The sequence below is a fragment of the Lactococcus sp. S-13 genome (genome assembly GCF_004210295.1).
Taxonomy (GTDB): domain Bacteria; phylum Bacillota; class Bacilli; order Lactobacillales; family Streptococcaceae; genus Lactococcus.
This window is the reverse complement of record NZ_SDAK01000001.1, coordinates 1,783,295-1,839,425: the sequence shown is the minus strand read 5'-3', so window position 1 is coordinate 1,839,425 and position 56,131 is coordinate 1,783,295. Positions and strand designations below refer to the sequence as shown.

Annotated in this window: 61 protein-coding genes and 1 tRNA gene (2 of these 62 cut by a window edge); 17 read left to right on the top strand and 45 right to left on the bottom strand. The window is 40.2% G+C overall.

Annotated elements, in window-relative coordinates; translation table 11 throughout:
• The 5 genes from EQJ87_RS09195 to EQJ87_RS09175 form a co-directional block, all read left to right on the top strand.
• Positions 1-1,514 carry the 3' portion of a DAK2 domain-containing protein gene (locus EQJ87_RS09195; RefSeq protein ID WP_130124304.1) on the top strand. The gene continues 151 nt to the left of window position 1, outside the view, so the window shows 1,514 of its 1,665 coding nt (coding positions 152-1,665); its start codon lies beyond the left edge, outside the window; it ends in the stop codon at positions 1,512-1,514.
• Positions 1,515-1,675: 161 nt separating this feature from the next.
• Positions 1,676-2,134 carry a FeoA domain-containing protein gene (locus EQJ87_RS09190; protein ID WP_130124303.1) on the top strand — a complete coding sequence of 153 codons (459 nt, stop codon included), beginning with the start codon at positions 1,676-1,678 and terminating at the stop codon, positions 2,132-2,134.
• A gap of 105 nt (positions 2,135-2,239) precedes the next feature.
• Positions 2,240-4,315, top strand: a complete 2,076-nt coding sequence (gene feoB / locus EQJ87_RS09185) for a ferrous iron transport protein B (protein WP_130124302.1) — start codon at positions 2,240-2,242, stop codon at positions 4,313-4,315.
• The gene (locus tag EQJ87_RS09180; protein WP_130124301.1) at positions 4,302-4,502 is read left to right on the top strand and encodes a hypothetical protein; all 201 of its coding nucleotides are present in this window, start codon (positions 4,302-4,304) and stop codon (positions 4,500-4,502) included. The genes feoB and EQJ87_RS09180 overlap by 14 nt, the downstream gene beginning before the upstream one ends.
• A gap of 186 nt (positions 4,503-4,688) precedes the next feature.
• Positions 4,689-5,840: a CPBP family intramembrane glutamic endopeptidase gene (locus EQJ87_RS09175; protein WP_130124300.1), complete on the top strand. Its 1,152-nt coding sequence runs from the start codon at positions 4,689-4,691 to the stop codon at positions 5,838-5,840.
• 38 nt (positions 5,841-5,878) lie between these two features.
• Here EQJ87_RS09175 and EQJ87_RS09170 read toward each other — a convergent pair whose 3' ends face one another.
• The 17 genes from EQJ87_RS09170 to EQJ87_RS09090 all read right to left on the bottom strand — a co-directional run bounded on the left by EQJ87_RS09170 (position 5,879) and on the right by EQJ87_RS09090 (position 21,363).
• The gene (locus EQJ87_RS09170; protein WP_130124299.1) at positions 5,879-6,784 is read right to left on the bottom strand and encodes a prenyltransferase; all 906 of its coding nucleotides are present in this window, start codon (positions 6,782-6,784) and stop codon (positions 5,879-5,881) included.
• 56 nt (positions 6,785-6,840) lie between these two features.
• Positions 6,841-7,821 (bottom strand): polyprenyl synthetase family protein, encoded by a 981-nt coding sequence (locus EQJ87_RS09165; protein WP_130124298.1) that lies wholly within the window; start codon positions 7,819-7,821, stop codon positions 6,841-6,843.
• A gap of 192 nt (positions 7,822-8,013) precedes the next feature.
• Positions 8,014-8,625 carry a nitroreductase family protein gene (locus EQJ87_RS09160; RefSeq protein WP_130124297.1) on the bottom strand — a complete coding sequence of 204 codons (612 nt, stop codon included), beginning with the start codon at positions 8,623-8,625 and terminating at the stop codon, positions 8,014-8,016.
• Positions 8,626-8,897: 272 nt separating this feature from the next.
• On the bottom strand, positions 8,898-9,989 hold the full coding sequence (gene rlmN, locus EQJ87_RS09155; protein WP_130124296.1) for a 23S rRNA (adenine(2503)-C(2))-methyltransferase RlmN: 1,092 nt from the start codon (positions 9,987-9,989) through the stop codon (positions 8,898-8,900).
• Between the two features lie 226 nt (positions 9,990-10,215).
• On the bottom strand, positions 10,216-10,947 hold the full coding sequence (locus EQJ87_RS09150) for a YutD family protein (RefSeq protein ID WP_130124295.1): 732 nt from the start codon (positions 10,945-10,947) through the stop codon (positions 10,216-10,218).
• An 11-nt stretch (positions 10,948-10,958) separates the two neighbouring features.
• On the bottom strand, positions 10,959-12,305 hold the full coding sequence (locus tag EQJ87_RS09145) for a bifunctional metallophosphatase/5'-nucleotidase (RefSeq protein ID WP_130124294.1): 1,347 nt from the start codon (positions 12,303-12,305) through the stop codon (positions 10,959-10,961).
• An 87-nt stretch (positions 12,306-12,392) separates the two neighbouring features.
• On the bottom strand, positions 12,393-12,845 hold the full coding sequence (locus EQJ87_RS09140; RefSeq protein WP_130124293.1) for a dUTP diphosphatase: 453 nt from the start codon (positions 12,843-12,845) through the stop codon (positions 12,393-12,395).
• 69 nt (positions 12,846-12,914) lie between these two features.
• The gene (locus tag EQJ87_RS09135; protein ID WP_130124292.1) at positions 12,915-14,354 is read right to left on the bottom strand and encodes a glycoside hydrolase family 1 protein; all 1,440 of its coding nucleotides are present in this window, start codon (positions 14,352-14,354) and stop codon (positions 12,915-12,917) included.
• Positions 14,355-14,490: 136 nt separating this feature from the next.
• Positions 14,491-14,685 (bottom strand): monovalent cation/H(+) antiporter subunit G, encoded by a 195-nt coding sequence (locus EQJ87_RS09130; protein WP_130124291.1) that lies wholly within the window; start codon positions 14,683-14,685, stop codon positions 14,491-14,493.
• On the bottom strand, positions 14,682-14,888 hold the full coding sequence (locus tag EQJ87_RS09125; RefSeq protein WP_130124290.1) for a hypothetical protein: 207 nt from the start codon (positions 14,886-14,888) through the stop codon (positions 14,682-14,684). The genes EQJ87_RS09130 and EQJ87_RS09125 overlap by 4 nt, the downstream gene beginning before the upstream one ends.
• Positions 14,889-15,011: 123 nt before the next feature.
• Positions 15,012-16,496: a PTS sugar transporter subunit IIC gene (locus EQJ87_RS09120; protein ID WP_130124289.1), complete on the bottom strand. Its 1,485-nt coding sequence runs from the start codon at positions 16,494-16,496 to the stop codon at positions 15,012-15,014.
• 153 nt (positions 16,497-16,649) lie between these two features.
• Positions 16,650-17,741 (bottom strand): DUF871 domain-containing protein, encoded by a 1,092-nt coding sequence (locus tag EQJ87_RS09115; RefSeq protein ID WP_130124288.1) that lies wholly within the window; start codon positions 17,739-17,741, stop codon positions 16,650-16,652.
• A 338-nt stretch (positions 17,742-18,079) separates the two neighbouring features.
• On the bottom strand, positions 18,080-19,102 hold the full coding sequence (locus tag EQJ87_RS09110; RefSeq protein WP_130124287.1) for a GNAT family N-acetyltransferase: 1,023 nt from the start codon (positions 19,100-19,102) through the stop codon (positions 18,080-18,082).
• Positions 19,103-19,212: 110 nt separating this feature from the next.
• Positions 19,213-19,590, bottom strand: coding sequence for a VOC family protein (locus EQJ87_RS09105; protein ID WP_130124286.1), 378 nt, complete (start codon positions 19,588-19,590; stop codon positions 19,213-19,215).
• 17 nt (positions 19,591-19,607) lie between these two features.
• On the bottom strand, positions 19,608-20,036 hold the full coding sequence (locus tag EQJ87_RS09100; RefSeq protein WP_130124285.1) for a DUF3284 domain-containing protein: 429 nt from the start codon (positions 20,034-20,036) through the stop codon (positions 19,608-19,610).
• Between the two features lie 111 nt (positions 20,037-20,147).
• Complete coding sequence (locus EQJ87_RS09095) at positions 20,148-20,840, bottom strand: rhomboid family intramembrane serine protease (protein WP_130124284.1); 693 nt, start codon at positions 20,838-20,840, stop codon at positions 20,148-20,150.
• Complete coding sequence (locus tag EQJ87_RS09090; RefSeq protein WP_130124283.1) at positions 20,830-21,363, bottom strand: 5-formyltetrahydrofolate cyclo-ligase; 534 nt, start codon at positions 21,361-21,363, stop codon at positions 20,830-20,832. Before EQJ87_RS09090 ends, EQJ87_RS09095 begins: the two co-directional genes overlap by 11 nt.
• A gap of 116 nt (positions 21,364-21,479) precedes the next feature.
• Here EQJ87_RS09090 and EQJ87_RS09085 point away from each other — a divergent pair, with 116 nt between their 5' ends.
• The 4 genes from EQJ87_RS09085 (at position 21,480) to EQJ87_RS09070 (ending at position 24,140) form a co-directional block, all read left to right on the top strand.
• Positions 21,480-21,677, top strand: coding sequence for a cold-shock protein (locus EQJ87_RS09085; protein WP_130124282.1), 198 nt, complete (start codon positions 21,480-21,482; stop codon positions 21,675-21,677).
• 148 nt (positions 21,678-21,825) lie between these two features.
• Positions 21,826-22,113 carry a hypothetical protein gene (locus EQJ87_RS09080; RefSeq protein WP_130124281.1) on the top strand — a complete coding sequence of 96 codons (288 nt, stop codon included), beginning with the start codon at positions 21,826-21,828 and terminating at the stop codon, positions 22,111-22,113.
• Positions 22,114-22,299: 186 nt separating this feature from the next.
• A complete protein-coding gene (locus tag EQJ87_RS09075; RefSeq protein WP_130124280.1) occupies positions 22,300-22,602 on the top strand; it encodes a hypothetical protein in 303 nt (100 codons plus the stop codon).
• Between the two features lie 182 nt (positions 22,603-22,784).
• Positions 22,785-24,140: an MATE family efflux transporter gene (locus tag EQJ87_RS09070; RefSeq protein WP_130124279.1), complete on the top strand. Its 1,356-nt coding sequence runs from the start codon at positions 22,785-22,787 to the stop codon at positions 24,138-24,140.
• A gap of 42 nt (positions 24,141-24,182) precedes the next feature.
• Here EQJ87_RS09070 and EQJ87_RS09065 read toward each other — a convergent pair whose 3' ends face one another.
• From EQJ87_RS09065 to EQJ87_RS09020, 10 genes are all read right to left on the bottom strand, one after another.
• Entirely contained in the window at positions 24,183-25,748 is a 1,566-nt protein-coding gene (locus EQJ87_RS09065) for an amidase family protein (protein ID WP_130124278.1), read from the bottom strand.
• 90 nt (positions 25,749-25,838) lie between these two features.
• On the bottom strand, positions 25,839-27,272 hold the full coding sequence (gene gatB / locus EQJ87_RS09060) for an Asp-tRNA(Asn)/Glu-tRNA(Gln) amidotransferase subunit GatB (RefSeq protein WP_130124277.1): 1,434 nt from the start codon (positions 27,270-27,272) through the stop codon (positions 25,839-25,841).
• Positions 27,273-28,739, bottom strand: coding sequence for an Asp-tRNA(Asn)/Glu-tRNA(Gln) amidotransferase subunit GatA (gatA, locus tag EQJ87_RS09055; protein WP_130124276.1), 1,467 nt, complete (start codon positions 28,737-28,739; stop codon positions 27,273-27,275).
• Entirely contained in the window at positions 28,739-29,044 is a 306-nt protein-coding gene (gatC, locus tag EQJ87_RS09050) for an Asp-tRNA(Asn)/Glu-tRNA(Gln) amidotransferase subunit GatC (protein ID WP_130124275.1), read from the bottom strand. Before gatC ends, gatA begins: the two co-directional genes overlap by 1 nt.
• 314 nt (positions 29,045-29,358) lie before the next feature.
• Entirely contained in the window at positions 29,359-30,147 is a 789-nt protein-coding gene (codY, locus tag EQJ87_RS09045) for a GTP-sensing pleiotropic transcriptional regulator CodY (RefSeq protein ID WP_130124274.1), read from the bottom strand.
• A gap of 155 nt (positions 30,148-30,302) precedes the next feature.
• Positions 30,303-31,517: a pyridoxal phosphate-dependent aminotransferase gene (locus EQJ87_RS09040; protein ID WP_130124273.1), complete on the bottom strand. Its 1,215-nt coding sequence runs from the start codon at positions 31,515-31,517 to the stop codon at positions 30,303-30,305.
• Positions 31,518-31,675: 158 nt separating this feature from the next.
• The gene (locus EQJ87_RS09035) at positions 31,676-33,259 is read right to left on the bottom strand and encodes a glycosyltransferase (RefSeq protein WP_130124272.1); all 1,584 of its coding nucleotides are present in this window, start codon (positions 33,257-33,259) and stop codon (positions 31,676-31,678) included.
• 180 nt (positions 33,260-33,439) lie between these two features.
• Positions 33,440-33,679 carry a hypothetical protein gene (locus tag EQJ87_RS09030; protein WP_130124271.1) on the bottom strand — a complete coding sequence of 80 codons (240 nt, stop codon included), beginning with the start codon at positions 33,677-33,679 and terminating at the stop codon, positions 33,440-33,442.
• A 12-nt stretch (positions 33,680-33,691) separates the two neighbouring features.
• Entirely contained in the window at positions 33,692-33,904 is a 213-nt protein-coding gene (locus EQJ87_RS09025) for a hypothetical protein (RefSeq protein WP_130124270.1), read from the bottom strand.
• Positions 33,905-34,101: 197 nt separating this feature from the next.
• Positions 34,102-34,536, bottom strand: a complete 435-nt coding sequence (locus EQJ87_RS09020) for a CoA-binding protein (protein ID WP_130124269.1) — start codon at positions 34,534-34,536, stop codon at positions 34,102-34,104.
• Between the two features lie 91 nt (positions 34,537-34,627).
• Between EQJ87_RS09020 and EQJ87_RS09015 the strand changes: the two genes are divergently transcribed.
• Complete coding sequence (locus EQJ87_RS09015; RefSeq protein ID WP_130124268.1) at positions 34,628-35,419, top strand: DNA/RNA non-specific endonuclease; 792 nt, start codon at positions 34,628-34,630, stop codon at positions 35,417-35,419.
• A gap of 160 nt (positions 35,420-35,579) precedes the next feature.
• Entirely contained in the window at positions 35,580-36,758 is a 1,179-nt protein-coding gene (locus EQJ87_RS09010) for an MFS transporter (RefSeq protein WP_130124267.1), read from the top strand.
• A gap of 99 nt (positions 36,759-36,857) precedes the next feature.
• On the opposite strand, the gene EQJ87_RS09005 is transcribed toward EQJ87_RS09010, so the two are convergent.
• Complete coding sequence (locus tag EQJ87_RS09005) at positions 36,858-37,571, bottom strand: DUF975 family protein (RefSeq protein WP_130124266.1); 714 nt, start codon at positions 37,569-37,571, stop codon at positions 36,858-36,860.
• Between the two features lie 251 nt (positions 37,572-37,822).
• Between EQJ87_RS09005 and tgt the strand changes: the two genes are divergently transcribed.
• Entirely contained in the window at positions 37,823-38,971 is a 1,149-nt protein-coding gene (gene tgt / locus EQJ87_RS09000; RefSeq protein WP_130124265.1) for a tRNA guanosine(34) transglycosylase Tgt, read from the top strand.
• 63 nt (positions 38,972-39,034) lie between these two features.
• Positions 39,035-39,107, top strand: a tRNA-Thr gene (locus EQJ87_RS08995).
• A 326-nt stretch (positions 39,108-39,433) separates the two neighbouring features.
• Here EQJ87_RS08995 and EQJ87_RS08990 read toward each other — a convergent pair.
• The 7 genes from EQJ87_RS08990 to EQJ87_RS08960 all read right to left on the bottom strand — a co-directional run bounded on the left by EQJ87_RS08990 (position 39,434) and on the right by EQJ87_RS08960 (position 45,651).
• The gene (locus tag EQJ87_RS08990) at positions 39,434-39,865 is read right to left on the bottom strand and encodes a MerR family transcriptional regulator (RefSeq protein WP_130124264.1); all 432 of its coding nucleotides are present in this window, start codon (positions 39,863-39,865) and stop codon (positions 39,434-39,436) included.
• Between the two features lie 136 nt (positions 39,866-40,001).
• Positions 40,002-41,339 carry an MFS transporter gene (locus tag EQJ87_RS08985; protein WP_130124263.1) on the bottom strand — a complete coding sequence of 446 codons (1,338 nt, stop codon included), beginning with the start codon at positions 41,337-41,339 and terminating at the stop codon, positions 40,002-40,004.
• Between the two features lie 24 nt (positions 41,340-41,363).
• Complete coding sequence (locus EQJ87_RS08980) at positions 41,364-41,795, bottom strand: flavodoxin family protein (protein WP_190289068.1); 432 nt, start codon at positions 41,793-41,795, stop codon at positions 41,364-41,366.
• 14 nt (positions 41,796-41,809) lie between these two features.
• Positions 41,810-42,667 (bottom strand): aldo/keto reductase, encoded by an 858-nt coding sequence (locus tag EQJ87_RS08975; protein ID WP_130124261.1) that lies wholly within the window; start codon positions 42,665-42,667, stop codon positions 41,810-41,812.
• 298 nt (positions 42,668-42,965) lie between these two features.
• The gene (locus tag EQJ87_RS08970; protein ID WP_130124260.1) at positions 42,966-43,598 is read right to left on the bottom strand and encodes a CPBP family intramembrane glutamic endopeptidase; all 633 of its coding nucleotides are present in this window, start codon (positions 43,596-43,598) and stop codon (positions 42,966-42,968) included.
• 157 nt (positions 43,599-43,755) lie between these two features.
• Positions 43,756-45,099 carry a branched-chain amino acid transport system II carrier protein gene (gene brnQ, locus EQJ87_RS08965; RefSeq protein WP_130124259.1) on the bottom strand — a complete coding sequence of 448 codons (1,344 nt, stop codon included), beginning with the start codon at positions 45,097-45,099 and terminating at the stop codon, positions 43,756-43,758.
• A gap of 96 nt (positions 45,100-45,195) precedes the next feature.
• Positions 45,196-45,651: a transporter gene (locus EQJ87_RS08960; RefSeq protein ID WP_130124258.1), complete on the bottom strand. Its 456-nt coding sequence runs from the start codon at positions 45,649-45,651 to the stop codon at positions 45,196-45,198.
• Positions 45,652-45,795: 144 nt separating this feature from the next.
• Between EQJ87_RS08960 and EQJ87_RS08955 the strand changes: the two genes are divergently transcribed.
• Both EQJ87_RS08955 and EQJ87_RS08950 read left to right on the top strand, forming a co-directional pair.
• Entirely contained in the window at positions 45,796-46,167 is a 372-nt protein-coding gene (locus tag EQJ87_RS08955; protein ID WP_130124257.1) for a hypothetical protein, read from the top strand.
• Positions 46,168-46,294: 127 nt separating this feature from the next.
• Complete coding sequence (locus EQJ87_RS08950) at positions 46,295-48,238, top strand: alpha-amylase family glycosyl hydrolase (protein ID WP_130124256.1); 1,944 nt, start codon at positions 46,295-46,297, stop codon at positions 48,236-48,238.
• A gap of 122 nt (positions 48,239-48,360) precedes the next feature.
• On the opposite strand, the gene EQJ87_RS08945 is transcribed toward EQJ87_RS08950, so the two are convergent.
• Positions 48,361-48,912 (bottom strand): TetR family transcriptional regulator, encoded by a 552-nt coding sequence (locus EQJ87_RS08945; protein WP_130124255.1) that lies wholly within the window; start codon positions 48,910-48,912, stop codon positions 48,361-48,363.
• 109 nt (positions 48,913-49,021) lie between these two features.
• Between EQJ87_RS08945 and EQJ87_RS08940 the strand changes: the two genes are divergently transcribed.
• Positions 49,022-49,798, top strand: a complete 777-nt coding sequence (locus EQJ87_RS08940; RefSeq protein ID WP_130124254.1) for an SDR family oxidoreductase — start codon at positions 49,022-49,024, stop codon at positions 49,796-49,798.
• Positions 49,799-49,816: 18 nt separating this feature from the next.
• Positions 49,817-50,605: an SDR family NAD(P)-dependent oxidoreductase gene (locus EQJ87_RS08935; RefSeq protein ID WP_130124253.1), complete on the top strand. Its 789-nt coding sequence runs from the start codon at positions 49,817-49,819 to the stop codon at positions 50,603-50,605.
• Positions 50,606-50,784: 179 nt separating this feature from the next.
• Here the strand turns inward: EQJ87_RS08935 and EQJ87_RS08930 are convergent, their stop codons facing one another.
• The 9 genes from EQJ87_RS08930 to rnpA form a co-directional block, all read right to left on the bottom strand.
• Positions 50,785-51,108, bottom strand: a complete 324-nt coding sequence (locus EQJ87_RS08930; protein ID WP_130124252.1) for a DUF1292 domain-containing protein — start codon at positions 51,106-51,108, stop codon at positions 50,785-50,787.
• Between the two features lie 137 nt (positions 51,109-51,245).
• The gene (gene ruvX, locus EQJ87_RS08925; RefSeq protein ID WP_130124251.1) at positions 51,246-51,677 is read right to left on the bottom strand and encodes a Holliday junction resolvase RuvX; all 432 of its coding nucleotides are present in this window, start codon (positions 51,675-51,677) and stop codon (positions 51,246-51,248) included.
• Positions 51,677-51,943, bottom strand: a complete 267-nt coding sequence (locus tag EQJ87_RS08920; protein WP_130124250.1) for an IreB family regulatory phosphoprotein — start codon at positions 51,941-51,943, stop codon at positions 51,677-51,679. Before EQJ87_RS08920 ends, ruvX begins: the two co-directional genes overlap by 1 nt.
• A gap of 242 nt (positions 51,944-52,185) precedes the next feature.
• Complete coding sequence (locus tag EQJ87_RS08915) at positions 52,186-53,097, bottom strand: aldo/keto reductase (protein ID WP_130124249.1); 912 nt, start codon at positions 53,095-53,097, stop codon at positions 52,186-52,188.
• Positions 53,098-53,195: 98 nt separating this feature from the next.
• Positions 53,196-53,792, bottom strand: a complete 597-nt coding sequence (locus tag EQJ87_RS08910) for a hypothetical protein (RefSeq protein WP_130124248.1) — start codon at positions 53,790-53,792, stop codon at positions 53,196-53,198.
• A 162-nt stretch (positions 53,793-53,954) separates the two neighbouring features.
• Positions 53,955-54,089, bottom strand: a complete 135-nt coding sequence (gene rpmH / locus EQJ87_RS08905; protein WP_003131818.1) for a 50S ribosomal protein L34 — start codon at positions 54,087-54,089, stop codon at positions 53,955-53,957.
• Between the two features lie 207 nt (positions 54,090-54,296).
• Positions 54,297-55,223, bottom strand: coding sequence for an RNA-binding cell elongation regulator Jag/EloR (gene jag / locus EQJ87_RS08900; RefSeq protein WP_130124247.1), 927 nt, complete (start codon positions 55,221-55,223; stop codon positions 54,297-54,299).
• Positions 55,224-55,313: 90 nt separating this feature from the next.
• Entirely contained in the window at positions 55,314-56,129 is an 816-nt protein-coding gene (locus tag EQJ87_RS08895) for a YidC/Oxa1 family membrane protein insertase (RefSeq protein ID WP_130124246.1), read from the bottom strand.
• On the bottom strand, positions 56,126-56,131 hold the end of the coding sequence (rnpA, locus tag EQJ87_RS08890; protein WP_190289087.1) for a ribonuclease P protein component. 363 nt of this gene lie beyond the right edge of the window; only the last 6 of its 369 coding nucleotides appear in the window; the start codon falls outside the window, past its right edge — the gene reads right to left on this strand; the stop codon is at positions 56,126-56,128. The genes EQJ87_RS08895 and rnpA overlap by 4 nt, the downstream gene beginning before the upstream one ends.

The following is a 56,131-nucleotide window of genomic DNA, read 5'->3' as shown; positions in this document are numbered from 1 at the left end:
GGGCTAAAGATGTCGCTTCAAAACCAGCAGCTACTGTTGGGGAAGTCGCACAAATCCTCTCAAAAGGGTTACTCATGGGTGCACGTGGAAATTCTGGTGTTATTCTCAGTCAACTTTTCCGCGGTTTTGCTCAATACGCCAAAGACTATGCTGAACTTGATGGAATTCATCTCGCTGCCGCCTTACAAAATGGTGTTGAGGTAGCTTACAAAGCTGTTATGAAACCTGTTGAAGGGACGATTTTGACTGTTTCACGTGGAGCAGCCGAGCTTGCAAAACGCAAGACAAATGAAACCGATGATGCGATTGAAGTCATGACTGCCGCTCTTGAAGGAGCCAGAAAAGCACTGGCGATGACGCCAGATATGCTTCCCGTTCTCAAAGAAGTTGGTGTTGTGGACTCGGGCGGTCAAGGTTTGGTTTATATCTACGAAGGCTTCCTGATGGCACTTAATGGTGAGTTCATTCCTGAAACGCCTGTGGCTGAGCTTGGTGCAATGGATCGCATGGTTAATGTGGAGCACGAAAGTGTAGCGAATGCATCAACTGCCGATATCAAGTACGGTTATTGTACAGAAATTATGGTCGAGCTTGGCAAAGGGCCAACAGCCCGCGAAGGCTATGATCATGATAATTTCCAAGCTTACCTTGCCGGTATCGGAAACTCTCTTTTGGTCGTTGATGATGAAGAAGTTGTCAAAGTCCATGTCCATACTGAAGATCCAGGACTTGTCATGCAAGAAGGTTTGAAGTACGGACGTCTCGTTAAAGTCAAAGTAGACAATATGCGCCTGCAAAATGAAGGAGTGGCTGAAAAAGAAGCCAAAGCCTCTAACGTCTCGACTTCTACTTCTAAGAAAGATTGGGGACTCATTGCTATCGCTGCGGGCGATGGTTTGGCTGAGATTTTCAAAGAAATGGGTGTAAATCATGTTGTTTCTGGTGGACAAACCATGAACCCTTCAACTGAAGATATTTTGAATGCAATTGATCTAGTCAATGCTGAAAAAGTTATTATTTTACCAAATAATAAAAATATTTTTATGGCGGCAAAATCAGCTGCTGAAGTCGCTGAAATTCCTGTGGAAGTCGTGGAAACATCCACCATTCCTCAAGGTTTCACAGCCCTTTTGAGTTTCGATCCAACTCGCTCAATTGAAGAAAATAAAGCGGCAATGGTCGATGCACTCGCTGATGTGCAATCTGGTTCTGTCACTACTGCTATCCGTGATACCAACGTTGATGGTATCGAAATTCACAAAAAAGACACCTTGGGAATGTTGAATAACAAAATCGTTGTTTCAACGCGCAAGATGAATGATGCAATCTTTGCTGTTTTTGAGCAAATGATTGATGAAGATAGTGAAATTGTAGCGATTTATGTCGGTGAAGAGGGTAAAAAAGCTAACGCTGAAAAAATTGCTAAAGAATTAGAGAAAAAACATCCTGATCTTGAAATTGAGATTCATGATGGAAAACAACCCGTTTATCCATATCTTTTCTCTGTGGAATAAATAAAAAGACCTGCGGGTCTTTTTTTATTTTAACTTGAACGTTATCCTCTGATATTTTCATTTTTCAGAAAATTATTGTATCGGTTTTCAAAATTTGCTATAATAATAAATGTAAAAAAAGTTTTACATTTATTGTGTTAAATCATTGTTTGGAGAAAACTATGAAAAGCCTTGATACGGCCCTTGTGGGTCAAATTTATTATATTGATAAGGTACTGGGCAAAAATCAGGCAAAATTGCGTGAATTAGGTCTTATGACGGATAAAAAAATTGTCTTATTGTCAATGGATGGCGAGAATGCCATTGTGAAGGTGGATAATTTGCGCTTGGCTTTGAGTCAGCACTTTCTGCGTCAGATTTTTATTAAAAATGAACGTTCGAGCGAAAAGATTGTCGGCTTTGCTCAACTTGAAGTCGGTCAAACAGGCGTTGTTCGCTTAATCGATGCGCCTGCTGAAATCCGGCGTCGCTTGATGGACATGGGAATTACGCGCGGAACAAGTATTCGTTTGCAAAAGCGAGCCCCTCTGGGAGATCCACTTGAATTACGCTTGCGTGGCTATGCGCTATCTTTGCGTAAAATTGATGCTGAAAAAATCAAAGTAGTCCTAGAAGCTTGACTTTTGTAAGCTTTGCCTTGATATTGAGAAGAGAATTTACTGACGAAAACTTTTAGAAGCTAAAATATTTACGTCAGCATTTTCTCTGAAAGAGATTTGAAAAATATGAAAATAATTGCTCTGCTTGGCAATCCTAACAGTGGGAAAACCAGCATTTTTAACCTTTTGACTGGTGCAAATCAGCAAGTCGGAAATTGGCCTGGAGTGACTGTTGAACGCAAGTCTGGTTTTTATAAAAAAGATAAATCAATTTGCATCCAAGATTTGCCAGGTTTGTATTCTTTATCGCCTTATTCCTTGGATGAGCGAGTGGCACGTGATTTTCTCTCAAAAACGCCACCCGATGTCCTGATCAATATTGTCGATGCCACAAATTTGGAACGTTCGCTTTATTTGACTTTACAGCTCATGGAGTTTGGGACTCCCATGGTTTTGGCGCTTAATATGAGCGATTTGCTGGAAGTTCAGGGGAAAAATATTGACTTCGAAAAATTGGCTTACAGTCTAGGAATCCCCGTGGTTCATACTTCAGCAATCAAAAATAAAGGGTTGGATGAAGTCGTTAAGAAGGCGTTGAAAGCCACTAGCGTGCAAACTTTAGATTATGATCACCGACTTGAAGGAGCTTTATCCGAAATCGCCAAAATCACTGGCTTTACAAACCGTTTTGATCAAATCAAAGCCTTTGAATCGGATGAGATTTCCCTTGCCGAATTGTCAACCCATCAAAAATCTGAAATTGAAGAAGTCGTCAGCATTACGGAAAAGATCATGGCTGATGACCGCGAAGCAATCATCGTCAATGAACGCTATGACTTGATTGGCCACATTATCCGTCTTTGCGTGACAAAAAATGATAACGGGAAAGTCAATCTGACCGACCGTATTGATCAGGTCGTCACCCACAAATGGCTGGGTCTGCCCTTTTTTGTTTTCATTATGTGGCTGGTTTATTTCATCTCCATTCAAACGGTGGGTACAGCAGCCACTGATTGGCTCAACGACGTCCTTTTCGGTCAATGGCTACCACATTGGGCAGAGCAAGGGATGCAGGCTCTGGCAGTTGTTCCTTGGTTGCAAGACTTGGTCATCAATGGCGTGCTTGCGGGGATTGGGGCAATTTTGGGATTTGTTCCTCAAATTTTTGTCCTCTTTTTACTCTTAGGAATTTTGGAAGATTCGGGTTACATGGCGCGCGTTGCTTTTGTGATGGATCGCCTTTTCCGCCGTTTTGGGCTTTCTGGAAAATCGTTTATTCCGATGTTAATCGCCTCCGGCTGTGGTGTCCCTGGAATCATGGCCACTCGAACCATTGAGCAAGAACGTGATCGTAAGATTACAATCATGGTCACCACTTTCATGCCTTGTTCGGCAAAATTGCCGATTATTGCCCTTGTTTCTGGCGCTTTTTTCCGCCATGCCAGCTGGGTTGCACCAAGCGCTTATTTTTTGGGCATGGGGATGATTATTCTCTCAGGGATTATTTTGCGAAAAACACGGCTCTTTTCTGGTGACACTTCTGCTTTCATCATGGAATTGCCCAGCTATCACTTGCCCTATGCACTCACGGTTTTCAAATATGCCTTTGAGCGTGCTTTGAGCTTTGTCAAGCGAGCTGGTACCATCATTTTCGCCATGAATGTCATTATTTGGTTCAGCTCCAACTATAATTGGACTTTTACTCATGTCGATCCTAGCCAGTCTATCTTAGCTGACGTGGGTAAAATTATTGCCATTTTCTTTGCCCCGCTTGGTTTTGGTGAATGGCGAGCAACGGTTGCGACTTTGACAGGTTTGATTGCCAAAGAGACGATTGTGGGTACGATGGGCGTGCTTTTCGCTCACGATGCTTCAGGTGGTCAGCAACTTTGGACTGCTGTGCAAGGGGCTTATACTCCTTTGGCTGCTTATTCTTTACTGGTTTTTAATCTCTTGTGTGCGCCTTGTGTTGCTGCGATTTCAACCATTTATAAAGAAATGGGCGATGTGCGTTGGACGATTCGGGCCGTTGGTTTTCAGACTCTGGTCGCTTATAGCATGAGTTTTATCATTTATCAGATTGGCAGTATTTTCCTCTTGCGGCAATTCCAAATCTTGAGTGGCCTAGCCATTTTGGTCTTATTGCTTGGTCTTTATTTCATTTTCAAAAAAGGAAAGGGTGTGTCCTATGAACTTAGCTAGTTTTATCATTTTGGCAATCATTTTGCTCCTTACGGCTTGGACAATTTTCAAAACGATTCGGAGCAAAGGGGCTTGCGATGACTGTTCTGTCAATACTTGTCCCGTCAAAAGCGCCACTCCTGTCTTGCCCACTGAAAATGCGCCAGAGCAATCACTGACGAAAACCAAAAACAACTGTTGCGACTAGAAAAAATGCTGACGTAAATAAATTCAGCAGAGAAATTACTGACGTTTATTTACGTCAGTAATTTTTTTATTATTTTTACTGCTTTTTTCAAATTATTTAATATTTTCATTTGACGAATGAAAGGAAAAAGCATATAGTTGAAATATAATTAAAATACAACTGCATTTTAATGAAAAGGAGATTACTATGAAAAAAATCATCAGTATTTTGGTCATTCTGGTTGCCTATATCGTAGGGCTTTCCTATGTCCTCAAAGCGCTTGGTGTCAATGCTTGGTTGGATAGTCTGGGAGGAAATGCAAGTATGATCTCAATTTTTATCCAAGAAATTCCGCTCATTCTTATTTTGCTCCTACTCAATCATTTCTTTTGGCATCAAAAATTATTGTTCAAGCGCTACCCCTGGAACAAATCCTTAGGGATGCTGATTTTACCCTTCTTATTCTTTCTTAGTGGTCTTGTCGTGGCCCTCAGATTTCACTTCTCTGCCTCTTATATTCTCCTTGTTTTTTTCGCAACGCTCTTGATTGGTGCTGCCGAAGAGCTCAGTTTTCGCGGACTCATTTTTGGTCTCCTTGTAAAAAGAGCGAAAAATAGAGCAGGATTCATCCTCGCGCTCTTCAGTTCAAGTATTTTATTTGGATTGATTCACTTACTAAATCTCCGGCATCAACCATTGCCTAACACAATCATTCAAGTGCTTGCGGTTATTCCTGTCGGCTTAGTTCTGGCAGCGATTTATGTCAAGACAAACAATCTCCTTTTTGCCATTTTACTCCACGCGATGAATGACTTTACAGCCATTTTAGCTTCGGGTGGCGGGATTACTTCTGAGCAAACCAATCCTTTATCCATTTTAATCGAATGGTTCTTATTTGGAACATTAGCTTTTGTTTTTCTTTACACAAGCTGGACTCAAAAAGAACGGTTCATCGCTGCGATTCAAGCACGTGCACCTCAGCTCAGCCCACGCAAACTTCCAGCACTCGCCCAAAATGTAACTTTTCGAAGAATGTTTGCTTTGATTGCCCTAGTTTACAGCCTACTCCCTCTGTTTTTAATTTTCAAGAGAGCAAACCAGATAGCAGCTACAACTCCCACTCTTTCAATTCCAAATCAAACTTTAAGTGAATCAGCGCTGATGGCGCTCGTGATAATCTCCGGACTTGCCCTCTTTACTTTTCTCATCGTTTTCTTTGATTTTCATCTGGCAAACCTTTGCTGGTTCCTGTTGCCTTATGTGGGCGGATCAATCTTTGCTTTGCTGGTCTTGCTCAAAGTCATCCAGCCTAAAAATAATCAACCAAAATCAAATATCAGCTATGCTGACAAAGCTTAAACTTAAAAACCTCCAAAATTTGGAGGTTTTTTCATGAATTAAAATTTTATCAAGCCCATGAAAAGCAAGACAACTTGGGCCAATTGAAAGACCATTAAGATTTTCACTGAACAAATAAACGTTTCTCTTTTCACTTGTTTTTTTAAGTAAGGTCGAGCAAATTTGACCATCAGAGGCACAAGCAGTACGATAGCAAGGCTAATCGGTGCAAGTAAATCCAGCAAAACACCCAAGATAACAGCGACAAAAGCCAAAATTAAAGCGATTTTCCACCAGAGCAAAGCTCCGCTTTTTCCAATATAATGAACGATTGTAAAACGTTGATTCGCTTCATCTTCTTCCAAATCACAAGTGTTATTTGCCAACATAAGATTTGCAATCAAAAGGACATTGGGCAAAGCAATCAAAAATGTTGTCCCTAAAGTCGCCCAAGACCACACAAATGTCCCAAAAGTATTGATATAAAGGCAGATGAGAAAAATCAGATAGCCCATCGTCAGCCCTGAAAGTAGCTCTCCAAGGGGTAGACTTGACAAAGGTTTTGGTCCTCCAGCATAAAAAATCCCCACCGCATAACAAATCAAACCCAACCAAAAAACGGCCCAACCTGTCCAAAAAGCAACCAATAAACCCAAGAGCAAACTACCAAAAAAGAAAAATGCCAACAAGCCTTTAATCAAGCCCAAAGAAAGTCCTTCTCGTCCAATAATATTGGTATTTTTTTGATAGTCTGCCGTATCCACAGCATTGTGATAGTCATTATAATTGTCCCAGATGTCCACAAAGCAGTTAAACATGAACATCGCAACGAAATAAACCAATAATGGCAAAAGATTCGCCTTATGATAATGATAAAGGGAGTAACCAAGCCCTAGCAAAAACGGAAAAATGGAGGCCGTTTTGGCTTTTAATTCAATCAGCTCAGCAAAGTTTTTAAAATTCATTTTTGTCCTCATGATTTCTACGATTCAATTTGAAAAAGCCTGTTCAATCAAGGCTTTTAATGTTCTCTCTTCAACAAGACTTGTGTCGCTTCTTCCAAAATCTGCCGATTGCGTGACTCAGGAAGCTTGCGAATTTCTGCCAGCGCCAAATCAGTCAATGTGCCTGCAAACATCAAGGCGCCAGCAATGCCACCTGATTCTGCGACTAAATCTGCCAATTCTACACATTCTGCTCGCGTGAGTTTTTCTGGCGCTTCTAAATAAGGCAAAATAGCTTGCTCATTGACTTCCTTGGCCAAAAGGAGCGGCAAGGTATAGATGCCTTGGCGAAAATCAGTCAAAATTGGTTTATCTGCTTCATCCAGACCAACTGTAAAATTCAAGATATCGTCATAAACTTGAAAAGCCAGACCAATTGCGCGACCAATCTTACGTGCTGAGCGTTGCATATTTTTATCGCCTCCAGCAAAATAAACCCCTTCTAAACAGCTCAAACTGAGTAGTTCTGCGGTTTTACCACTGATTGCCTTGAGATAACGGCGGGCTGTATTTTTCTGATCAAATGCTGATTGCATCTGAGTTAATTCGCCTTGAAGAATTTTTTTCATGGATTGCGCATTTTTGGCGAGAAATGGTGTGCCGTTCATCGTTTCAATCAATAATTCAAAATAAATGGTATAAACAAAATCGCCAGCATACACAGCAGTATCTTTGCCAAACTGTGCTTCGACAGAAGGAAGCCCCCGACGGACAGGCGAATCATCAATGATGTCATCATGAATCAAAGTGGCGCAATGAAGCATTTCCAAGGAAGCCGCAATTTTCAACAGCTTTTCTTCATCTTGTTTGCCATTGGGGACAAGTCCTGCAAAAAGCAAAAAAAGCGCGGGACGAACCATTTTTCCTCCACGAGCTGTGAGTTTTTGTAGGGCTTCTTGGATTTCTTGATTATTGATTTTGAGATGTGCCACCATGAGTTTCTGCACCTCTTTTAATTTTTCTTGAATTTCGGGATAATTCTGCCAAAAAGTGAGCAATGTCCTATTTCCTCTCGGTATGGTCTGATTATTTTCAAGTTTTTTTCCAGCCTTCTGAAAAAATTGTGAGTTGATGCCTAGATTATTGAAATATATCAAACGTTTTCTTCTATTTTAGCAAAAACAACAGAATGTTGCTGACTTGAGATACTTTGTAAAATATAAAAAAAGAAGTTCAATCGAACTTCTTTTTTAACGAATTTCCATGATGTGATCTTGGGGTAAACGATAGCTTGGTTGACCTTTGATTTCAGCATTTCCTAAAGGAATAATCAGCTCTGGACGGTAGCGGCGTTCAACTTCCAAGAGGTCGTTGATTTTTGATGTGCGGTTGAAGCCCAAGATGATATTGCTGTCATAACCGTAATTTTTGATGGCCAACACCAGATTCATTGTGACCAAACCGATGTTGATTGACAGATAGTTGCTTTCGTAAAGTTCTTCAAAGCCTTCAAACATTTTTGGATATTGGCTGTTGAAACGTAAAAGTTGTTCATCATCCAATTCACCTGCGCCAACACGGGCGATTTCGCGTGAACGCTCCACCAAATTGGTGTCGCTGAATAATACAATCACTGCGCCTGCTTGCTTGATTTGCTCATGGTTGCCAGGTTTTACTTCGGTAAGGAGGGCTTCTCTTTTTTCGGCTGATTCTACAATCACAAAGTGCCAGCTTTGAATATTGTGTGCAGAAGGAGCCAAGCTTGCTGCCGAGATAATCTGCTTCACATCAACTGTAGGAATTTTTTTACCGTCAAAATGTTTCACTTTATGGCGTGATTTGTTGAGTTTTACGTAGTCCATGATGCTCCTTCTTAAGGTTAGCACGGCTGAGTGACGAGCAAACCTTATCCTTTTCTTTGTTTATATTTTAGCAGATTTTCTTAAATTTTGCATGAGATATTGAATATATTTTTAATAATTATGTGCGAATGTTTGGAAAATAATTAAATTTACTGACCAAACTTGTTTCAGTGAGAGAATTTACTGACGAAAAGTCTTTTTTGACAGAGAAAATGCTGACGCAATTGTTTTTGACAAAAAAACTGCCGCTTACTGACAGTTTTTGTTTGAATTTATCTTGCTTTATTTTTTTGGATTTGTTTTGAGCGCAATTGACCACAAGCTGCGTCAATATCTGTTCCGTGTTCTTGACGAACGACACAGTTGATGCCGTTTTTCTTCAAAACATCATAGAATTTTGAAGTATTGTCTTTGGTTGAACGCTCGTATTTGATGTGTTCAGCGACTGGATTGTACGGAATGAGGTTGACATAAGCCAATTTGTTGCGGGGTTTAATCAAATCTGCCAATTGTTGCGCTACTTCTGGGCTGTCATTTTCGCCCGACAGCATGATATATTCGTAAGTCACGCGCCGATTGGTTGTTTGCGTGTAATAATCAATGGCGTCAAACAATTTTTCCAGTGGGGCATTGCGCGTAATGCGCATGAGCGAAGTCCGCAATTCATTATTTGGCGCATGAAGTGAAATCGCCAAGTTAATTTGCAAGTTTTCGTGAGCAAATTCTTTGATTTTTGCGGGCATGAAACCACAAGTAGACACCGTGATGTGTCGTGCACCAATGGCAAGTCCGTTATCATCATTGATGACGCGCAAGAAATTCATCAGATGCTCATAGTTATCAAATGGCTCACCGATTCCCATGACTACCACGTGCGACACGCGCTCATCTAAGCCACGTTCGTCAAAATATTTTTGCACGAGCATGATTTGGCTGACAATCTCGCCCGCCGTCACATCACGTTCTTTTTTCAAAATCCCAGAAGCGCAGAAGGTACAGCCCATGTTGCAACCAACTTGCGTCGTCACGCAGACTGACAAGCCGTAAGATTGGCGCATCAGTACGGTTTCAATCATCATTTTGTCCGGCAACATGAACAAATATTTCACCGTGCCATCCTCAGATTCTTGGACAACCACTTGTTGCAAAGGATTCAAGATGAAATTTGCTTCTAATTTCTCAATGAAACTGCCAGCTAAATTCGTCATTTCAGCAAAAGATTGGACGCGTTTGCGGTAAAGCCAGTCCCAAACTTGTGTCGCACGGAACTTTTTCTCGCCATTTTCAATGGCCCATTCAATCAATTGCTCCCGCGTCAAACCATAAATTGAAGGACGTGTTTCTGCTTGTGTATTCTCTATCATTTTTTTCTTTCTTTATTGCTCTTTTATATCAAATTTTTAGTTGAAGGCTTGAAAAACTTTTGCGTCAGCATTTTCTCTGCGCTTGGAACAATCCGTCAGTAATTTCTCTACTGAAAAACTCTGACGTCAGCATTTTTTCGCACACCCCGCGTCTTTTGCTCGCCAAAAAACTTACATAAGTAAGCTTCTATTTTAATCTAAAAAGTCCGATTTGACAAGCCCTTTTCTAATCTTTTCCACGTGTTCGAATCACAAAACCTACTTTCGTTTGGCCTTTGCTTTTCGTTTCTGGTGCTGTTTTGCGCACATTTCGGTCTGTAATTGTGAATTTTTGGTCACGATTTTCTGTTGAACGTAGATTTTTATTTGCTTTTTTATCTTTTGAGTAAGGTTTTTTATCCGTTGTTTTTTCCCGTGTTTGGAAATTTTTTCGTCCTGCCGTCGATTTTTCTGGCGCCACTTGCTGCGTTTGCTTTTCTTCGTCAGTGCGCACTCGTCCACGGTTACGATTTCGATTGCGCTTGCGACGTGGCTTGTCCAGATTTTGTTTCAATTCTTTTTCAGTAAAGAGTTTCTCCGAAACAAATGCTTCTTCGCTCTTAACATCGCGCGTCCTAATCCGTCGCAAAACAAAATAAGGACAACCGTAGTTACAATACTCGTTGATATAATCTTCCAGATGATCAATCTTATTATCCGCTGGCATTTTCCGCCGACTCGTCGAGAAAAATCCCTTCAAACGCAACTGTTCAAAGCCAAAATCTCCGACAATATAATCGTACTTGTCCAACACATCTGAAAAACGTTGCTCCATTTTTTCCGCATCAAAAGCTTCCCGATAATTTTGAACAATATGGAAAGTTCGTGCGCCCACCTGTACCACACCACCACTTGCAATTACGTGTTCACCAGGATACTTATTATAATTTAATTTACTTTCGTCTATTACTTTAGGCATTTAATCTTTTTCTATTTTTCTTCTAATTTTTTAAAATGTTCCGCCACAATTTCCCGCAAAAAATAAGGAAATAAAAGCTCTGATTCTCCCAATTTTTTCAACAAGGGAAAATACCAAGCAAACAAATATTGATCAGGGAAAAGAATTTCATAAATCTGGTCAGCCACCACTTTTTTCGGTTGCGCCGCTTGTCCCGTCACATAAAAATCTCCATTCATCAACTTCAAACCATGAAAAACAAGTGAACCAAAGGATTTCCCACGAAAACCCATTCCCTGAATTTGCTGCGTCTTCAGATAAGCCGAAACATCAATAATTTCCAACAAAACCCGACGCAACTCCGCTCCCGTAAAACGGAAACGAACTAGCCTAATCGAATGCGGCAAAAATTCGTGCCAATCATCTAAAGTTACAATTTTAGGCAAAGCCTCCGTAACCAGCAAACCCGAATTGATAACACAAAGTGCCGTCTGTTTCTCCTTAGCAAAAATTTCAGCCAGATAATGGCTCGCCACAAAGTCAGGCGCACGATTTGTCATGACCTCCGGAAACTCAGCCACCACAGTTCCTTGCAAAAGTTTATGACCTTGAAGCTCCCATCCATTTGTTTCAACCAAATCCGCTTTTTTTACTGGCAATACATTCGTTGCCACAGCCTCGATTTGAGCATCCACCAACTGCATCGCCTCATCAAAAACCAAATCAATTTGGCCGACGTGCTCGCCATAACGCCCCGCAGCAGCAAGCAACGTCCCGTCCAGCTGTGCGCCATGCTCAAACAAATGATGCGTGTGCGCCCCAATGATCAGATCAATCTCATACTTTTGGGCAATCTTCTCATCTACATTTTTCCCCAGATGAGAAAGTAAAATCGTAAAATCACACTCCAGCTGAGGCAAAAGCTTATCTAGCACCACAAATGGATCAAAAATCGCCCAATCCGCCTGCGGGTAAGCCTTCATATAAGGTGCTGTCAGGCCAATCAAACCCACACGCAAACCAAAAGACGTCTCGATAACCAAAGGCTCAATTCGCGCAAAGTCTGTCTGTAAATTAGACAGCAAAACAGGAAAATTCGCCTGATCATAGAGATGTTCTAACATCTCATGCGTCAAACCCAAGCCTTCATTATTGCCAATCGTTGCCGCCGTCAGATTCAGCCGATTCATCAATTCCACATTGATTTGACCTTGAGTCGCTTCCGTCAACGGATGCACACGATCCACATTATCACCCAAATCAAAACGTAAAGTTTCGATTCCCTGACTCGATTTTTCCGCAAAAAAACGCTCAATCACCGGAAAATGTTCCAAGTGAGAGTGTAAGTCATTCAAATGGAGAATACGCAGATTATTCATAGCTCCATTATATCATAAGTATCATGCTTTGAAAGCCCACACTCATCTTCAAACACAAAAAAAGCGCCCTTGCGCTTTCTTACAAAATTATTCGCCCGTTGAGCCAAAACCACCTGTGCGTTCTTTTTTCTCCTGATTCTCATCACCGTCAGCAACCAAAAAAGGCATAAAGACACCCTGAACCACACGTTCGCCTTTTTCAACAACTACTTCTTGATCCGTGATATTCCGCATTTGCATAAACATATGCCCTTCATTATCAGGATTATTGTAGTAGTCCTTATCAATCACACCCACTGAGTTAATCAAAACCAAGCCTTTTTTTCGTGGATTACTTGAACGATCATACATATAAAGCACTTCGCCAGCCTGCATATAAGCTTTCAATCCTGTTGGAATCAACTTGATTTCACCTGGTGCTAAGCTCACTGTCTCGGCAGCTTCAATATCATAACCAGCCGAATGCTCTGTTGAGCGCTTTGGCAAATTGATGCTCATCTTTGCGTATTTTTCAACCACTTCAAAACCACGAATTTTCATTTTCCACCTCAAAAGTTATTTTTTTCTATTATAACACAAATTAAAAAGTGTCCATCAGGACACTTTTTATTATTTTAACTCTTCACCATTTGTTTCGATAAGATGTTGATACCAGTAATAAGAATCCTTAGGAATCCGTTTCAACGAACCTTCCATCGTTTCATCTTGGTCCACATAGACAAAACCATAACGTTTTTGATAACCATTGAGCCAAGAGAGTAAGTCAGTATAAGACCAAGTATGGTAACCAATCACAGTAGCTCCATCGGTCATTGCTTCTTTGATTGCTTTGACATGACTTTCCAAATATTTAATCCGATAATCATCATGAACTTGACCGTCTTCTAACTTATCATACTCACCTAAGCCATTTTCGGTAATCATGACTGGAATCCGATAACGCGAAGTGATGCGGCGCAGGGCAATTCGTAAACCTTCTGGATCAATCTCCCAGTCCCAATTTGTCCGATCAATGAATGAATTCTGAACTTTTTTGTGCAAACCAGGAATTCCTGATTCCTTGGTCGTTCCTTTTTTACCCGTTGTGTTAAATGAAGTCGCACCAACACCACCATCAATTGGATTCCAAGCATTTGTCGCTGTTTGGTAATAATTGATTCCCAAAAAGTCAGGTTTTGCTGATTTTAAGAGTTCAGCATCTCCTTCTTCAAATTCTGGTGCCAAGCCATTTTCGCGAAGGTAAGCCATAGCTGCCAGCGGATATTCTCCATAAAGATAAACATCCATCCAAAAATGACTATATAATTCTTCCGCATTTTCAGCCGCCAACACATTCATTGGATCAGAATCTTTGGCATACTGTGGCGTGTAAGCAAATGATGGACCGATTTGTCCTGGCATTTTCAGCTCATGAAACTTATTGATTACCGCAGCATTGACCAAGTTGGCGATATGGTTGACCTGATAAAAAAGTTTCAAATCAACTTTTCCTGGCGGATGTGTCGCAATTGCCCAACCTTGATTGGTAAAAACATTCTGTTCATTAAGAGAGACCCAGTAGTTTACTTTCCCTTTAAACGCATTGAACAAAACTTCTGCATAATTCACAAAATCAGCGATGATTTCCCGTGACTCCCAGCCACCATACAAATCTTGCAAAGCTTGGGGCAAATCCCAATGATAAATCGTCACGATAGGCTCAATACCATTTGCAATCAGTTCATCAATCAAATCTTCGTAAAATTTCAAACCTGCTTGATTGACTTCGCCACGTCCATCAGGTAAAATCCGAGTCCAAGCCACAGAAAAACGATAAGATTTAAGACCCATTTCTTTCATCAAAGCCACATCTTCTTTATAGCGATGATAATGATCTACGGCAACATCTCCATTGGTGCCTTTAAAAGTCTTTCCCGGAATCCGAACAAAGTTATCCCAAACGCTCGCTTTTTTGCCATCTTCAAAAGGTGCTCCTTCAACTTGATAAGCAGCTGAAGCTGAACCCCAGAGAAAATCGCTTGGAAATGAGTTTAATTTTTTGTGTTCCATAGTAGTCTCCATTTTTGTTATTTATATCTTTTATTATACCATTTGTAACCGTTTTATTTTGTTTTATATAGCGGAATTTGTTCCTATTCTTTTCGGATTTTTTACTCAAAAAAAAGGCGCCAAAAACAGCGTCTTTTTATTTTCTTGATTTAATTTTTGTCTCTTGATAGGCCTGCAATTTTTCTTTTTCTAACTTATCAGCTTTCTTTTTTTGACTTCTTGCCACAAGCATCATCGCAAGTCCGATTAGAACAATCAAAAGTCCAAACCAGTTACGATAGGCAATCAGTAAAAGTCCTAAGCTAATAAGCGCAATTCCCCAAGTACTCATACGACAGCCACGTTAAAGAAGAGCGCTGCACCAAATGGGCTGCCTTTAATCAAGCTTTTAGCCGTTGCCGCATCAGTGGTTGCATCATCAGTTGGTGTTTCAAAGAATAATTTCAAGCCTTGCTTTTTAGTATGTTTGAAACCATTTTCTTCCAAAAGTTCAATGATTTCTTTTTGCATCATTGCAGAATTTACGAGTATCATAGTATATCCTCCCCTATGGTTATTTTTTATCACATTTGATAAGATTTCACCAAGTAAATCTTACCAGATTTAACAAAAAATGTGTAGAGCAAGTACTTTCTTGCTCTACCATTTATTCTAAAATTAATCGAGTTCTTCTTCTTCCAACTTGTTAGCTGCGATAACAAATGGAGTCCAAATGAGGAATGTGACACCCAAGTTGATGATTGTAAGTACAATCGCACGCCAGTCAAATCCTGTTGCCATGAAGGCATTCATGATTGGTGGTGTTACCCAAGGTACAGCATTGACAACTGGGTCAACCAAGTGAAGTGCTGTTGCTGTGTAGGCGATGATTACAGAAACCAATGGTGCTACTGCAAATGGGATAAAGAAGATAGCATTCAAGACAACTGGCAGACCAAAGAGGACTGGTTCGTTGATGTTGAAGATACCAGGAGCAAGTCCGAGACGTCCAACAATCTTGTAGTCTTTACGTTTAGAGAAGAGGATGATGGCGATAACAAGTGTAATCGTACCACCTGATCCACCAAACCATGCAAAGGCATCCCATGAACCACGTACCCAAAGGTTTACGTAGTCACCGTTAATCGCATGAGCTTTATCAATGGCACCTTTAGAAATCAAGTCGCGGATACCTTGTGAGTGAACTTGGAAGTAAAGGGCTTGGTTATTAAGGCCAAGAGGTCCCCAGATACCATCAAGTACTGGCGCCAAAACGTTTGGTCCGTGAAGTCCGAAGAACCAGAAGACTGAAACAAAGAGTGTTACAATCAACACTGAGAAGATATTTTGTGACAGAATTTGGAATGGTTCTGCGATGTATTTAGTGATTAAGTTAATGACAGAGTCGTTTGTCAATTTACCGATGATGTAGTAAATCAAACCAACAATGTAAAGAGCTGCGATAGTAGGGATGATAGCCAAGAAAGCTTTTGCTACTGCAGGTGGAACTGATTCTGGCATCTTGATTGTGATATCAGCAAGCATAAGTTTTGCATAGATGATAACGGCAAGAGCACCCATGATAATAACAGTGAAGTATGCACCAGCATCAAGGTGAGCTGCGGCAAAGAGTGGTTTCCAAGTAGCAAGTCCTTGATCACCAAGAACACCATTGATTTTGTCTGATGCGGCTACGCCAGCTTTACCTGTACCAAGTGCTGCGGTAAATTTGCCCATTTGGTTTGGCAAACCTGCGAACAATGTTGCAACAGAGACAATACCACCAGCGAGGTCATTGACACCGTAAGCACGAGCCAAGTTGTAACCCCAAGAAAAAGCAAAGATAAGACCAATAACTGTCAGCGTTCCTTGGTTGACAAGGGCTGAAATATTGTTCAAGTCACCAATGATTGGTGTGTTAGCAAGTGTCCAGACTTTCTCTGGTGCTAATTTTGAGAATGCTGTTGCTCCCAACGTCATTTGTTGGATAGCTGACGGGAATGTTGTAACAATAGCTGAAATCATGGCAGCTAAGGCACCGGCAAGTGTTGCAGGCAACATACCGATGAATGAGTCACGCAGTGCAACCAGGTGTTTTTGAGACCCGATTTTTGCTGCTACAGGGACGAGATATTTCTCCATCCACGCAGTAATTCCGTTCATGGAATTCCTCCTTAAAATTTAATAATAAATTGCTTTCAAAAACTATTTTTTGAACGTTAGTTAGGGTTCTGTCAAATTTGACAGGATGTTTTGGGCTTGTTAACTTTTCTCTTTTGCTTGGGCAAAAGAGAAAGGGTATACCCTTTCGAGCTTTTACTTACTTTCGATAAGTTTAAATGAGCTCCATGGTTTCAGGAAGTCAAGGAGGAAAAGTTCATCATCAGAGATGCGTCCTACGACATTGACCCGTCCGTCATTTTTCATTTCACGCAGTGCGATTTGTGTTTCGCCTTTGTACTGACCATAGCCTTCGTTGTCAATGATCACATCTCCACGTTGAATGGTATCTGTGTCATGAGCTGGGAAATCAAGGGCTTTGTAAGTGATACGTGTCATTGTTGAACGTAACATATAGGCTGATTTGTCTCCCCGGTAGCTATGTGTGGCTTCAAATAAGCATTTGCGCTCGTTTTCAGTGATTGTTTCACGTGGAACCACTTTAATTTCTGGCATTGGGGCGTTGAAGGCTTCGCTCATAGCTTTAAGCTCTTCTTCACTAGCGTAAGCGTTAGCTACAGTGATGTCATCAATGCCACCAAGAAGTTTATAGTGCTTAACTTGAGTAGCGATTTCAAGATCACGGTGATCTTCCAGGCTGCAAAGTCCATCTTGCGTTGGCCAAGGACCAAAGCTAGCTGCGTGTGAATTGACGAAAGCCATTGTGTTCAAGTTGTAAGCTTTAAATTTTTCGGTACATTTGAGGTAATGGTTAAACTCTAAACCAGTGTAACGATGTGGATAGAAGTTATGACTACCAAGGAGATTTTCTACATTTGGTGAATAATCCATGATGGAGTCCACATAGGTGGTTCCTTGGCTCATGTTAATCTCAATCTTGATCCCGTAAGGGTTACGTGTCATGCTGGCTTCTTCAGCACCAGTGAAGCCGATGTCAAGTCGGATTCCATCAGCCCCCATCTCGTGAAAGAAACTAAGATCGTCGTAACTGATATTAAGTTGGGTAAAGAGACCTGGATTGATATCCACCATCACTTCCATCCCTAAACTGTTGGCGTAAGTCACGACTTTCTTAAATCCTGAAAGGACGACTTCTTTATCACCGTCAATCTCGAGCAAGGAGGTGAAAACTCGCTTGAAACCATATTGATGTGCAAGATCAAGGTATGCTTTATCCTTTTCAAAGCTTGAACGCTCCGGATAAATGGAAATTCCTAATTTTCCCATTTGTTCTCCTTTTTTCTAATCTTTTTATGTTTCATTTTTAATTCTGAAACAAAGCTTAATACTATGATAAGGTTTTCAAGAGAAAATTGCAAGCGCTATCCCCTCAAAAAAAACATGTTTCTCAAATTGAAACATCCGTGAAAAATTATTGTTTTTAGATAGGTTTTACGCTTTCACAATTGGCTCGCAGTAGATAGGCTTCAAACCTCGCTATACCAATTATTTTTTGACACGGAATCGAAATAATACAAGTTAGAGGAAAATAACATTCTAATAATTTAATCATTTGTTTTTTATTTTTAGAGAAAATGCTGACGAAATTTCCGTCAGCATTTTCTCTAAAAGTATTCACGTAAGATCGCTTTGTTTTCTCGGAGGATGCGCGCCGTGAATGCGCCTATCGTCATTTTTTCGGGCTGACCCTCGCCAATCGTCATATTATTTTCCGGAATCATTTCGTCAGTAATTTCGGCAGCGAAATTTGGCTGTCCATTGATTTCCAAAAAGGCAGACAAGTTGACTATGCGCGCTTGCATATAAGGGAGGAGTTGAATATTGGCGTAAGCCGGCTCACTCATGTCCTGCTCAAGCAAGGCATCCGTCGGAGCGACCCATTGAATTTCCTCAAACTGACCCGCATGACTAGAAATAAACCGGTAAAGCGCTTCCTTAGCTGGCATTGACAGACTGATAAATTCAATAATCTGGAAGGTCTTTTCTGAAAACTCATACAATAAATAACCTAAATCTTCCCCATTTTCACGATATAAAGCAAGCTGAGGGTGAGCTTTGTGCAGGAAATAATAATCCCAATTATTTTTTGTGCGGGCTAATGATCCTTGATTATAAGCTTTTTTGTGGATAGCATTTAATTTCTCCCAAAGTTGATCAGTCGATGTTTCACTTAATGATTGCCGCACAATCTCTCCACTTGTCCTTTTCCCTTTTGGAAAATGGATGGACGGAATCGTGTAAATCTTTCGGTCAAAAGCATAATGATAACCAAATTTCTCATAAAATTCATAAGAAAATGGAGCCAAATAGGAAAATATCGTCCCTTTTTCATAGTTATCTCGCAAGATTTGCGTCATGATTTTGCGGATGGCGCCATTTCCTCGGTACTCTGGGTAGCTTGCAACATAGCCAATTCCCGCCATTTTTACTTGGGCATCATTCCAATAAACCTCAAAATGATTATCAATAACCATCGAAGTCAGTTGCTCCTGTTCCCGATGAGTGTATGCGGTCGAAAATTCTAATAACTTTGACAAAGCCGCTTCACGTTCTTTGGTTCGTGGCTTGTTAAAGGCATAAATTACTAAATCAAGGAGTTCTTTTTTTTCATATGTATTCGTATTCATGAGTTTATTTTAACACAAAGATGAGAAAATGAGAAGTTTTTTATGTTACCGCTTACCGATTAACTTACGTCAGCATTTTCTCTACAAAAAAATAGCCCGAAGGCCGTTTTTTAGATTGTGATTTCAATTTCATTGGCTTCGGGATCGAGAATTACGGATTCGTAATAGCCATCTCCTGTGGTTCTTGGGCCAGACATGACGGTGAATCCATCCGCTAAAAATTGAGCCGTTAATCGATCAACTTCTGCTTTTGATCCTACTGAAAATGCTAGGTGGGCATAGCCCGTACCCGTTTTATCCAGAGTCGCCAATCCTTCTTTCGTTCCAATTTCCAGACGCGCGCCATCAGCAAAGGTCAAAAAATAAGATTGAAAAGTCGTTTTAGGATTATGATATTTTTCGCCAGCTTGAGCCGAAAAATATCGCTCATAAAAGTCCCGCATTGCTTCTAAATCATGGACTAAAAGTCCGATGTGTTCAATTTTCATAAGCCTTCTCCTTATTATCAGCGATTTGAGCCGTTGTAAGCACGATCCATATTGTCCAAAATCGCAATCATTTGCCGTTTTTTCAGACGCCCCAAGAAGAAACCGACAGCTTTATCATTTACCATTTGGATAAATCCATTAGAAGTTTGACTTTCTTCGATGATAACGTCAGTGCTACGATCGTCAATTTTATGCAATTCCCAGCGAGTGCTAAAGGTATTCCGATTGGTTTTTGTGGTAAAAGCGTAAATATTTGGTTCGGTTAATTCATCAATTTTGACTGTGCCTCTTTGATTTTTACCAAAATCTTTGGTATATTCAAAACCTTTGAGACTTCTTACTTTAGGACGTTTTCCTGTATTCTTTTCAATGTCAAAAAGGCAAGAATCAAGGATTTTTTCAAAAATAAATTCTCGTGGTGCGTCTATTGTTTTATTAATTCTCATGATTTTTCAAATCCTCTCGAAGTTTTCTTTAAGATTATTCTAACAAGATTAGAAAATCTTTGCAAGCACTTTCACGTTTTTCGCTCTGAAACAAGTTTTTATTTTTAATTTTTATCTCACAAATGGTAAACCAACAAAGGCAACTAGTAAAACTAAGAAGGCAATTATCGTAAATAATCGGTAGGAAGCTGGAATTGAATTTTTAAAAGCTTTCGGCGGAAAAATTGCTGAGAGTAGAATACCGCCCACAGCCCCACCAATATGCCCCCAAATACTCACATTTCCCAGTGAAAAGAGATTGATGGCCAAATTTGCTACAATCAGAATTGTGAACGTTTTACCAATTTGCTGTAAAAAAGGGTGACTGGTGAAGAATGCCAAACCAACAATGGCAGCGAACAGACCAAATAATGAAGTAGACGCCCCTGCCGAGATGATGTTTGGCGTGAGTAAGAAAACCATCGCATTACCGAAAATACCTGACAAGAGGTAAATCGCCGTAAAACGCTGCCAGCCAAAAATCGTTTCAATTTGCCGACCAATGAAAAACAAAGTGGCGGTATTCATCAAGAAATGCCCCCAACCAATATGAACAAAAATCGGGGTAAATAAGCGCCACAACTGACTTGGATCCTGTAAAATCGCTGGCCCAAAAAGTGCACCAGATCTGAATAAGTTGATCCCACTTGTCGCCTGCATCCCAAAGCTTGCAAACTGCCAGAACCATACTAAAGCAGTCACAAGAGAGATAATGTAGGTTGCTTTATAGCGACTAAAATCTTTTTTTATTTCGTTAATATTCATTATTTTTTTCTCCTATAAAAAGTTGCTGAACCGGTATATCATGCGCTTCTGGTTGAAAATTGGCCTTTTGAAAATCATACAAGACGGATGCCGTCTTTCCTGTAAAATTTGATAAATAGCGGTCATAATAGCCTCCGCCAAAACCAATACGGTAGCCTTGCTCATTCCAAATCAAACCAGGAACTAAGATTAAATCTGGCTCAACGGCAAGATTTGAGGCCGGTTCAAGTAGGCCAAAATCTGAACGCACCAATTGATTAGGGTCATATTTGGCGAAAATCATTTGGCGCTGAGGGAGACATTTAGGAATCAGCAGCTCTTTTTCTTGATTTTCCGTAAAAAGTTTTGTCAAATCAAATTCGATAGCTGTGGGCATATAAAGTCCGATTTTTTGAGCAGAAACCCAGAGTGGTGAAGCTTTCAGGATGTTCAAGACCTCATCCGTTTGCCTTTCTTTTTCATCAAACGGAAATTTTTTTGATAATTCTACTATTTTTTTGCGTCTTTGTGCTTTACTTTCCATATTAACTATGATACCATGAAAGTGTAAGTTTTTGTTTTACGATTAGTTCTGTGCTTTATGGTTCATTCCTATTCAAGATTCAGATTTACAAATTTTAATAAAAGGAAGTACCAAAAATGGCACAAGGAACAGTAAAATGGTTTAACGCAACTAAAGGCTTCGGCTTTATCACAACTGAAGAAGGAAAAGATGTTTTCGCTCACTTCTCAGCTATCCAAACAGACGGTTTCAAAACTCTTGACGAAGGTCAAAAAGTAACTTTTGAAGTTGAAGATGGCCCTCGTGGACCACAAGCTGTAAATATCCAAAAATAATTATAGCTTAAAAGGAAGATCTGTCAGTCATTGACAGGTCTTTTTTTGCATTTTTTACAAGTATTTGACAGACTTTTGCTACAATAAAGTTACCAATATAACGGTTTTTTTCTACACGCCTAGATTATGGAAAGGAGGAAAACATCTGATGAAAAAATACGTCGCTTTGCCCCTTGTGATCTTGCTCGTTTTGGTGGGGAATGTCGCTTTTGCGGGCAGTTCATCATCTGTCATTCAACTTCGTGCTAACCCAAACTTGATTGACACCAAGACTGGCTATCGTTGGCATTGCGAGACTTGTGATTATTTGAGCTACTGGCATTTATTTGCTCAGACGAGCGTTCGGAGCGCTCAAGCTCATGCGGTTAAACACCCCGGGCATATTAGTTCGATTTACTCTGTCAAAAACCTTGATTTAGTAGAACATCAGGACTAATCCAGATTTTAAAGTCGGCTCAAGAGCCGATTTTTTTATATAACGTAAGAATAAACATTACACAACAAAATGAGAAAAAAATAATTTATTTCTAATATCATTTTTTCATTTATAATCTTTTTGTTATACTAAGCTTGTAACAAGGATTTTGGTTTACAAAATATACTTTAGAAGGAGAACATTAATATGTTCAAAAAGATTACCACTATTGCTATCACTGCAACATTGGCAGGTGCCGCAATTATCCCTGTGGGAAACATTGCTTTTGCAGGGGAAAAAGCGCCTGTAACTGTGGCGACACATGACCATGATCACGATGACGCAGACCACAAAGATCCTCGAGTTGGTTATCAATGGAAATGTCACACCTGTGGTTATGTTAGCGAATGGCATTTACTTGCAAGCACAGCCGTAGAACGCGCAAATGCTCACATGGTCAAATACCCTGGACACGTTACCTCAGTTTATGGCGTAAGAGAAGCCGAATAATCCCTCAGAAAGCAACTCATGCTCCAACACAAGGTGGATTTTATATCCACTTTTTCATTTTCCTAAAAAAATAGAAAATCTCATGATTTTACTGTAAACTCTGTAATAAGCATCTTGTAAAAGCCAATAAAATACGCTAAAATGAAGAGATAAATTGATAGAAGACGAGTTTTTTTAGATAAATGAAGGATTTAACAAAAGGAAATATTTTAAAGGGGCTGATTGCCTTTACACTGCCACTGCTCTTGGGGAATTTTTTCCAAGTACTTTATAATACGGCAGATACGTTGATTGTGGGACAGACTTTGGGTAAAGATGCGCTGGCTTCGGTTGGGGCGACGGGGTCTATCAACTTTTTGATTGTCGGTTTTGCTCAAGGGATGACTGCTGGCTTGACGATTTTGACGGCACAGCGGTTCGGTGCAAAAGACAAGCTGGCGATTAAGAAGTCTTATGTGACGGGGCTTTATTTTACGGTGGCGATTTCGGTGTTGCTCAGTATTTTATCGGTTCTTTTTGTCGGTGATTTGCTTCGAGTGATGCAGACGCCAACTGAGATTTTTGAGGGTGCGCGCACTTTCTTGAGTATCATGTTGGGCGGTATGATTGCGACTAACCTCTATGCTTATCTTTCCAATGCTTTGCGGGCTTTGGGGGATTCGAAAACACCACTTTATGCTTTGATTGTGGCTTCTATTTTGAACATTGGTTTTGAGTATTTTGCCATTTTGGTTTTAAAGTTTGGACTGGCTGGAGCAAGTGTTGCGACGATTTTGGCTCAAAGCATCTCGGTGCTGTATCTTTTTTGGCATATCAAGCGAAAGGTTCCGGATTTTCATCTTTCAAAAGGTTTGTGGCGACCTGATCGGCAAGAAATTGCTCATCACGCTGGACTTGCGGTGCCAATGGGCTTTCAGTCCAGTATTATCGCGATTGGTTCCATTACCTTACAAATTGCCTTGAATAAAATGGGAACTGATGCCGTGGCGACACAAGCGATTGTTTCTAAAATTGACCAGCTGGCGATGTTGCCCATGATTTCGATTGGGCTTGCTATGGCAACTTTCGGGGCGCAAAATTATGGTGCTCGTCAGTACAAGCGAATTAATCAGGGGCTGATGCGGGCTTTGGTGATTGCGGTCGGCTGGTCTGTTGGTTTCGCGCTCTTGCTCAATCTTGCTCATTTTTATTTCACGACGGCCTTTATCTCGGCGAGTCAGACGGCTGTTATCGAGATGTCGAGTCATTATTATCTGGTCAACGGCAGTTTTTACTGGCTACTAGCGATTCTATTTGTCACACGCTCAACGATTCAAGGGCTGGGAAATGCCAAAATTCCAACGATTTGCGGTTTTGCTGAGCTTTTCATGCGGGCTGGTGTGGCAATTATCGGTGTACTTTTGCTTAATTATACGGTGATTATTTCTAGCAATCCGGCAGCTTGGATTGGTTCAACTTCGATTTTGATTCCGACAACGATTCGGATGATCAAACGTTTCCGACATAATCAAGATATTTCTAATAATAAAACCGCCTAAATGGCGGTTTTTTTGTAGAGATTTTGCTGACGGAAATTTTCGTCAGTATTTTCTCTGAGAAATTTTACTGACGGAATTGTCGTCACGGTAAGCAGCCGGTAAAATGAGCTGACCTTGCTTTTCAAATTCACGCGCAAGTTGCAAAAGTTGAATTTCTGAATTTTTGGCGCCCCAAAGTTGTACACCCAAGGGCAAATTTGTCGTTTCATTGACATAAATTGGCAGGCTCAACGCCGGCTGCCCCGTCAAATTACTGATGAAATTATAAGGAGTAAACGCTAGTGAACGCTCAAATGCCGCTTCAATAATTGCAATTTGCTGTTCAAAATCTACTGTGGCAATCTCTGCCATTTGCTCCAAAATTTCAGAAGGAATCAGTTCTTCGCCAATTTTTGGCGCTGTTTTCGCTGTTGTCGGCGTCAGAAAAAGGTCGTAATCTGCAAATATTTTGTTGGCAAAAAGATCAGCCGCGGCATCCCACTCATCCAAAGCCTTGATATAACTTTCGACAGGAGCTTTCCTCCCTGCTTCCAAGAGCGCAAAGCTTAGCAGCTCAATATCATCTGTGGTCAATTTCCGACCAGCCGCACGTTCCCACGGTGCAAGCATCGCCATCGTTTCTGCCGCATTCATCCGATAGTAGGTGCGCACCAATTCCCGCGCGTCTAGCGGAAAATCAATTTCAACCAGCTCATGACCCTGTTTTCTTAGAAATTCTACCGCTTTTTTCAGAGCTTTTTTCGCATCTTCTGACAAGCTAACGCCTGAAATCGGACTTTTTTGCGAAAAGGCAATTTTTAAACGGCTTGATTTTTTCGTCAGCAAATTTTCGTCAGTATTTTCTCTGTCTACAAATGCATCAGCATTTTCGCAAAGTGCCAAAAGTTGCGCTTCATCAAGCATCCGTGCCTGATAAGGCGCGGCCTCTTGCACTGTCTGCATTTCTAGCACAAAACGTGCCGTGTCACGCACTGAAACAGTCAGCGCTCCCACGATTGCCGCTCCCTGCCAACCTCGATAAGTGTTGGGGCCTTGTGGCATCCGTCCCCGAGTCATTTTCAAGCCAATCAAACCCGAAAAAGAAGCTGGAATCCTGATTGAGCCGCCCCCATCGGAAGCTCCAGCAATGGCAAACATCCCCGAAGCCACCGCAGACGCTGCACCTCCAGACGACCCACCCGAGTAATACGCCCGATTCCAAACATTTCGCGTGTCCCCATAAAGTTTCGAATCCGAAATATTTTTAAAACCAAACTCCGGAGAATTTGTCTGTCCAAACGGTGTAAAACCAGCTGCCAGCAGAGCCTTCACATAATTATCATCCGCCTCAGCCATTCCTTTGGCAAACAAACACGAACTTGCCGTATCTGGCAAACCACGATGAGTCTGCCCCAGCATTTTTAAAGCAAAAGGGAGCCCCGCAAAAAAGCCCTGTTTTGTGAGCGGTAAGTCAGCCTGAGCCACCGCCAAATCTTTGGCAACAACTGCATTGTATAAGGGATTAAGCAAATCGATTTTTTCATTCGTCATTGCAAGCAGATCTTCCGCCAAAACTGCGCCCGAACGCAGTTGTTCTGCCCAATAAGTCGCATCTTTGATTTCTGTCATCATTTTCTCCTTTTGCTCATATTTTATCACATTTATAAAAGACAACAAAAAACATTCACCTCCTAAAAAGTAAGTGAATGCATGATTTGATTAAAAATTATCCAATTCTTGATACAAAAGTTTTTGCGCAACCGTTGGGTTAGCTTGTCCTTTAGTTGCTTTCATCAATTGACCAACCAAAGCTTTCGCCGCATTTTGCTTCCCACCACGATAATCGGCTACAGATTGTTCATTCTTAGCAAAGACCTCATGAATGATTGGCAAAAGCACAGCAGGGTCAGAAATTTGAACCAAACCAGCTTTCTTGACAAATTCTTCGGCAGAACCACCATTTTTTGCTAATTCAATAAAGACTTTTTTAGCAATTTTTGAAGAAATAGTGCCATCTGAAATCAAACGAATCATTTCTGTCAGATTTTCTGGAGTTAAGCCAATCTCATGAAGTTCTTTTTTCTCGCTGTTTAGGTATTGCGCTACTTCACCTTGCAACCAATTTGAAACCAATTTAGGATCAGTATCAAATTTGACCGCTTCATCAAAGAAATCAGACACTTCTTTCGTTGCGGTCAATTGACGCGCATCGTAGTCTGACAAGCCCAAATCATTGATATAATGCACCCGTCTGCTGCTAGCCGTCATTGGCAAACTTTGACGCATTTCTTCGATCCATTCGTCAGAAATCTCAAAACGAGGCACATCAGGCTCTGGGAAGTAACGGTAATCAGAAGCGCCTTCTTTAACACGCATCAAGATTGTTTCACCCGTTTTGTCATTAAAACGACGTGTCTCTTGACGAATTTCGCCACCGGCGCGCAAAATCTTAGCTTGACGGGCAACTTCAAAGTCCAACGCTTTTTTGACATTGCTAAAAGAGTTCATGTTTTTAACTTCTGTCTTCACCCCAAAAGCTTCTTGACCATAAGGACGGAGCGAAACATTGGCGTCACAACGCATTGAACCTTCTTCCATCTTCACATCGGAAATTCCTGTGTAAAGAATGGCTTCTTTGAGCGCCGTCAAATAAGCATAAGCTTCCTCAGGAGTACGCATATCCGCTTCTGAAACAATCTCAATCAATGGCACCCCTTGACGATTCAAGTCAACATAAGAATAACCATCCGTTCCGTGCGTATTTTTCCCAGCATCTTCTTCTAAATGAGCCCGCTCAATGCGAATCGTCGCTTTATGACCATCTTCAAGTTCAATTTCAATAGAACCATTGTAACCAATTGGCTCATCAAATTGTGAAATTTGGTAAGCTTTGGGATTATCAGGATAGAAATAATTTTTGCGGTCAAAGTGCATGGATTTGTGAATATCCATATTCAAAGCAAGCGCCGCTTTAATCCCACTGTCGATGACACCCTTGTTCATGACGGGCAAAACACCAGGCAGTGACCAGTCAATCACATTTGTATTTGTATTAGGGTCTCCACCAAATTTTGTAGAGGCGGGACTGAAAATTTTTGAGTTTGTACTTAACTCAACGTGGACTTCAAGCCCAATTACTGTTTCAAAGTTCATTTATTTCACCTCTCCAAAAATAATCGGTTGTTTTTTGTGGAAATCTGTTGTTGCTTCAAAAGCAGCTGCTACTTGATAAATCGTTTCTTCATCGTAACGTTTACCAATCAATTGCATTCCCACAGGTAGTCCATCGGCAAAGCCAGCAGGAATCGAAATTCCTGGAAGACCAGCTAAGTTAACTGGAATCGTCAACAAGTCAGCCAAGTACATTGCGATTGGATCATCAACCCGTGCACCCAAGTCCCAAGCTGGTGTTGGTGCTGTTGGCCCTAAAATCAAATCATATTTTTCAAAAACTTTCGCAAAATCATTGATGATTAAAGTACGAACTTGACCTGCTTTTTTGAAATGTTTATCATAAGAACCTGCTGAAAGACTAAAAGTTCCCAACATGATTCGACGTTGAACCTCTGGGCCAAAGCCTTCAGAACGTGATTTCACATACAAATCTTCAAGATTTTTGATGTCATTAGCACGATAACCGTAACGAATACCATCAAAACGTTGAAGATTTGAGCTGGCTTCAGAAGAGGCAATAATATAATAAACGGCAACACCATATTTACTGTGAGGAAGACTCACTTCTTCAACGATGGCACCCAATTTTTCCAAATGTTTAGCTGCTGCCAAAATTTGTTCTTTTACTTTTTCATCAATTCCTTCACCAAAATATTCTTTAGGTAAAGCAATTTTCATGCCTTTAATATCTTGACCAATTTTACTTGTAAAGTCAGGAACTGCAACATTTGATGATGTGCCATCATTTTTATCAAAGCCAGAAATAACATTCAAAAGTTGAGCATTTTCTTCAACTGTTGGCGCCAATGGGCCGATTTGGTCTAATGATGAAGCAAAAGCAATCAAACCAAAACGACTCACACGACCATAAGTTGGTTTCAAACCAACAATTCCGTTGAATGCGGCAGGTTGGCGAATTGATCCACCCGTATCTGAACCGAGCGACAAACGAATTTCGCCCGCAGCGACTGATGCCGCTGAACCAGATGAAGAACCACCAGGTACTTTTGTTTGATCCCAAGCGTTTTTGGCTGGTTTAACGGATGAATTTTCACCAGAACCACCCATGGCAAATTCGTCCATGTTCAGTTTACCAACGGTAATCAAACCGGCTTGGTTCAATTTGTCCGCTACTGTGGCATTGTAAGGTGGAATCCAGCCACCCAAAATTTTAGAAGCAGCTGTTGTTTCGATACCTTCTGTGACGATATTATCCTTAACACCGATAGCAATCCCATCTGTCAAAATTTCAGGATTGATGCCGCGTGCATCAATAGCCGCAGCTTGTTCCAAAGCTTTTTCTTCGGTAATGCTCAAAAAAGCATCAATCTGAGGTTCACGCGCTTTGATGTCAGACAGGGTTGATTTAGTCAACTCCACTGCTGAAATTTCTTTATTAACAAGCAACTCATGAAGTTCTTTGATTGTTTTGTTATTGTATGACATTAAGCATCTCCTCCATCCGAAAGCATGGCTGGCACTTTAATAAAGCCATCTTGTTTTTCAGGCACAGCTGCCATGAGTTTTTCACGGTCAACTCCCGCTTCCGCCACATCTGCACGCATAAAGTTGAGGTTGTCTGCCACATTCATGGTGAAAGCCACACCTTCAGTGTCAACTTCATCCAACATTTCAACCATATCAATGATTTTTCCGAAAGTATCGGTGAATGATTCTACTTCATTTTCCGAGAACTCAAGCTTGGACAAAAGTGCCACGTGCTTGACTTGCTCCTCTGTAATTTGACTCATATTTTTAATCTCCATTTTTTTAGAGTGTATTCTTGTTAATTATACCAAAAATTCAAGATTTTGGCAGTCTACCAGTCATTTTAACCCATTTGCCAGTCATTTTAACCCATTTGCCAGTCATTTTTTTACTGACAGAACTTTTGTCAGTAAAAATAGAAAGCAAAATTACTGACAAATAATTTCGTCAGTAACTTTTAAATCTATAGTCAATAGTATTTGTTTAAAATATTCATCGGACGTGAAAAACTCCCATCTGCGATAGGAGCTTTTCGTGAAGCCGAAGTCTAAGCGCTGAAGCGCTAAGCCCCTGGCTTTTAGAAATTACGTCCTGCGAGTTTGTCAAACAAACCTGTATTGAGAACTTTGAGGTAAGTTCCTTTCATCCCGAGTGAGCGTGATTCAATAACACCTGCCGATTCGAGTTTGCGCAAGGCGTTGACGATTACTGAGCGAGTGATTCCGATCTTATCTGCGATAACTGAGGCAATGACATGACCTTCTTCACCATCAAGTTCTTCAATGATTGCTTTAACAGCTTTCATTTCTGAGTAAGAAAGGGTGTTAACAGCCATTGTTGCCATTGTGTCTTTGCGGATATTTTGTTCCATTTGCTCAAGTTTGAGGTTTGAAAGTTGCACACCGATAACAGTCGTTGCAAGCTCAACCAAGACAAGATCATCGTCTGTAAATTCGCCGTCTTCACGCCACATGATAAATGTTCCAAGACGCATTCCTGAGCCATAAATTGGAGCTAAAGTAGTAACGCCATTTGGGAAGTTTCCAAGCACTTCTTCAGGGAAGATTGCAAGTGGTTTGTCCACAGGAACGTTCGCCATTGTATCATAAATGCGTACTGCTGCACGAACATACTCATCTGGCAATTTGCGATCGTAGAAGAATTGGTCAACACGATCATTATTTGTGTTGTAGGGAAGTGAATAACCGAGCAATTCTCCTTTTGTATTAATGACGCAGGCGTTACAATCAATAACATTTGCTAAACGTTCAGTCATACTATTATATGGAAGCTCTTGCTGTAAATCGGTTACTCCGTCCTGCAAAATCGCTGTGATTTTACGTGTTTTTTCAAGTAATGTAGCCAATATATTCTCCTATTTTTTTCTTATTCGGGTCTTTGCACAAAATTTTTCATAATAAGTATAACATAAAAAAAAAGGAAAGACAATAATAATTGTCAGAAAATTATTCTCAACAAAATAAGAGATGTGAATTATTCATACATCTCTCATTTTTCATTTTACCGGCGATATTGGTGTAAAAATCGCTCCATTTTTTCTTGAATTTCGGCTAATTCGTCAACACGTGGAAGATAAACAATCCGGAAATGATCAGGGTCTTTCCAGTTGAAGCCACGACCATGCACAAGAAGAATCTTTTCTTGTTTCAAAAAGTCTAAAACGAATTGCTCATCATTATCAATGCGGTACATCTCCCGATCAATTTTAGGGAAGATGTAAAAAGCTGCTTGAGGTTTTACGGCGCTCAGGCCGGGAATGTCGTTGATTGCTTTGTAGATGAACTCTCTTTGCTCATAAATCCGACCTCCTGGAAGGAGCAATTTGTCAACAGACTGGATGCCACCTAGCGAGGTTTGAACGACAGATTGCGCCAGCACATTGGAACAAAGGCGCATGGAAGCGAGCATATTAAGCCCTTCGATGTAACCTTTGACGTGTGATTTCTCACCGGAAAGTACCATCCAACCTACACGAAAACCTGCAATGCGATGTGATTTTGACAAGCCATTCATCGTCACCACAAAAAGGTCTGGTGCCAGACTGGCAATTGGCACATGAACTGCTCCGTCCATAACCAATCGATCATAAATTTCATCAGAAAAGATGATTAAATTGTGCTCGCGCGCTACTTGAACGATTTCCAAAAGTAATTCTTTAGAATACAACGCTCCTGTCGGATTGTTGGGATTGATCAAAACAATCGCTTTGGTATTGCTCGTGATTTTTGCGCGAATATCCGCAATATCAGGGAACCAACCAGCTTGTTCGTCACAAATGTAGTGAACAGCATTTCCGCCAGCAAGGCTGACTGCCGCTGTCCAGAGCGGATAATCAGGCATAGGAATCAATACTTCATCGCCCGTGTCAAGCAGCCCTTGCATTGACATCACAATAAGTTCAGAAACACCGTTTCCGGTGAAAATATCGTTGATGTCAACGTTAGGAAAACCTTTGAGCTGACAATATTGCATGATAGCCTTACGGGCTGGAAATATCCCTTTGGAGTCAGAATAGCCTTCACTTTCCACGGCATTTTCAATCAAATCTCTGATGACTTCATCAGGTGCTAAAAAGCCAAATTCTGCGGGATTTCCTGTGTTTAGACGTAGAATTTTTTCGCCATTAGCGCGCATTTTTTGCGCCTCATCCAGCACTGGGCCACGAATATCATAGCTGACATTATCAAGTTTGTGTGATTTTTCAAATTCTCTCATGATTTCCTCCTGAGCGCTGTTTTTTATTTTTCGTCAGTATTTTTTCTCTGACGGAGTATCCGTCAGTAAATTCTCCGGCTTTTGCTCTTGATTTTTTCAGAGAATTTACTGACGAAAACTTTTGGTCAGACTTTTTTGCTGACGAATTGGGCTGAGGCTTATTTTTTCTCGTAAATGCGGAAATATTGGCCTGAATAAGTGGTTACTTTGTATTCTTTAGAAAGCACAGTAGACAGACTTTTGGGAAGTTTTTGCCCTGCTTCTAAGACGACATATTTGTCGGTCAATTGGCCAACTTTCAAATCAAAGGCTTGACTGAATTTAATCGGGAAGTGAGCTGGAACGTTATCTATCGTTGCTACTTTGCGACTGAGGTTGTTGATATTTTTAGTTTCGGCTACTGCATAAACACGATCAGATGATGTCGCATGGTTTGTCAGATAGCGCACAACGGCTTTTTCTTCGGCAAAAATCGTCCGATTTTGAAAACTATAAACGATTGGAGTCAAAAGGACAAAGAGAATCGCCAAAATAGGAGCAAACAAGCGATTTTGCAAGTATTTCAACAAGATTTTATCGTTGTCCTTGATTGACAAACCAGTAAAAACAAGCATAAAGGGCAGTGCGGCTAATAAATTAGAACTATCAAAATTTTTGTTGAACACGACCAATATGGTCACGACTACCGTGCCTAAAAGGAGCAGGGTGTGCCAAATCAAAGCACTACCGCTGTTTTTGAGTTGTAAAATTCCTTGAATAAATCCTGTAACTCCTCCAAAGATTAAAATCATCACAAGGGACTTGGCTAAGACAATCGGTAAATCGCTGGCCGTGCCAAATTGACTCAATGGAATCAAAATAGATTGCTCAATTGAAGTGTAAAGTGTTTGTTCTTGTAGCGCATAATAGGCCACCGAATAACCCACCAATAAAACGCCTAAGAGGGCTGACAACAATTGGTAAAAACCACGCCAGAAGCGGCGGTTAAGTGGATTATAGATCAAAAGGGCAAGCATTGACATTAAGAAAAATACACTCATGATTGGCGAGATAACAAGCGTCATCGCCCCTGCCATTCCAAAACGAATGAAGCCTCGATCAGTCGATGCTTCGCGGAAATATTGGTTTAAAAAGAGGGCGCCCCAGAGTGCAAAAGGGAGTGCAAACAAGGTCGGCGCATCTCCCCCACGAGCCATTCCAGCAATGACAACTAAGGTAAAGGCCGAAACAATGGTCGCTGCTGTTTGGTTTTGCGTTTGTTGATTGGCGAGTTTGTAAGTAAGTAAACCACTGATGAGCAAGGCAATAATACCAAAAATCCAAAGGAGCCAAGTGCTGCCGCCCAGATTTCCCAGCCAGTTAATCAGGTAAAATATAGAACCTCCTGTGCCGAAAAAATCATTATAAGGAACCAAACCATGCTGCATGGCAAGGCCTGAGTAAAGATTTTGCGATTGAATGGCTGTGGCTTGCATTCTCCACAAGGGAAAAGTGTAAAAAGTCAGGCTCAAAAGCACCGACAAACTGCCTAACAAGCCATAAAGCCATAAAGGAAGGCTACTTCTTTGAGCAATTCGATTTTCATGAGGTGAAACTTGTTTATTTGACCGACTTTTTCTAAGGGGGGCTCTTTGTTGGTCTTGGATTTCAGCGGTAGCTGAATCGGCTTCGATAGGTGCGACTTTCTGGGGTGAAACGTTACGCTTGAGTCTTGCCGAGCGCGTCTGATATTCATTTGACATGATTTCCTCCAATGTTTTCGCAAGCGAGAACACTTTCCTTATGGTGAAAAAACTGCTTTCGACCATAGTATTAAAGAAATTATACTAAATTTTCGGTCAACATTCAATAAAGCAAATAATTTTGCCTCAGATAGCAGCAAAAAAACGGCCTCATTTTTGAAAAAGACCGTCCGTTTGTTTTTAAGCTCTAAATTTTCCAAGAAGCCAAATGACAAGTGCCACTCCGCCGACAAAAAGCCAAAAATGAGGGTTAAAAAGTAGCATAAGTCCCGCAAAAATTACCCGAATTGCCAGCAAAATGAGCAAGATTGGCAAAATATAACGGAAAAATACGCGTGCTGCAAGCAAACCAAACATCACCAGCAAAATAGAAGCAAGCGTACCAATCACCAATAAAGCTGATAAAAATCCTAAGAACATTCTTTTTCCCTCCTAATCATATCGATTGCCACGGCTGGCTTTGAATAGCCAAAAGATAAAGCCGACAACCAGTAGTAAGCCCCAGAAATGTGGGCTAAACAGTAACAATAATCCTCCCCAGAGTAGGCGTAAAACGACTAAAATTACGAGCGCTGGCAAGACAAATTTGACCAAACCCTTCACAAAAAGTAAGAGTGCCAACACGATAACTATTCCTAAAAACATCATTTCTCCTTTAAACACGAGCTGATTTCGACCGTTTTTTGGGGAAATCAGACACTAGTATTTTCTATAAACTTATTATAGCAAGAAAAAAGACCGCACTTATCGGTCTTTTGGCTGATTTTTTTAGAATATTTGCTGACGGAATTGACTTTTTTACTGACGAAAAGTATTTTGCCAGAGAATTTGCTGACGAAAACTTATTTTCCTAAACCAGAGTAGGCGTATTCGATTTTAATGCAACGGTTCATGACAATATCATTTTTACCGGCTGCACGCAAAATTTGCTCCGCTTCTTCGGACTGCAAACCTTGTTGAGCCCAGAAAACATCTGCGTCTGTTTGGATAAAATCTTGAGCAACTTCAGGCAAAAATTTGCTCTGACGGAAAATATCAACAATATCTAAATGAAAGGGAACATCTTTGATATTGGCATAGACCTGCTCACCCAAGAGCTGTGTCCCTACCAACTTTGGGTTAACCGGAACAATCTGGTAACCGTTTTGTTGCAAAGCTTGCCCAATCAAAAATGACGTGCGATCTGGACGATCACTCATGCCAACCACAGCAATTGTTTTCGCTTTTTTGAGATAACCAAAAATCGTTTCTTGGCTTGGATTTTCAAATTCGTACATTTTTTTCTCCTTTGTGCTTTTCCTTTATTATACACCATTTCGTGACGGCGTTATTTAGCAAAGGCTTACGGTTTTTTGTTATAATTAAGTCATGAATAAGAAACAAAAAAAATCACTCACTAGTCTGTTAATCCTCCTTGTGGCTTTGGCTGTGGGTTATTTTGGTTCTGACAAGCTTCATCTCGGGTCAAAACCAGACACAACGCCCTCCACCACGCTCAATCAAACAAGCAAAATGCTGCCCTCTACAATCAAGCAGCAACCTTTACCTTTCAAAAATCAAAAACAAATGGTCATGGCGGACACTGATGCGCTTGGTCGTGCCGTAGATTCACACATTCAGCTCAAAAATTCCCAAGAACCTCGGGCCAAACGTGAACCCTTGACTTACAATCCCGTCGGCTGGCACAATTATAATTTCTACTATAAAAAAGACAACGGCTCTATCGGTAAAATGTGGCTCATGGCACGTGGTCATTTGGTTGGTTATCAATTTTGCGGTCTAAATAACGAAGCACGCAACTTGGTTCCAGAAACTGCTTGGTTCAATGGGGGCAGCTTTGTGGGCATGGACGATGGTAATACTGCAAGTATGCTTTATTATGAAAATCGTCTAGACAGCTGGCTTGCCAATCACCCTAACTATTATCTAGATTACCAAGTCACCCCAATCTACAAAGGCAATGAACTTCTGCCCCGCCAAATTCGCTTGGCCTACGTTGGTATTGACCAAAACGGTGAAAAATTGACGATCAAACTTGGTGGTGGCCGTGAAAAAACAGGACTTGCTGGGGCAACCGTCGTGGTTTTAGACAACGTGGCGCCAAATGCCAAAATTAACTACGCGGACGGTACAGCTGTCAACACCGTCAACCCTAATTAAGCTAATTTGAACATAAAATGTCAATCTGCAACATTATATTTCATTTTTTTGATACAATGATAAAGTTAATTCAACGAAGAAACACAAACTCTCGCTTAATCCCGAGAGTTTGTCTTTTTTATTAAATTCATTATCTCTAAAAACACTTGAAAGGTTTCATATGAAAGAAAAACTATGGACAAGAACTTTTGTCATCAATATGCTCATTAATTTTATTCTCTATCTCGTCTTCTATTTACCGACTGTCGTTATTGGAACGATGGCTATGGAGCGCTATCAAGCCTCAGCCAGCATCGCTGGGATTTTATCTGGAATTTTTATTGTCGGTGCCTTTTTTGCACGACTCTGGGCAGGTAATAACATGAAGCGTTTTGGCGCAAAAAAATTACTTTATCTTGGGATTGGGATTTATTTTATCCTGACTTTTGCTTATTTTGCAGTCCACTCTGTCGGACTTTTACTCTTGCTTCGGCTCTTTCACGGAGTTGGCTTTGGGATTGCTGGGACAGCTTCTGGGACGCTAGCTGGGGCAATCGTGCCTGCTTCACGTCGAGGTGAAGGGATTGGCTATTATGCCCTCTCAGTCACTTTATCATCAGCTTTTGGCCCTTTTTTATCCATGTTCCTCTATCGCGTTTCTGGATTTTCTGCTCTAATCTGGTTGTCTGCTTTACTGCTGTTTGTCGCTTTGATTGGGCTCTTCTTTTTAAAAGTGCAACGCAGCCAAACAAACTCCGAAATTCCCGAAACAAGCAAACGAAAATTTGCTTGGTCAAATTATTTTGAGAAAGCTGCACTTCCCATTTCTTTAATTGCCTTTCTGATTGGGATTTCTTACTCTAGCATTCTTTCTTTCATGGATGCTTATTCCCTCTCTATCAACCTTTCGGAGACTGCTTCATTTTTCTTCATCGTTTATGCTTTAACTGTCCTGATTTCACGACCAATCACGGGGCGAATTTTTGATAGTCTCGGGGACAATTTTGTCATGTATCCAACTTACTTATTCTTTGCCTTAGGACTTTTGCTCATTGGTCTAGCACATTCTGGTGGTATGCTTTTACTTGCGGCTGTCTTTATTGGCTTGGGCTATGGTTCGTTTTCACCCTTTGGTCAAGCTATTGCTATCCGTAACTCAAACGTCCATCGCTTGGGCGTTGTGACCTCAACTTTCTTTGGTTTCATGGATATGGGCGTTGGTTTTGGGCCTTTCATCTTGGGAATGCTCATGCCACTCTTAGGCTATCGTAATCTTTACTTTGCCTCTGCGATTTTGGCCCTTTTGATTGCTGTCATTTATTATTTCGTTCATGGGCGTCACACTAAGCGCATCAAATAAATTCCGTCAGTAAATTCTCTAGAATTTTTCCAGAGAAAATGCTGACGAAAAGACCGAAAGCACTAAAAAAGCCGTCAGTAAATCTGACGACTTTTTTTCTTATAGATTTTCGATATTTTCGTAGTAAGCAATATCAGCCATATTGAAATAAGGCATTGTCCAAAAACCAGCCAGTCCACCAGAGATACCATTTAAAATATACCACCAGAAGAAGCTCAATTTGTAGATAAAGTAGTTTCCACGCAAGCCCTTCATCTTCGCTGACGATTCGCGTAAGACCTGTTTCACGCCTGCATAACGGCCTTCTTCCAACTGATCAAACAACACATAAGTACTTTGTGACCACCCTAGTCCCAAATAAACCGCAAAAGCCCAGCCAATAATTGGGATAAGAATCAAGACAATCATCACAAGTCCAATCACCACATTCAGCAAAACAATTTTCCAAAGTGAACCGTCAGAAAATGGAGCAAAGATATTTTTAAATTGCGGATTGCTACGTTCCCCGCGGAAAATCTTGATATAGTTGAAGATTGCCCCCGTTGTGATGACGATGATAAACAAACTAATCGCAATAGTAATCAAAACAGTAACAGCAATAATCGGCCCCGCAATTAAGAGTGCCAAATGAGACACACTAGCCCCACCAGCATCCGCACTAAAATTGATATTATTATCTGTCAAAACGGTATGTACTTGATTACCCCTACTAAAAATTCCTAAAATAATTGGAATGATAAAGAGCAACATTTTTGAACCAAAGTTGTCTTTCAGTGCTGCTTTCGCCTGATTTTTTAAATCTCGTCTCTTCATGAAAGTACCTCCTACGTACTAAAAAATAAATTTTCTAAAAACTTTAAATTCTATTACCATTATAACACTAAAATTTCAAAAAATCATCTTTCTTTAGTAGAATATCCAAACAAAACCTATAAAAAGCACATATTTTTTGTTATACTTATAAGTGCTTAATTTTTTAAGAAAATAATCGAGTCAGGAGTTCCAAAAGGCGCACAAAGGAAGATGCTATTTTTGCCAAGCTCCTGACATCTTAAAGGAAAAACATGACTGAACACGCAATAAAATACAGACTCATCAAAAAAGAGAAACACACCGGCGCACGACTCGGTGAAATTATCACACCACACGGTACCTTCCCAACACCAATGTTCATGCCTGTCGGCACCCAAGCCACAGTAAAAACTATGAGTCCAGAAGAACTCAAAGACCTTGGTTCTGGAATTATCCTCTCTAATACTTACCACCTCTGGCTTCGTCCCGGAGATGAGTTAGTTGCCGAAGCTGGCGGACTCCATAAATTCATGAACTGGGATCAACCCATCCTTACAGATAGTGGTGGTTTTCAAGTATACAGCTTGGTACAAAACAAGAAAAACATCACCGAAGAAGGTGTTAAGTTCAAGAGCCATCTGGACGGTCGTGAACTCTTCCTCAATCCAGAAAAAGCCATCGGTATCCAAAATAATCTCGGCTCTGACATCATGATGTCCTTTGACGAATGTCCACCTTTTTATCAACCTTATGATTACGTTAAAGCCTCAGTTGAGCGGACTTCACGTTGGGCTGAACGCGGACTTAATGCTCATCGTCGTCCAAATGACCAAGGCCTTTTTGGGATCGTTCAAGGTGCTGGCTTTGAAGACTTACGCCGCCAATCAGCTGCTGATTTGACTTCTATGGATTTCGCAGGCTATTCTATCGGCGGACTTGCCGTCGGCGAATCACATAAAGAAATGAATGCAGTGCTTGACTTCACTACGCCTCTTCTTCCTGAAGACAAACCCCGTTATCTTATGGGCGTTGGTGCGCCAGATAGCTTAATTGATGGTGTCATTCGTGGGGTTGATATGTTTGACTGCGTTCTCCCTACACGTATCGCCCGAAACGGTACCTTAATGACTCACTTTGGCCGAGTAAATATTCGCAATGCCAAGTATGAGCATGATTTCACCCCACTTGATCCAATGTGTGATTGCTACACTTGTACCAACTACACGCGCGCTTACTTACGTCATTTGATCAAAGCCGATGAAACCTTTGGCTTACGCCTTTGTTCTTATCATAATCTTCATTTCCTTGTCAATCTCATGAAAGACGTCCGTCAAGCTATCATGGACGACAATCTCCTTGAATTCCGTGAAGATTTCTGTGAGCGTTACGGTTATAACTTACCAAATGCCAAAGATTTTTAAGTCTTGAAAAATTTTTTGAAAAGTTGTATGATTATGGAAGTGGAAATTCCACTTTCATAAGTTGCCGAGTTAGCTCAGTCGGTAGAGCACTTCACTCGTAACGAAGGGGTCACAGGTTCGATTCCTGCACTCGGCACTAAATTAAAAGCCTTGTATAGTTGATGTATAAGGCTTTTTCTTTATTATTTTTCCTATTTTTATCACATTTTTATAACATTATTTTTCACACTACCTTGGTTATCTGCTTATGTTTTCAGAGTGTAGCAGAAGATTAACCATTGAGCAAGTTGACTTAAAGCTTAATGACTATATTTGAGATATGCTTGTAGTTCTTCACCTTTTATGTTACACACATCTTATTACTTGATTAGTTCTTATTTCTCAAATCTTTAATAATCCTTATAGTAAGACTTTTTATCCCTTTTGTCAGTTTTTTTAAAGATTATTCATATTTCTTTAGGTTTATCGTTCCCATAGTCTTTCTTGGTTTTCTGCATCCCACTCACCTGTTTTAAACTTAGCAATATGGTCTTCGTAAGTGGAAATCTTATAAGCTAGTATCTCACGTGTTTGCTGGAGTTCAGAAATTTTTTCATCTATCTCAATAAGTTGTTTCTGTAAAATACCTTTTTGAGCTGTATCTACCGCCTTAAGGGTATCGATATCGTTTGTTTCCCGGCCTTTGGCAAGTTCTGCAAAGTGCTTGAGTGCATCAATATCCATTCCTGCACGCCGTAGACTTCTAACAAGATAAATCCAATTTAAATCCCGTGTCTGATAATCGCGAAAACCAGATTGTGCTCGATGAACAGGTGGAACAATTCCTGCTTTTTCATAATAGCGTAGTGTATCTGGCGTTAAGCCAAATAGATCTGCAGCCTCTTTAATATTCATTGCTTTATTCACTTTCTATTTTTATATTTTGAAACAGAAGAAAGTAACTCTATAATAAATTCTGAGTTACCCTACCATATAAGTAAATCTTTTATCCCATCAATAAGTTTATTATATCATCTTCTATAAAATTCGATTATCCCTCAGCAACTTGCTTATGTGGTTGAGTGATTAATAGCACAACAAAACCTAAAACGATAAACGCAGTGACTAGACCCATAACCCAATGATAATAAACTAAACTTTGGTTTTGAAAAGGGCTAGTAATGAACACAACAAGTGATAAGCCCACAGGACCACCAATTTGGTGCATTGTATTTGTCATCCCACTAGCTGCGCCAGATAGCTCGTTAGGTATCTCTTGAACGCCCGCCGATGTTAGGGGAGCCAATAACCAACCTTGCCCTAAACCAACCAAAACCATTGGTAACCCAATTGCTAAGAAATATCCAAGCTTTGGACTTAGCACTGTTGATAGTATCAAGCCAAGCAATAGAATCCCTTGCCCAACTAACATCACTTTTGAATTACCAATTCTTGCTGTTAGTTTTGGAAGATATAAGGCAGCTATAAAATTAACAATTGTCAGAGGTAAAAATCCCATACCAGATTGCAATGGTGTGAAATGATAAATCTCTTGCATAATTTGGGGTAGAATAAACCAGTAAGGGAGCATTGCCATCATAAATATAAATCGAGCTAAATAAGAACCCGAACGGACGCGATTGCTGAAGAGTTCAAGTGGCATTAACGGATTTTTCTGAGTTTTCTCCCAGAAAATAAAGCCAAGCAATAAAATAATTGAAAATGCAATAAGCCAGAGATTAGTAACTGTAATCCCATAAACAAAACTAGTAGCAATTAATACTGAAAGAATTGCGCCAAGATAGTCAATTTTAATCCTTTGCGCTTTCCCATTTTTTATCTTTATAAACGTTAAAATGATTAAGAAAAGAGCAAAAGGAACATTAAGTAGGAAACCAGCTCTCCAAGAAATTGCACTAGTTAACCATCCACCAATTAAAAGACCTGCAGATGAACCAATACCTGCTGTTGCCCCATAATAGGAAATCGCACGCATTCTCATACTACCCTCATAATTATCCATTAAAATAGCAAGTGAAGTAGGAGCAATTATTGCAGAACCAATTCCTTGAATAGCACGCCAAGAAATAATTTCAACCATAGAGTAAGATAGACCAATAAAAAGAGAACTTAATCCAAAAAGTAAGAGCCCTGTCAAAAATATCCTTTTACGTCCAAGTAAGTCTCCAAGTCTACCTGCTAAGAGTAAGAAACCACCAAATGTTATAGTGTAAGCATTAGAAACCCAAGATAATGCCGCTTCATTAAGGTGCAAATCATTTGCAATTTTCACTGTACTTGTGAAGATAATTGAGTTATCCATCAATATCAAAAAGTAACTAAATAAAATAATAAATAAAATTGTTCCAAATTTTTGTTTTTGTTGCATAAGAATCTTTCTAAAAAGCATCTGTCATAAATTAACAGATGCAGCTTCTTGTAAGTTTGTGACAATAGCAAGTAAGTGAAAATTATAGTTCTCTGCAAAGTGTTCAAAATAAACCTTGGCATGCGGTAACACTTCTTGAGGCCATGCTCCTTGAACAATAATAACCACTTCTTTGTCCCGGAATGGATTTTTCGGCGTATGATAAACCTCACCTAATCGGTCAATGAAAGTGTAAAGTAAGCTTGTCAATCCTCCCCAATAGACGGGACTACCAATAATTTTATCGGCAGTATTAATTTTAGCAATAACTTTGTCAAAATCATCCTTCTCAATTTCACTTACTTGTCCGAATTGAGCAATATTTTGATCTACTAACCGTATTTCATCAAATTCAGTACTGATTGCTCGGGCAATACTCCGAGTTGTATCTCCTTTTTCAGCACTTGCATTAATCAAAAGAGTATTCAAGCTTACACATCTCTTTCTTTTAGAAAATTAACAAACATGTCAACTGACTCAGGAGTGTTGTGGTCGAAGAATTGACTATCATTAGTTTCGAGTGTAGCAATTTGAGCTTTATCTTCGTCAGTTAAAGCAAAATCAAAAATATCAATATTTTGCGCCATACGTTCTGGTTTAACAGACTTAGCTAGGCTTACAATTCCTCGCTCAAAGTTCCAGCGTAGGATAACTTGTGCTGCTGACTTACCATATTTATCTCCAATTTTAGTTAAAACTTCATTTGTGAAAATTCCATTTTTCCCTTCCGCAAATGGAGCCCATGCTTCGAGCAAAACATTTCCACGTGATTTAGCATTCGCTAAATCCTCTTCACGTTGGTGGAAAGGATTGATTTCAATTTGATTGACTTGTACTTTAGCTTCTTGAAAAGCTACTACGTCTGCCAAACGTTCACTGTTAAAATTTGATACACCAATTGCACGAATTTTACCTGATTTTTGTAAGTCCGCAAGAGCTTTGAAAGAACCAAAGACATCACTATATGGTTGGTGGAGCAACACCAAATCTAAATATTCAGTTTGAAGTTTAGCAAGTGAAGCTTCTACTGATTTCGTTGTAGCTTTATAGCCATAATTACTCAACCAAATTTTAGTCGTCAAGAAGATGTCTTCACGAGGTACCTCAGTTGCAGATAAAGCTTCTCCTACTTCCGCTTCATTCATATAAGATTGTGCCGTGTCGATATGTCGATAACCAGCAGTTAAGGCATCAAGTACAGCTTTCTTAGTTTGATTTTGAGGAATTTGGAAAACACCAAAACCCAGAACAGGAATCTCAACACCATTATTTAATTTGAAAGTTTGCATTTTTTTCTCTCCATTTCTTATGATAAACTCATTATAAACCTTGGTGTGCGCTCCAAGTCAAGAAAAAAGATTTTATTATTTTAATGATTAGATAAATATCAACAAAAATAATTCAAAACTTACTATAACTTCCTCCAATTGCCCCAAATTTGCCCCATTTTATTTTTCAATTTCAGAGTTTTTTCTTGGATTTTTAGAGTAGCTAAAATGATGACGAGCTTTTACAATAAAAATACTACTAGAAATTCCTAGCAGTATTTTTTTACTGTAATTCCACAATTTGACAAAAATGAAATGATTATTTTGTGAAAAATTGGATGAAACCAAGACAGTCATAGAGGTAGTGACAAAGCCAACTTATCCAAACACTGTTAGATTTTTTCCACACGTAGTTCAGCGCAAGTCTCGTTGGAAGTAGAGTGATGAGCAATTGAGCAGGGTGGAAACCGTATGCTGGAATGTGCCACAAAGCAAACAAGACACCACAAATCAAAGAGGCCCATTTGAAATCTAATCCTTTTTCTTCTAAAGCAAGAATAATATTGGTGCTTAATAATTCTTCCCCCATCAACATAAAGGGAACCTGCAAAAAGACCATTTGCAGAGTTATAATTCCAGCTACAGAGTTTTCTGTGGGTTTACCAAACAAAAGACTATAAACCAATCCAAATAAAGCCCCTGTTACAATGGTTAGTGGAATTCCCCATGCAAGTGTTTTAAAACTAAAATGTTTAAACTGATTAACAAATCGATTTTTTAGAAAAATATAGCCTACTACTGCAGCTAAAATAGCATTCCATATCGTTCCAATGAACTGTGCAACTGTCGAATCAAGCGGCAACTTCCCTATTACTTGATAGCCTATCCCAATCAACAAGGTTGCAACAAAGGCAATCCAAGCATCTTTTGTACTTATTCTTTTTCTTTCCATAGTACTTCCTTTTCCTTATAAACTCATGTTAAGTTATATCATATCATTTTTGTTAGGTAAATAAAAGTTTTTTAGATTACATAGCTTTTTTTAAAACATTAAAGTTATTTAAAAACCTTATATCTCTGAGATATAAGGTTTTCTTTTATTTTTTAATTCAAGCGGTCTTTTTGGATAAAGTTTTCCAGATGAGTCCTACGATAAAACCGACAAGCGCTGGAAGAATCCAACCCATTCCCAATGGAAAGAAAGGAAGATAATGTTTTGCAAAATTAATAAGATCTGCAATACCCGTGATGGATTGGGCATTAGGGAGGGCATTCAGACCGTCAATGATGGCTGCCAAGAGTGTAAATGCCGTCGTCGTTTGATAAACGATTTTAGCATGGTTAAAGAGAGGGCTTAAGAGAGCAAGGAGAATCAATGTAATCGCTAGTGGATATAAAAACATCAAGACTGGCACAGAAAGTTGGATGATTTTGGTCAAGCCAACATTTGCAAAAATACAAGGCAGGATACTCACAATTACTAAGTAAAAACTGTAGTTTTTCTGCGGGAAGAGTTCAACAAAGGCTTCTGAAAAGGCCGAAATCAAACCAACTGTTGTTTTTAAGCAGGCGATGATAACAATCAAGGCCAATATAATCATCCCAAACGTCCCTAAGTAGTGTTGAGAGATTTGAGCGAGGGCAATTCCTCCATTTTCACTCATCGCAAAGCGGCCGACGCTCATTGCACCGAGGTAGGAGAGGCAAGTGTAAATCACAGCCATTAAAATCACACTAATCAGGCCTGCTTTGACTGTTTCTTTAGCAATGACTTTCGGATTTTTTACACCGCGTTCGCGAATGGTTGTGACGATGATAATTCCAAATGCTAAAGCGGCTAAGGCATCAAGCGTATTATAGCCTTGGGTGAAACCTGTCATGAAAGCAGCATTTTGGTAACTTTTCCCGATGGCTGCTTCACTGACTTTTCCAAGTGGATGAGTAAAAGCGATGACTAAAATAGAACCCAAAAGGATTAAAAAGAGGGGATTGAGGAATTTTCCGATATAATTTAAGAGTTTTGTCGGTTTTCTGGCTAAAAACCAGGCTGTTCCAAAAAATAAAATGCTAAAAAGAGCAAGCAAAGGCGCTTGGAGTTGAGCGGATAAAAAGGGAGATATGCCGATTTCAAAAGAAGTCGTTGCCAGACGTGGGAGGGCAAAAAAAGGGCCAATCACGAGATAGAGTAAAATCGTAAAAACATAGCCATAAGAACGTCCCACGCGCGAAGAGAGTTCAAAAACACCTGAACTTTGCGACATTCCTAGCGCAATGATTCCCAAAAAAGGGAAACCTACACCCGTGACTAAAAATCCTAAATTTGCCAAGGAAATCGCGGCACCAGCGTCTTGCCCCATGTGAATAGGAAAAATCAAGTTTCCTGCGCCAAAAAACAACCCAAACAGCATCGAGCCAATAAATAGATAGTCTTTTCTCCCTAGTTTTTCTTTCATGTTGCTCTCCTTTATGTTAAGTATGATATGTATTCAGTTTTATGTATAAAACAACATATTATTATAGCAAAACTATTGAGAATTTACAACACAATTTTAAATTGACTTGAGAGCTAGTGCCGAAAAAGCAGCTCCAAAAAGCACAATGAGAAAACCATACAAGAGCGGCCAAAGTATATTTGCCCTTCCTGAAAAAATAAAAGGAAAAAGATAGCCAATGAGCGTAATGAGGGGCGTGTAAGTTCTTGACACATAGCTACGCCAAGCCATCACAAAGATAAACAAACTGACAAGGATGCCAATGACTAGTAGAGCAATCAAAAAACTTGAATGAAGTTGGCGTGGATTACCAGAGAGGCGCAAAATCCCTAAATCACGCATTTTGTTTACTTTGAGATAGTAGTCCCCACTGCTGTTATATTTTTTCCAGTTGATTTTGAAAAGTTTGCCGTTTAAAATGATGTAAATCACACTACCAGTTAATGCAAAGAGTGAATAGGTGAGTAAGCTCCACCGGAGGAGCAAGTGAGTGCTTCTTGGGGTTGAGGTCATTTTTTCTCCTTTATTAAGTTTGGTTTATGATTGATATTATATCTTTTATTTTCTGAAAATTCCACTTTTTCACACGAAAGTGAATTTTTTGAAAAAGAAGAATGAAATAAGTTATAATGAGAGCAGAAACAAGTGAGGTTTGACATGAATTATGATGAGTTTTTAAGGAGTAAACAGATTGCGGAACGTTGGGGTGAGGCACAGGCGACTTTTAAGGCTGAGGCCTCTTCTGCAGAGGGCGCTTATTATCAGGGGCTTTTAACGGAATTTTATGACTATATCAAGCTGCTAGAAAGCCACTTTTTTGTGTCTCCAGCTTCTCCAAGTCAATCTGGGACACCAACTTTGGCACCAACAGTGACAAATGAGAAAAATCAGCCAGAGCATTTACTGACGCAAATTCCGTCAGCATTTTCTCTAGAAAATCAACCTGCTTTTGCTGACCCACAAGTCACTTCTTTCGTTCCTGAATCCCTTACGGATGAGGAAGATCCTTGGTTTGGCTTTCCCGAGTGAGCGAAATTACTGACGGAATGTGAGTAGTGAGTTTTTTACTTATCTGTGAAGTTATATTATGAAAACCTTTCCAAAAGTGTTAAAATAGACTGAGAAATGTTTTTCAGTAAAAAAAGGAGAATCGTTTATGCCTCTCAATATTTTGGATTATGACCCTTATCTAGAAGCTTTCAAAGATGACTTGTCTGCTCGGCTCTTTGATTTTGCTCGAACGAAGAAACGACTTTTAGGTGTGGACGGCTCGCTTTGCGACTTTGCCAATGGCTACAAGTATTTTGGTTTTCAACAAGAAATGAAACATTGGACTTTCCGAGAATGGGCGCCAAATGCGCAAAAAGCTTGGTTGGTCGGTGATTTCAACAATTGGGAAAATAATTTTGAACTCAAAGAAGCTTACGGTGGGGTCTGGGAAATTAGCGTGCCCGGAATGCTGCCTGTCGGCTCCAAAGTCAAGGTCAAATTGACTTTGACCAATGGCGAAACAGTTTATCGGGTACCGAGTTACATCCTTTACACTCTGCCTAATGAGCGCCATGAATTGGATGGTGTGATTGTTAATCCTCAGCATGAATGGAAACATCAAGCACCAAAATTAGCTGAAGCACCGCTGATTTACGAGGCGCACATCGGTATTTCTACTGAAGAATACAAGATTAACACTTATAAAGAATTTACGCGCGATGTCCTGCCACGTATCAAAAAAGATGGCTACAACACCATCCAGCTCATGGCCATTATGGAACACCCGCTATATGCTAGCTTTGGCTATCAGGTGTCTAATTTCTTTGCCGTTTCTAGTCGTTTTGGTCAACCTGAGGATTTAATGGATCTGATTGATAAGGCGCACGGCATGGGGCTTCGTGTGCTGTTGGACGTGGTGCATTCGCACGCAGTCAAAAATGTGGGTGACGGGCTTAATCTTTTTGACGGGACAACCAGCCAGTACTTCCACGAGGGAGCGCGTGGCGAACATTCTGCTTGGAACACTAAGCTCTTCAATTATGGTAAGGACGAAGTGATTCATTTCCTGTTGTCTAATCTGAAATTTTGGTTGGACGTTTATCGTTTTGACGGTTTTCGTTTTGACGGTGTGACCTCCATGCTCTATCATGATCATGGTCTAGGGACGGCTTTTACGGATTACAGCAAGTATTTTTCACTGAATACTGATGTGGAAGCTGTGACTTATCTGATGTTGGCCAATGAGTTGATTCACCAAATCAATCCAGATGCGACGACGATTGCCGAGGATATGTCAGCCATGCCGGGTATGGCGCTACCGATTTCTGCGGGCGGGATTGGTTTTGATTACCGACTTTCAATGGGAATTCCTGACTTTTGGATTAAGCAATTGAAGGAAAAATCTGATGATACACTGGATTTGATGAGTTTGTGGTGGGAGTTGACGACCAGACGGCCCGGCGAAAAAAATATCGGCTACGCCGAAAGTCATGATCAGGCTTTAGTTGGCGATAAGACGCTCATGATGTGGCTGGCCAACGAAGAAATTTACTGGAAAATGGACGTCAATAGTCAGTCACTCAAGATTGATCGCGCGATTGCGCTTCACAAGCTCATCCGCTTGGTGACTTTTAGTTTGGCTGGCGAAGGCTATCTCAACTTTATGGGCAATGAATTTGGGCATCCTGAATGGCTCGATTTCCCCCGCGAGGGCAACAATGATAATTTCCAACACGCGAGACGTCAGTGGTCTTTGGCAGAAGATGAAAATTTGCGTTTCAAATACTTGGCCGCTTTTGACAAGGACATGGTGCGCTTAGAAAAAGACTTTAAATTTCTGGCAAAAACAGATCAACTGCAGCAAGTTTGGGTGAAAAATTCAGACAAACTGTTGGCCTATCGAAAAGGAAATTTGCTTTTTGTCTTTAATTTTCATCCGAGTTATCAAGAAAAACTTCAGCTCGATTGGGCTGAAAAACCAGAATTAGTCTTTGATACCGATGATCGTAAATTTGGTGGTTTTGGGCCACGTAGCTCCTTTGGCTGGTCAAAAGGTCAACTTGATTTGATTTTGGAACCGCGGACAGCGATGGTCTTTAAAATTCACTGATGCAAATGAAAAACTCTGATTTTCGTCAGAGTTTTTTTGTTTTCGTCAGCATTTTCTCTGGCTGATTTTGAACAATTCAAGTTGCGTCAGCAAATTCTCTAGAAGAGTTCGAGAAATTTCAATTACGTCAGTAAATTCTCTGGCTGATTTGCAATGATTTTCCAGACATTTTCAAATTGAGCTTGAAAGGCTTCATCCCATTGTGGAGCAATTTTGGGATGATGAAAATAGGCAAATGCTTGAATATAGGCCGCTGCCTGCTCAGCTGTTTCAAGCTTGGCAGCAGTTTTCAAACTCTCAATCATTTCCATAATGTGATTCCGGCTTAATTCCAAATTTTCTCCGATATAGGTCGTATAAAGAGCAAACATTTCGGGCGTTTTTAGGTGAGCTTGATATTTGGCATTGGCCACCGCCCACAGCCAATCGTGAATAATTTCTTTTTGTTCTTGATTATTTTTTGTATCAAATGGAAAAATCTGCACCAAAATACGCCCATTGAGCCAACGCAAAGCCAACAGTGTCAAGAGTTCTTCTTTATTTTTAAAATGCTTGTAAATCGCAGGTTGACTGAGTTTCAGGCGCTTTGCAATCTTTGAAAGTGTTAATTTCTCAATCCCACTGGCCAAAATAAATTGTTCGGTTTCTTGGAGGATTTTTTCTCGTGTATTCATAACTTTATTGTAGCATAAGTTATATTTCTTGACAAATATAACTTATCAGGATATAATCTTTTTGTCGGTTATAAAAAATAAAAAAAATAACCTTTTAAAAAGGAGAATCATGACATTTACACAACATACGATTTTGATTACAGGGGGAACCAGCGGAATTGGTCTGGGTTTTGCCCAAAAATTTGCCGCCCTTGGTAATAAAGTAATCATCAGCGCCCGAAACGAAGCTCGGCTCAAGCAAATTTTGGCTGAAAATCCCGACTTTTCAGGTTTTGTCAGCGATGTTAGCGATACTGACAGTCTCTTCCAGCTGCTTCAAAGCATTCAAAACGAATTTCCCAAACTTGATGTGCTTTTTAATTCTGCGGGAATCATGCGTGCCTACAATCTTTTTGAAAATCCTGATTTTTCAGCATTGACGAGCGAAATTCAGACCAATCTTATGGGGACAATCGCTGTGACTCAAGCTTTCTTAGCCCTACTGACCGCCAACCAAGGAACAATCATCAATGTTTCATCAGGTTTATCAAATCTGGCAGATGGTGCGCATCCGATTTACAATTTGACAAAGGCTGGTGTGCATTTTTATAGTGATGCCCTACGTGAGCAAGCGCGCTATTTTGACCAAAATTTACGAGTGGTCGAACTCGTTCCGCCGCTCGTTGCCGAAACTAATCTCGAAAGTCATACGACGACCGCTGCCCCAAACAATATGGCCCTTTCTGATTTGATTGACGAAACTTTAGCTGCTTTAGAAAATGGTGCCGACCGCATCGATGCTGGTTTTTCAAAAACTTTGCATCAGATGGGAAAAGTCGACAGCGAGGAAAACACCCGCAAACTTTCTGCCCAAATGCTCAGCAATTATTTCCCAAAAAACAAATAGAAAATAGAGGAAAATCACATGAAAACTCTCATTACTGGTGCGAATAAAGGCATTGGCTTTGCCTTAGCACAAACCCTTGGACGCCGTGGCTACGATATTTTACTCGGTGCACGCAGCGAAACACGTGGACAAGCTGCCGTCGAAAAACTTCAAGCCGAAGGCATCAACGCCCAATTTGTCAAAGTTGACTTGAATGATTTGGCGCAATTATCCAGTCTTGCGCAGTTGCGCGATATTGATTTACTCATCAATAATGCTGGAATCGCTGGAAACATTAAGTCCGACGCGGGCGATTTTGATATGGAAAAGTCCCCATTCGCTTACACAACTGCTGATTTACAAGAAACAATGAACACAAATTTCCTAGGAACGCACGCTGTGATTTCACAGCTTTTGCCGCATTCATTGACCGAAAATGCCGTCATTGTCAACATCACCGTCCCTGTTTCTCAAGAATATTGGGCGCCCTTGGCCTATGTGACCAGCAAAGCCGCGCAAAATGCCATGATGTTTGCTTTTGGTCATCAATTTAGCAAAGAAAAATCAGCAAAACAAATCTTTGGTGTCATGCCAGGTGCTGTTGCAACTGATCTCAACGGTGCCAAAGTTGGCGATAATCCAGTTATCAAATCCCCTGAAGAAACCGCCGAATTGATTAGTCATTTCATTTTTGATAATAAAAATCACAACGCTGAAATCATCAATTTTGACGGGACAATTTATAAGAGCTATGAACCCGGTCTTCGCAGCAAAATCATCAAAGATGTTGCCAAAAATGGTCTAAAACGCAAACTTGGCCGCAAATAAAGCAGAAAAAATGCTGACGAAATCTTTTTTGAAATCCGTCAGCATTTTCTCTGGCTGATTTTGAACAATTCAAGTTGCGTCAGCAAATTCTCTAGAAGAGTTTGGGAAATTTCAATTACGTCAGCAAATTCTCCACAAAAAAACCGCCAGAAAAACTGACGGATTTTTTATTTTCAAAATTAACCTTCTTGCTCATCCATGAAATTGTTGAAAACTTCTTCAATCATATCCCATTCGTCCTCAGCGTCCTCAGGGATTGGTTGCAAATCGCCCTCAGTCCCATCAGCATTTTCAGTGAAAGAATAAGCCAAAACGTCGATAAGACCTTGCTCATCTTCTTCAAATTCAGTCGGTTGCAAAATCACATAGTTTTTGCCAAATTCTTCTTGACCATCAATCGTAATCAAAATTTGGAATAAGCTTTCGTTGCCATTTTCATCAACTAATGTAATGTAGTCAGGTTCATGATTGTGGTCATGTTCGTGATCGTGTGTATGAGTCATTTTGTTTCCTTTTCTGTGAACTTCACTTACGAAGTTTCAGTTTTTTTCAACGAATTTATCAAAAAATTGAACTGACAAACTTACGTCAGCAATTTCTCTCTACTGACCAATTTTCGTCAGTAAATTCTCTGTCAAAATTATAATTTCAGTGCATTTGCATCAAGATAATTTTGCAAAATCAGAACCGCAGCCAATTTATCAATTGACTTTTTGCGATCTTTACGGCGCACCCCACCGTCAATCAGTACTTTTTCAGCCTGTGCCGTTGTCAAGCGCTCATCTTGATAAGCCACTTCCAAACCAAACTCATTGGAGAGTTTCGTTCCATAATTCCGTGAAGCCTCAGCACGAATGCCCTCGTCCCCATTCATATGTTTTGGCAAACCAAGCACCACTTTGGTCGGTTTGTACTCCTTGATTAACTCGCCCAAACGAGCAAATCCGAGCTCTCCCGCTTCACTATCAATCTTGATTGTTTCCACCGGCTGAGCAGTCATGCCAAGCAAATCGCTGACCGCAACACCCACTGTTTTTGTACCAACATCAAGTCCTAAAATCCGTGCAAACATTATAAATTCACACCATTAGCCTTCAGATAATTTTTGATTAATTCTTCAACAATATCATCGCGGTCAAAACGGCGAATTTTATTACGTGCATCATCGTGACGAGGAATGTAAGCAGGGTCTCCCGACAAAACATAACCCACGATTTGATTGATAGGATTATAACCCTTCGCCTCAAGCACATTGTAAACATCAACAAGCGTCTCGCTTATCTCTCTCTTGTCCGAATCACCAAATTCAAAGCGGACCGTTTCATCTGTAAAACTCATAAGACACCTCCTTTTAAAATCATCTAGCAAGCCAGATTGAACTAAAAATCAACGAGTTTTCTCCGCCAACACGGCAGAAATACATCATTAAAAACTCCTTAGATACCCTTAATTATACGTTATTTTTCAACCAAATTCAACCGTTTCCTCTACCAAAGCATGATTTATTCCAAAACAAGACCTTTCATTCTGCCCCTAAAAAACAGACCAGAATACATTAAAAGCTGCTTTCCCAGATTTCATTAAGGTAAGATATTTCCAGCCGCCATATACAAATCATACCACTCTTCGCGTGTCAACACCACATCGCTCGCGTCACAAACCTCCGTGATACGACTTGGTGTGATTGTACCAATAACTGTTTGCATCTTAGCAGGGTGACGACTAATCCAAGCAATCGCAATCCCCGTTGCCGTCACGCCATATTTCTCAGCCAATTCATCCAACTTAACATTCAATTTAGGGAATTTTTCATTACCAACAAAAGCGCCATCAAAGAAGCCATATTGGAAAGGAGACCACGCTTGAATCGTCATTTTGTGGATTCGTGAATATTCCAAAAGACCATTGTCATGCACAAGAGAACCTTCATCCGTCATATTGACATGGATCCCTTCATCAATCATTCCCGTATGCATCACACCAAACTGCAGTTGGTTCATGAGTAAAGGCTGTTTCACAGCAGTTTTCAGCAACTCGATTTGACCCGGATTTTGATTAGAAACACCGAAATAACGTACTTTACCCGCTTTTTCCAACTCATCAAAAGCCTCCGCCACTTCTTCAGGTTCCACCAAAGTATCTGGCCGGTGCAAGAGCAATGAATCCAAATAATCCACATTCAAACGTTTCATCGAGCCTTCAACAGCATCCAAGATATGTTTTTTACTAAAATCAAAAGCAATTCCCGGACGAATCCCGACCTTGCTTTGAATATAAATATCATCTCGCTTAAGCGAACTCTTCACCAGCGCATCTGCAAAAATACTTTCACACTCACCAGCACCATAAATGTCAGCATTATCAAAGAAATTGATCCCACCAGCATAAGCCGCTTCTAAAGCCGCCACAGGATCTTTTCCCTTTTCATTGATTCGCATCACACCCAACACGATTTGTGAAGCATTCATATCGCCGATTTGAATAGTTTTCATGGTTAAAAATCTCCTTAATTTTTTCTTTTATTATAACACAAAAATAGAAAACGCTTCAAAAACTTTAACAATTTTCTTAAAAATACAAAACTGATACTTTATTTTTTCCCAGCCAACACACTAAACACTACTGCTCCTAACACCAAAAGCAACAAAAGTCCACTAAGCCCTAGAATAGCAGGCGCAAACTGAGCCGACTGACGAACCAAGTCCCAAAGCGCAAGAAAAACCAGAACAATCGCAACGGCAATAATCATCCAGAACAACCACCGATAATGATTAGATTTTTTCTTTGTCGCTTTCGTTTCCACCGCTTGATTATCTAAACCACCACTTCCTTGGAGTTCCACAAGCTTCCCTCTGATTCGCTCAACCCACAGTTGCGCATCGTCCACACCCAGCACTAACTGATCCTTCCACTCATTAGAAAGCTCAACCAAAATCCCCTCTTCATTGCCTGATATATTGACATAAGCCTTCAGATGGTTGCCTCGATATGACCCGACCTGCTTGCCAGGAATACTAGTCCCACCAACTCGCCAAGCCCCTTGACTCAAAATCCCCATACCTTGAGATATCGCCTTGATATGCCCATAAGGAATTTCCATCTTTCCCTGAAAACCCAGCACCTTATTAGCCCCAACAGGCCCAACCACCAAACTTTTTTCACCTAATGTAATAAGATTACTAACCATTTTCTTGCTCCTTTCAACTAAAATAGTCGCTTATTAGCAAAACCCACATTTCAATTCTATTATAATCCTTTTAGTTGCTGCTGCAAGTTTTTTCGCTAATTATTTAAGCAAAGTAAACACAAAAAAACCAGCCAAAGCTGGTTTTCTTTATTCATTTACAAATTAAACTGTAAGTGAAGCGCGTCCTTTACGACGACGAGCTGCAAGGACACGACGTCCGTTTTTAGTTGCCATACGGCTACGGAATCCGTGAGTAGTCTTACGAGATTTTTTGTGTGGTTGGTAAGTACGTTTCATTATATAAGTCCCTGGGCTACTTCACTTTTTCGGGCATAGCTCACTGAAAATTCAAAACGACAAAGTTGTCTTTCCTTTTCAAAATGTTCACTTTTGCTCCATTATGCTTGAAAGTAGCTCCACCTTTTCGGTGTTCCTTTCATCTTAGTTTATCGCTTTTAAAAGCATACTATACAATTTTACACTAAGATAAGCTATTTGTCAAGACTAAATCTCTTTAGACACCACAATATAGCGATTGTATTCTTGCCCCTCAGAATGACTCGCCACACCATTTTCTTGAGCGATAATGGTATGAACAATCTTGCGTTCATTTGATTGCAGATCGTTGATATAGACCGTTTCGCCACCACGCGCACGCTCAGCCGCACGATGAGCCAAACTCACAATATAAGCTTTACGCTTTTCGTGATAATCCCCAACATTTACCGCAATATTCATGCGAGTATTCAAAATACTATTGGCATAAGCCTTAGCCAAAATCTGCAAACTTTGCAAAATCTTGCCATGCTTACCAATCAAAAGCGCATCATGGTTTGAAGTCAAATTAAAGACTGTCAAGTTCCCATCACGAGAAACAGCAACCCTTGTTGCAATTCCCATTTCTTGGGTAATGGTTGTCAAGTAACTTGAAATTTTTGAAGCAACTTTTTCTTCTTCATTAGAAACTTCATTTGAAGCAGCCTCTTTTTTCACTGCAATTTCTTCTTTTACAGCTTGAACAACTTCCGAAAGATTGGCCGTTTGTCGATTTTGAACGACTGTCTTTTTAGCCACTTCAATAATCTCATTACGTTCTTCTTCCGTAATTTCGCCTTTTTGCTCTTTTTCTGCCGCACGAACTGCTTTCACGACCTGACTCAATTCAAGCGTTGCTTCCATAGCAGACTGTGCCTTAGGCACACCAAGATTGATATTTTCATCAACACCGCGTGCAGCCAAATGATCCGCTTTACGCACCGTTTCCTCTTGAATCGGCTCAATGTTAACCCTAGCGCGTTTCTTACCAAAGCCTAAGAAACCCTTTTTTTCTTTCTGTTCAATTTGAATATGAACATTCTCACGCTTAACACCTAATCGATTTAAACCACGATCGATTGCATCCTCGACCGTTTCACCAGTAAAAATAGCCATAATAAAACTACTCCTGTAATATGATAAACCTTATTGACAATTCTTAGCACAACTTCAAATAAAATAAAAACTGTCAAAGGTCTTTTTATTTTATTTTTTTCTTGATTTTGCTTTTTTCATTGCTTTCTCACGCGCTTTAATTTTATCTTTTTCAACCTGAAGCTTCGCTTCACGCGCTGCAATGATTTTATATGGATTAGCCAACAACATTGTTTGGAAGACTTGGAACGCATTTGAAATTACCCAGTAAAGCGCAATCCCAGCTGCAAAATTTAAGCCCATCACCAAGATAAACACTGGCATGATGTAAGTCATTGACGTTGTCATTGCATTCTTTTCAGGCGCTGATTTCATCATCAAGTATGAACTTAGGAAAGTAAATACCGCTGCCAAAATAGGTAAGATAAAAGTAGGATCCTTTGTTCCGATATCAAACCAAAGAAAAGTACCGTGTTTCAAGAAGTCTACACGAGATAGGGCTTGATAAAGTGCAAACAGCACTGGCATTTGAACCACAAGTGGTAAACAGCCCAAGTAAGGATTAACTTTATTATCCGCATAAAGTTTCTGTGTTTCTTCGCTCAATAAACGACGAGACTCCATATCTTTACCTGGATATTTAGCTTGAATTTTTTTAATTTCAGGCTGAATTTCTTGCATTCGTTGACTAGACTTGATTTGGATATTCATCAAAGGAAGCAAAACCGCTCGAATGATAATTGTGAATAAAATAATACCAACACCAGTCAATCCACCAAATGACAAGAAACGAATGACCTGCGCAAAACCATATACAATTTGATCCCAGATGCCATTTGAACTACTTGTTACCTCTTGAGTTCCACAAGCTGTAAGTAACAAAAGCGCAGCTCCTGCCATTGCGATCAAAGTAAATTTCTTTTTCAATC

What these genes read in the sequence shown, in the direction of transcription:
- EQJ87_RS09190 (WP_130124303.1), top strand. Translation starts at nt 1,676, where the DNA reads ATGAAAAGCCTTGATACGGCCCTTGTGGGTCAAATTTATTATATTGAT.
- feoB (WP_130124302.1), top strand. Translation starts at nt 2,240, where the DNA reads ATGAAAATAATTGCTCTGCTTGGCAATCCTAACAGTGGGAAAACCAGC.
- EQJ87_RS09180 (WP_130124301.1), top strand. Translation starts at nt 4,302, where the DNA reads ATGAACTTAGCTAGTTTTATCATTTTGGCAATCATTTTGCTCCTTACG.
- EQJ87_RS09175 (WP_130124300.1), top strand. Translation starts at nt 4,689, where the DNA reads ATGAAAAAAATCATCAGTATTTTGGTCATTCTGGTTGCCTATATCGTA.
- EQJ87_RS09170 (WP_130124299.1), bottom strand. Translation starts at nt 6,784, where the DNA reads ATGAATTTTAAAAACTTTGCTGAGCTGATTGAATTAAAAGCCAAAACG.
- EQJ87_RS09160 (WP_130124297.1), bottom strand. Translation starts at nt 8,625, where the DNA reads ATGGACTACGTAAAACTCAACAAATCACGCCATAAAGTGAAACATTTT.
- rlmN (WP_130124296.1), bottom strand. Translation starts at nt 9,989, where the DNA reads ATGATAGAGAATACACAAGCAGAAACACGTCCTTCAATTTATGGTTTG.
- EQJ87_RS09150 (WP_130124295.1), bottom strand. Translation starts at nt 10,947, where the DNA reads ATGCCTAAAGTAATAGACGAAAGTAAATTAAATTATAATAAGTATCCT.
- EQJ87_RS09145 (WP_130124294.1), bottom strand. Translation starts at nt 12,305, where the DNA reads ATGAATAATCTGCGTATTCTCCATTTGAATGACTTACACTCTCACTTG.
- EQJ87_RS09140 (WP_130124293.1), bottom strand. Translation starts at nt 12,845, where the DNA reads ATGAAAATTCGTGGTTTTGAAGTGGTTGAAAAATACGCAAAGATGAGC.
- EQJ87_RS09135 (WP_130124292.1), bottom strand. Translation starts at nt 14,354, where the DNA reads ATGGAACACAAAAAATTAAACTCATTTCCAAGCGATTTTCTCTGGGGT.
- EQJ87_RS09130 (WP_130124291.1), bottom strand. Translation starts at nt 14,685, where the DNA reads ATGAGTACTTGGGGAATTGCGCTTATTAGCTTAGGACTTTTACTGATT.
- EQJ87_RS09125 (WP_130124290.1), bottom strand. Translation starts at nt 14,888, where the DNA reads ATGATACTCGTAAATTCTGCAATGATGCAAAAAGAAATCATTGAACTT.
- EQJ87_RS09120 (WP_130124289.1), bottom strand. Translation starts at nt 16,496, where the DNA reads ATGAACGGAATTACTGCGTGGATGGAGAAATATCTCGTCCCTGTAGCA.
- EQJ87_RS09115 (WP_130124288.1), bottom strand. Translation starts at nt 17,741, where the DNA reads ATGGGAAAATTAGGAATTTCCATTTATCCGGAGCGTTCAAGCTTTGAA.
- EQJ87_RS09110 (WP_130124287.1), bottom strand. Translation starts at nt 19,102, where the DNA reads ATGAATACGAATACATATGAAAAAAAAGAACTCCTTGATTTAGTAATT.
- EQJ87_RS09105 (WP_130124286.1), bottom strand. Translation starts at nt 19,590, where the DNA reads ATGAAAATTGAACACATCGGACTTTTAGTCCATGATTTAGAAGCAATG.
- EQJ87_RS09100 (WP_130124285.1), bottom strand. Translation starts at nt 20,036, where the DNA reads ATGAGAATTAATAAAACAATAGACGCACCACGAGAATTTATTTTTGAA.
- EQJ87_RS09095 (WP_130124284.1), bottom strand. Translation starts at nt 20,840, where the DNA reads ATGAATATTAACGAAATAAAAAAAGATTTTAGTCGCTATAAAGCAACC.
- EQJ87_RS09090 (WP_130124283.1), bottom strand. Translation starts at nt 21,363, where the DNA reads ATGGAAAGTAAAGCACAAAGACGCAAAAAAATAGTAGAATTATCAAAA.
- EQJ87_RS09085 (WP_130124282.1), top strand. Translation starts at nt 21,480, where the DNA reads ATGGCACAAGGAACAGTAAAATGGTTTAACGCAACTAAAGGCTTCGGC.
- EQJ87_RS09080 (WP_130124281.1), top strand. Translation starts at nt 21,826, where the DNA reads ATGAAAAAATACGTCGCTTTGCCCCTTGTGATCTTGCTCGTTTTGGTG.
- EQJ87_RS09075 (WP_130124280.1), top strand. Translation starts at nt 22,300, where the DNA reads ATGTTCAAAAAGATTACCACTATTGCTATCACTGCAACATTGGCAGGT.
- EQJ87_RS09070 (WP_130124279.1), top strand. Translation starts at nt 22,785, where the DNA reads ATGAAGGATTTAACAAAAGGAAATATTTTAAAGGGGCTGATTGCCTTT.
- EQJ87_RS09065 (WP_130124278.1), bottom strand. Translation starts at nt 25,748, where the DNA reads ATGACAGAAATCAAAGATGCGACTTATTGGGCAGAACAACTGCGTTCG.
- gatB (WP_130124277.1), bottom strand. Translation starts at nt 27,272, where the DNA reads ATGAACTTTGAAACAGTAATTGGGCTTGAAGTCCACGTTGAGTTAAGT.
- gatA (WP_130124276.1), bottom strand. Translation starts at nt 28,739, where the DNA reads ATGTCATACAATAACAAAACAATCAAAGAACTTCATGAGTTGCTTGTT.
- gatC (WP_130124275.1), bottom strand. Translation starts at nt 29,044, where the DNA reads ATGAGTCAAATTACAGAGGAGCAAGTCAAGCACGTGGCACTTTTGTCC.
- EQJ87_RS09040 (WP_130124273.1), bottom strand. Translation starts at nt 31,517, where the DNA reads ATGAGAGAATTTGAAAAATCACACAAACTTGATAATGTCAGCTATGAT.
- EQJ87_RS09035 (WP_130124272.1), bottom strand. Translation starts at nt 33,259, where the DNA reads ATGTCAAATGAATATCAGACGCGCTCGGCAAGACTCAAGCGTAACGTT.
- EQJ87_RS09030 (WP_130124271.1), bottom strand. Translation starts at nt 33,679, where the DNA reads ATGTTCTTAGGATTTTTATCAGCTTTATTGGTGATTGGTACGCTTGCT.
- EQJ87_RS09025 (WP_130124270.1), bottom strand. Translation starts at nt 33,904, where the DNA reads ATGTTTTTAGGAATAGTTATCGTGTTGGCACTCTTACTTTTTGTGAAG.
- EQJ87_RS09020 (WP_130124269.1), bottom strand. Translation starts at nt 34,536, where the DNA reads ATGTACGAATTTGAAAATCCAAGCCAAGAAACGATTTTTGGTTATCTC.
- EQJ87_RS09015 (WP_130124268.1), top strand. Translation starts at nt 34,628, where the DNA reads ATGAATAAGAAACAAAAAAAATCACTCACTAGTCTGTTAATCCTCCTT.
- EQJ87_RS09010 (WP_130124267.1), top strand. Translation starts at nt 35,580, where the DNA reads ATGAAAGAAAAACTATGGACAAGAACTTTTGTCATCAATATGCTCATT.
- EQJ87_RS09005 (WP_130124266.1), bottom strand. Translation starts at nt 37,571, where the DNA reads ATGAAGAGACGAGATTTAAAAAATCAGGCGAAAGCAGCACTGAAAGAC.
- tgt (WP_130124265.1), top strand. Translation starts at nt 37,823, where the DNA reads ATGACTGAACACGCAATAAAATACAGACTCATCAAAAAAGAGAAACAC.
- EQJ87_RS08990 (WP_130124264.1), bottom strand. Translation starts at nt 39,865, where the DNA reads ATGAATATTAAAGAGGCTGCAGATCTATTTGGCTTAACGCCAGATACA.
- EQJ87_RS08985 (WP_130124263.1), bottom strand. Translation starts at nt 41,339, where the DNA reads ATGCAACAAAAACAAAAATTTGGAACAATTTTATTTATTATTTTATTT.
- EQJ87_RS08975 (WP_130124261.1), bottom strand. Translation starts at nt 42,667, where the DNA reads ATGCAAACTTTCAAATTAAATAATGGTGTTGAGATTCCTGTTCTGGGT.
- EQJ87_RS08970 (WP_130124260.1), bottom strand. Translation starts at nt 43,598, where the DNA reads ATGGAAAGAAAAAGAATAAGTACAAAAGATGCTTGGATTGCCTTTGTT.
- brnQ (WP_130124259.1), bottom strand. Translation starts at nt 45,099, where the DNA reads ATGAAAGAAAAACTAGGGAGAAAAGACTATCTATTTATTGGCTCGATG.
- EQJ87_RS08960 (WP_130124258.1), bottom strand. Translation starts at nt 45,651, where the DNA reads ATGACCTCAACCCCAAGAAGCACTCACTTGCTCCTCCGGTGGAGCTTA.
- EQJ87_RS08955 (WP_130124257.1), top strand. Translation starts at nt 45,796, where the DNA reads ATGAATTATGATGAGTTTTTAAGGAGTAAACAGATTGCGGAACGTTGG.
- EQJ87_RS08950 (WP_130124256.1), top strand. Translation starts at nt 46,295, where the DNA reads ATGCCTCTCAATATTTTGGATTATGACCCTTATCTAGAAGCTTTCAAA.
- EQJ87_RS08945 (WP_130124255.1), bottom strand. Translation starts at nt 48,912, where the DNA reads ATGAATACACGAGAAAAAATCCTCCAAGAAACCGAACAATTTATTTTG.
- EQJ87_RS08940 (WP_130124254.1), top strand. Translation starts at nt 49,022, where the DNA reads ATGACATTTACACAACATACGATTTTGATTACAGGGGGAACCAGCGGA.
- EQJ87_RS08935 (WP_130124253.1), top strand. Translation starts at nt 49,817, where the DNA reads ATGAAAACTCTCATTACTGGTGCGAATAAAGGCATTGGCTTTGCCTTA.
- EQJ87_RS08930 (WP_130124252.1), bottom strand. Translation starts at nt 51,108, where the DNA reads ATGACTCATACACACGATCACGAACATGACCACAATCATGAACCTGAC.
- ruvX (WP_130124251.1), bottom strand. Translation starts at nt 51,677, where the DNA reads ATGTTTGCACGGATTTTAGGACTTGATGTTGGTACAAAAACAGTGGGT.
- EQJ87_RS08920 (WP_130124250.1), bottom strand. Translation starts at nt 51,943, where the DNA reads ATGAGTTTTACAGATGAAACGGTCCGCTTTGAATTTGGTGATTCGGAC.
- EQJ87_RS08915 (WP_130124249.1), bottom strand. Translation starts at nt 53,097, where the DNA reads ATGAAAACTATTCAAATCGGCGATATGAATGCTTCACAAATCGTGTTG.
- EQJ87_RS08910 (WP_130124248.1), bottom strand. Translation starts at nt 53,792, where the DNA reads ATGGTTAGTAATCTTATTACATTAGGTGAAAAAAGTTTGGTGGTTGGG.
- rpmH (WP_003131818.1), bottom strand. Translation starts at nt 54,089, where the DNA reads ATGAAACGTACTTACCAACCACACAAAAAATCTCGTAAGACTACTCAC.
- jag (WP_130124247.1), bottom strand. Translation starts at nt 55,223, where the DNA reads ATGGCTATTTTTACTGGTGAAACGGTCGAGGATGCAATCGATCGTGGT.